Raw genomic sequence first — 54,108 nt, 5'->3', positions numbered from 1 at the left:
CTGGACCCCTACCGGCCGCTGGACCGCATTTCGGCGTCCAAGGCGCTGGCCCAGGACGTCAAACCGCTGGAGGTGCAGGTGGTGGCGCTGGACTGGAAGTGGCTGTTCTTCTACCCGGAGCAGGGCATCGCGACGGTCAACGAACTGGCCGCGCCGGTGGACCGCCCGATCGTGTTCAAGCTGACGTCGAGCACGACCATGAACGCGTTCTACGTGCCCGACCTGGCCGGCATGATCTACACCATGCCCGGCATGCAGACCGAGCTCAACGCCGTCATCAACAAGGCCGGCGTGTACCAGGGCAAGTCCGCCCACTACAGCGGCGCCGGTTTCTCGGGCATGACCTTCAAGTTCCTGGGCCTGAGCGACGGCGACTTCGCCCAGTGGGTCGACAAGGCCAAGGCCGAAGCGAAGACGCTGGACCGCAGCGCTTACGTCAAGCTGGTGAATCCGAGCGAACGCGACCCGGTGCAGCGCTTCGCCACGGTCGAGCCGGGCCTCTACGACAAGGTGCTCAACCGCTGCGTCGAAGACGGAAAGATGTGCCTGCACCACATGATGGCCGTCGATGCCCAGGGGGGCGAGTCCTACCTCAAGGCCCAGGGCCTGAACCTGCCGCAGGACATCTGCACCGCCGAAGAGTCGATCAAGGTGGTCGCCGAGATGAGCACCCGCGCCGCCCGCTACGCCACGTCCCGCCAATGAAACCCTGACCGGGCGCTGCCGCTGCGGCGGCGTCCGGTCCTTGCCTGACTGAACACCATGTCTTCTGTTTCTCCCTCCGAGGCTCACTGGGCCCTGGGCCGGCTCACCTGGGACTCCATTCCCATGGTGCACGAGCCCATCGTGCTGTGGACCTTCATCGCCGTCGTGCTCGGCGGCCTGGCCACGCTGGCGCTGATCACCAAGTTCAAGCTCTGGGGCATGCTCTGGCGCGACTGGTTCAGCAGCATCGACCACAAGAAGATCGGGATCATGTACATGATCCTGGGTCTGGTGATGCTGCTGCGCGGCTTCGCCGACGCGGTCATGATGCGCCTGCAGCAGGCCATGGCCTTCGGCGACGCGACCGGCTACCTGCCGCCGCACCACTACGACCAGGTCTTCACCGCCCACGGCGTGATCATGATCTTCTTCGTCGCGATGCCGCTGGTCACGGGCCTGATGAACTACCTGGTGCCGCTGCAGATCGGCGCGCGCGACGTGGCCTTCCCGTTCCTGAACAACTTCAGCTTCTGGATGACCACCGCCGGCGCCGTGCTGGTGATGATGTCGCTGTTCCTGGGCGAGTTCTCCACCTCGGGCTGGCTGGCGCTGTCCAACCTGGGGGCGCAGAACCCGGGGGTGGGGCTGGACTACTACATCTGGTCGCTGCAGATCGCGGGCGTGGGCACCACGCTCTCGGGCATCAACCTGATCGTGACCATCATCAAGATGCGCGCGCCCGGCATGAGCCTGATGAAGATGCCCGTCTTCACCTGGACCTCGCTGTGCACCAACGCCCTGATCGTGGCCTCGTTCCCGGTGCTGACCGCCGCCCTGGTGCTGATGACGCTGGACCGCTACGCCGGCACCCACTTCTTCACCAACGACATGGGCGGCAACGCCATGCTGTACGTGAACCTGATCTGGATCTGGGGCCACCCCGAGGTCTACATCCTGATCCTGCCCTGCTTCGGCATCTTCTCTGAAGTGGTCGCCACCTACTGCGGCAAGCGCCTGTTCGGCTACACCTCCATGGTCTACGCCACGGTTGTGATCACCATCCTGTCGTACATCGTCTGGCTGCACCACTTCTTCACCATGGGCTCGGGCGCGAGCGTGAACGCCTTCTTCGGCATCACGACCATGATCATCTCGATCCCGACCGGCGCGAAGATCTTCAACTGGCTGTTCACCATGTACAAGGGCCGCATCCGCTTCGAGCTGCCCATGATGTGGACCGTGGCCTTCATGGTGACCTTCGCCATCGGCGGCATGACCGGCGTGCTGCTGGCCGTGCCCCCGGCCGACTTCGTGCTGCACAACAGCCTGTTCCTGATCGCGCACTTCCACAACGTGATCATCGGCGGCGTGCTGTTCGGCCTGTTCGCCGGCATGAACTACTGGTTCCCCAAGGCCTTCGGCTTCAAGCTCGACCGCACCTGGGGCGTGCGCTCCTTCTGGCTGTGGGTGGTGGGCTTCTACGTCGCCTTCATGCCGCTGTACGTGCTGGGCCTGATGGGCGTGACCCGCCGCGCCAACCACTTCGAAGACACCTCGCTGCAGATCTGGTTCCAGGTCGCCGCCTTCGGTGCCTTCCTGATCGCGCTGGGCATCGCCTGCTTCCTGATCCAGATCGGCGTGAGCTTCCTCAAGCGCGAGCAGCTGCGCGACGTGACCGGCGATCCGTGGAACGGCCGCACGCTGGAGTGGGCCACCTCGTCGCCCCCGCCCGACTACAACTTCGCCTTCACCCCGGTGGTGCACGAGATCGACGCCTGGTGGGACATGAAGCAGCACGGCTACCGCCGCCCGCTGACCGGCTTCCAGCCGATTCACATGCCCGCCAACACCGGCGCCGGCGTGGTGATCTCGGTCTTCTCGCTGGTGATGGGCTTTGCGCTGATCTGGCACATGTGGCTGCTGGCCGGCCTGTCGTTCGCCGCCGTGGTGATCGCCGCCATCGTCCACACCTTCAACTACAAGCGCGACTTCCACATCCCGGCCGGCCAAGTGACGGCCACGGAAAACGCCCGCACCCAACTGCTTGCAAGCCATGTCTGACACCCGACTCCAAGCCGGCGCCGCGGGCGCCACCCTGACCGCGCGCGACTACCACCTCGCGCACGACCCGCACCCGGAAAACGGCACCTCGCTGGGTTTCTGGCTCTACCTGATGAGCGACTGCCTCATCTTCGCCGCGCTGTTCGCGACCTACGGCGTGCTCGGCCGCAGCTACGCCGCCGGCCCCAACGGCGGCGAGCTGTTCGACCTCAAGCTGGTGGCGATCAACACCGCCTTCCTGCTGCTGTCTTCGATCACCTTCGGTTTCGCCATGCTGCGCAAGCAGATGGACGACGTCAGAGGCACGCTGCTGTGGCTGGCCGTCACCGGCCTGTTCGGCCTGTGCTTCCTGGGCCTGGAACTCTATGAGTTCAACCACCTGATCCACGAAGGCGCCGGCCCGCAGCGCAGCGCCTTCCTGTCGGCCTTCTTCACCCTGGTCGGCACGCACGGCCTGCACGTGACCTTCGGCCTGATCTGGATGGTGGTGCTGATGGTGCAGATCGGCCAGCACGGCCTGATCCACGAGAACAAGCGCCGCCTGATGTGCCTGTCGATGTTCTGGCACTTCCTGGACGTCGTCTGGATCGGCGTCTTCACCTTTGTGTATCTGATGGGGGTGCTGTGATGAGCGCACACGACATGACTCACGACGCGCACCACGACGGCCACGGCCACCATGGCGACGTCGGTCCGCACAGCAGCTTCTCCGGCTACATGGTCGGTTTCGTGCTCTCCATCGTGCTGACCGCGATCCCGTTCTGGCTGGTGATGGCCAAGGTGATCACTGACCGCAACACGGCGGTGCTGGTGCTCGGCGCCTTCGCGGTGGTGCAGATCCTGGTCCACATGGTCTGCTTCCTGCACATGAACGGCAAGGTTGAAGGCGGCTGGACCCTGCTGTCGACCATCTTCACCGTGGTCTTCGTGGCGATCGCCATCGCCGGCACCCTGTGGGTGATGCTCCAGATGAATGCCCACATGATGCCGGAGCATCCCAAGCTGCCGCCGGCCGCGTTGACCGGCCCGGGCTCCTGAGCGGCGCATGACCACCGCGCCCGCGGCCACCCGGCGGACGGTGCTGCGCCGCTGGACGCTGGCCGTCCTCGGCCTGCTGCTGTTCTGCGGTTTCCTGGTGCTGGGCACCTGGCAGGTGCAGCGCCGGGCCTGGAAGCTGGCCCTGATCGAGCGGGTGGAGCAGCGCGTGCATGCGGCGCCGGTGGCGCTGCCGCCGCCCGGTGAGTGGGGCCGCGTGACCGCCGCCGGACACGAGTACCTGCCGGTGATGCTGGAAGGCCGCTGGCTCGCCCCGGCCACCGTGCTGGTGCAGGCCGTGACCGAACTGGGCAACGGCTTCTGGGTCATGACCCCGCTGCAGCGCGGCGACGGCACCCAGGTCTGGGTCAACCGGGGCTTCGTGCCCGAGGCGCAGCGCGAGCGCTGGGTTCGCGTTGGCGCGGGCGCAAATGCGGATGCGGATGCACCGCAGCGCATCGAAGGCCTGCTGAGACTGAACGAACCCGGCGGCGGTTTCCTGCGCACCAACGATCCCGCGCAGCAGCGCTGGTACTCGCGCGACGTGGTCGCCATGGGCCAGGCGCGGGAGCTGTCGCGGGCGGCGCCTTTCTTCGTCGACGCCGGGCTGCCGGGGCGCAGCGCGGTTGTTGCCGACGGTCCGCAACCGGGCCTGACGGTGATCCGGTTCGCCAACAGCCACCTGGTCTACGCCATCACCTGGTACACCCTGGCCCTGATGGTGGTGGGGGCGGCCTGGACTGTGGCACGCTTGGAGCGCCGCCGGGCTGCCTGAGCGGCACCTTCCCGCCGCCTGCCCATGACACCTCCCCGCGCCGAACCACTCCGCTTGCCCGCCGCAGACACCGCCCTGTCGGCCGATGCCGCGGCCGGACTGAAGAACCTGCAGCAGCTGGTGCAGCTGCGCTGGATCGCGGTGATCGGGCAGATCGCCACGCTGGAGGCGGCGCACTACGCCCTCGGCCTCTCGCTGCCCTACGACGAGCTGCTGATCTCGGTCGCCTGCCTGGTGCTGTTCAACGTGGTGAGCCTGCTGCGCCTGCGGCTGCCGCCCGAGGTGCGCCATCCTGAGGTGTTCGTGGCCCTGCTGGTGGACGTGGGGGTCCTGACGGTGCAGCTGTACCTGAGCGGCGGCATCACCAACCCCTTCGTGTTCCTCTACCTGCTGCAGGTGACGCTGGGCGCGGTGCTGCTGCGCGGCGCCTACATCTGGTCGATGGTGATCATCACCGCCCTGTGCTTCGGCCTGCTCGCGCAGCACCACCTGCCGCTGCCGCTGGTGCACGAGCCGCAGGGCGGTTTCTCCAGCCTCTACGCCTTCGGCCTGCTGGTGTGTTTCCTGCTGAACGCCGCGCTGGTGAGCGTGTTCATCACCCGCATCCAGCGCAACCTGCGCGAGCGCGATTCCCGGCTGGCCGCGGCGCGCCGCCGCCGCGCGGAAGAGGAACACATCGTGCGCATGGGCCTGCTGGCCTCGGGCGCCGCGCACGAACTGGGCACACCGCTGTCGACGCTGGCGGTGATCCTGGGCGACTGGATCCACGACCAGCGCCTGGCCGCCGACCCGCTGCTGATGGAAGACATCCAGGAGATGCAGACCCAGGTGCGGCGCTGCAAGAGCATCGTCAGCGGCATCCTGCTCTCGGCCGGCGAGGCGCGCAGCGAGGAGTCGGCGCAGACCACGGTGCGGGCCTTTGTCGACGCGCTGGCGCAGGACTGGCGCGCCACGCGTTCGATCGAAACCTTCCTCTGCGACAACGACTTCGGGGCCGACGTGCCGATGGTGGCCGACACCACGCTGCAGCAGATGGTGTTCAATGTGCTGGACAATGCGCGGGAGGCGTCACCGGACTGGGTCCGGATGGGGGTCACGCACGAAGGCGACGACCTGTGCCTGGTGGTCACCGACCGCGGGCCGGGGTTTGCACCCGACTTTCTGCGCCGCCTGGGCTCCCCGTACCACTCGACCAAAAACCGTCCCGGCGCCGGGCTGGGGCTGTTCCTGGTGTTCAATGTGGCGCGGACCCTGGGTGGCAGCGTGGCGGCCGGCAACCGGCCCGAGGGCGGTGCCGAGGTGACCATCCGCCTGCCGCTGGCGACCATCGCCCTGCCGGACGCATCCGCGAATGACCATGGACACTGAACAACGATTGCTGCTGCTGGTGGAAGACGACGAGGCGTTCGCCCGGACGCTCAGCCGTTCGTTCGAGCGCCGCGGCTACCGCGTGCTGCTCGCCGCCAGCCTGCCCGAGGTCGAGGCACTGCTGGCCGCCAACACACCGGACTACGCGGTGGTCGACCTGAAGATCAAGGGCGAGGCCTCGGGACTGGCCTGCGTGCAGACACTGCACGCGGCGAGCGAGGCGATGCGAATCGTGGTGTTGACCGGCTTCGCCAGCATCGCCACCGCGGTGGAGGCGGTGAAGCTGGGCGCCTGCCACTACCTGGCCAAGCCGTCGAACACCGACGACATCGAGGCCGCCTTCGGCCAGACCGAAGGCAACACCGACGTGCAGATCACCAACCGCACCAGCTCGATCAAGACGCTGGAGTGGGAACGCATCCACGAGGTGCTGGCCGAGACCGGCTTCAACATCTCGGAAGCCGCGCGGCGCCTGGGCATGCACCGCCGCACGCTGGCCCGCAAGATGGACAAGCGCCAGGTGAACTGACCCGGAGCAGCCGGCTCAGGCGAGCAGGCGGGCGATCAGCGCGCCTTCGCTGGGCGCGGCCAGCGGCACCCAGACCTTGGTGGGGCTGCCCTGCGCCACGGTGATGGTCTCTCCGTCCTGGTTCTGCATCGCGTCCAGCTGCACCACGCGGTTGCCGCTGGGGTGGATGACTTCGAGCCGGTCGCCAACCGAAAAGCGGTTCTTGGTCTCGACCTCGGCCCAGCCGTCTGCGCGCACCTGCAGCACCTCGCCCACGAACTGGCTGCGGTGGCTTTCGCTGTGGCCGGTGATGTAGTTCTGGTAGTCCTGCGCCGGGCGGCGCTCCATCAGGCCGCCGGTGTAGCCGCGATTGGACAGGCCTTCGAGTTCGAGCAGCAGCTCGGGGTTGAAGGGCTTGCCGGCCACGGCGTCGTCGATGGCGCGGCGGTAGATCTGCGCGGTGCGCGCCACGTAGTAGTGGCTCTTGGTGCGGCCCTCGATCTTGAGCGAGTCGATGCCCATGGCGGCCAGCTTGCCCACGTGCTCGACGGCGCGCAGGTCCTTGCTGTTCATGATGTAGGTGCCGTGCTCGTCTTCCATGATGGGCATCAGCTCGCCGGGCCGGCCGGCTTCCTCGATCAGCCAGACCTTGTTGGCTTCGGGGTGGCGCTGGCCACTGCCGGTGGTGGAGAAGGCGCTGGCCGCTTCTTCGTCTTCCTGCGCGAAGTTGAAGCCGTCGAGCTTGGCGACCGGGGCGGCGTCGCCGGTGTCGGTGTCGGTGGTCGCGGCCTGGGTCTTGTACTCCCAGCGGCAGGCGTTGGTGCAGGTGCCCTGGTTGGGGTCGCGGCGATTGAAGTAGCCGCTGAGCAGGCAGCGGCCCGAATAGGCGATGCACAGCGCGCCGTGCACGAAGACTTCGAGCTCGATGTCGGGGCAGTCGTTGCGGATCGCCTGCACCTCGTCCAGGCTCAGCTCGCGGCTCAGGATGATGCGGGTCACGCCCTGTTTCTGCCAGAACTTCACCGCCGCGCTGTTGGTGGTGTTGGCCTGCACCGAGAGGTGGATCGGCACCTCGGGCCAGAGGCCTTTTTCCATCTGTTCGCGCACCAGCATGATCAGGCCGGCGTCGGCCATGATGAGCGCGTCGGGCTTGAGTTCGACCACCGGCTGCAGGTCGCGGATGTAGGTGCGCAGCTTGTCGTTGTGGGCGATCAGGTTGCTGGTGACGAAGAACTTCTTGCCGCGCTGGTGCGCCTCGCCGATGCCTTCGGCGATCTGTTCGAGGCGGAATTCGTTGTTGCGCGCGCGCAGGCTGTAGCGCGGCTGGCCGGCGTAGACGGCGTCGGCGCCGAAGTTGTAGGCGGCGCGCATGCGGTGCAGCGAGCCGGCGGGCAGGAGCAGTTCGGGGGCTTTCATCAGGGGGTGGATTGTCCCGCAAGGGGCGCCGCGGGTGCCGACGCTTCGTCGGATGACCTTCAAGTTCGGGCCCGGGCGGCCGACATGGAGGCATCTGGAGGTGTCTCATGCGTCGGTTTCTGCGATTTCTGGCGGTTGGTCTGGGCCTGGGGGCGGCCAGCCTGCCGGCCCTGGCGGACACGCACTGGATGTGCGGGCTGTCGCAGGAGGGCGTGCGCCTGGTCTGCGTGGCCGATCCCGACGATGTGGCCGACGCCGAACCGGTGAAGCCGGCCCCGGGTCAGGGTGCGGTGGTGCGCGGCACCCGTTTCCCGCTGGACGCCCGCGATGCCTACACGGTCGAACTCTGGAGCGTGCCCGACGACGCCCAGTGGCTGGAACAGCTGGCGCGCGCCACCATCTGCTACCGCAGCCCGGGCTGCACGGTGTCGGTGGCCCCGGTGCAGGGGCTCGATGCGCCGCGGCGGCCGGTGCTCGCCTCGCGCTGGTGAACACGCCGGGGTCTGACCTTTCGTAACCACGCCCCCAGCACGGTCATGCGCTGAGCGCTCAGAATGGGCTTCGCTGGCCTTCGCCAGGGGAGCCATTCATGGTCCGAGCCGACGCCTTCACCCATCCCTTCGCCGACACCGTCAAGACCTTCCGCACCGCCTCGGGCCGTTCCGGTCGCTTCTATTCGCTGCCCGCACTGGCGCGGCGTTATCCCTCGGTCCATCGCCTGCCGGTCTCTTTGCGCATCGTGCTCGAAAGCGTGCTGCGGCACTGCGACGGCGAGCGGGTGCTGGCCGAGCACGTGGCGCAGCTGGCCAACTGGCAACCCAACGCCCCGCGCACCGACGAGATCCCGTTCATGGTGGCGCGTGTGGTGCTGCAGGACTTCACCGGCGTGCCGCTGCTGGCCGATCTGGCCGCGATGCGCAGCGCCGCCCAGCGCCTGGGCCACGACCCGAAGAAGATCGAGCCGCTGGTGCCGGTCGATCTGGTCGTCGACCACTCGGTGATGGTCGACCACTACGGCACGAAGAACGCGCTGGACCTCAACATGAAGCTGGAGTTCCAGCGCAACAAGGAGCGCTACCAGTTCCTCAAGTGGGGCATGCAGGCCTTCGAGACCTTCGGCGTGGTGCCGCCGGGCTTCGGCATCGTGCACCAGGTCAACCTCGAATTCCTGGCGCGCGGAGTGCACCTCAAGGGCGGTCTGTACTACCCGGACACCCTGGTCGGCACCGACAGCCACACGACCATGATCAACGGCATCGGGGTGGTCGGCTGGGGCGTGGGCGGCATTGAAGCTGAAGCGGCGATGCTGGGCCAGCCGGTCTCGTTCCTCACGCCCGACGTGGTGGGTTTCGAGCTGACCGGCCGGCTGCGCGAGGGCTGCACCGCGACCGACCTGGTGCTGACGGTGACCGAGATCCTGCGCAAGCACAAGGTGGTGGGCAAGTTCGTCGAGTTCTTCGGCGAGGGCACGGCCTCGCTGGCGCTGCCCGACCGGGCGACCATCGCCAACATGGCGCCCGAATACGGCGCGACCATGGGCTTCTTTCCGGTCGATGAAAAGACCATCGACTACTTCCGCGGCACCGGTCGCAGCGCTGCCGAGATCGAGGCCTTCGAGGCCTACTTCCGTGCCCAGGGCCTGTTCGGCGTGCCCGGCGCACCGGGCGCCTCCCAGGCGTCCGGCGACATCCAGTACTCACAGGTGGTGTCGCTCGATCTGGGCACCGTGGCGCCCAGCCTGGCCGGCCCCAAGCGGCCGCAGGACCGGATCGAGATCGGCCATGTGGCGGCCCAGTTCGACACCCTGTTCGCCCTGCCGCAGGCCGACAACGGCTTCCACCAGCCGGCCCAGCGCCTCGCGGGGTCCTTCAAGACCAGCCGCGGCACCGAGCTGCGCGACGGCGACGTGCTGATCGCGGCGATCACCAGCTGCACCAACACCAGCAACCCGGGCGTGCTGCTGGCGGCCGGGCTGCTGGCGAAGAAGGCGGTCGAGGCCGGGCTGACGGTGAAGGCCCACGTCAAGACCTCGCTCGCACCCGGCTCGCGCATCGTGACCGAGTACCTCTCGCGCACCGGGCTCCTGCCCTATCTGGAGAAGCTGGGTTTCTCGCTGGCCGGCTATGGCTGCACCACCTGCATCGGCAATGCGGGCGACCTGCGGCCCGACATCAACGAGGCCATCACGCAAAACCAGCTGGTGTGTGCGGCCGTGCTGTCGGGCAACCGCAACTTCGAGGCGCGCATCCACCCCAACCTCAAGGCCAACTTCCTGGCCAGCCCGCCGCTGGTGGTGGCCTACGCGATCGCCGGCACGGTGCGGCGCGACCTGATGAGCGAGCCGGTCGGCCTGGGCCATGGCGGCAAGCCGGTGTACCTGGGCGACATCTGGCCGGGCAGCGACGAGATCCACGCGCTGATGAAGTACGCGATGCACGGCAAGGCCTACCGCGAGAACTACGAGCGCATCCAGAGCGAGCCGGGCGCGCTGTGGGAGCGCATCCAGGGCGGGGAGGGCCTGACCTATGGCTGGCCCGCCAGCAGCTACATCGCCGAACCGCCGTTCTTCGAGGACTTTGCGCTGCAGGCGCCGGTCGAGCAGGTGCCCGGTGTGCACGGCGCGCGTGTCATGGCGCTGTTCGGTGACTCGATCACCACCGACCACATCTCGCCCGCCGGCTCGATCGCCGAATCGTCGCCGGCCGGGCAGTGGCTGATCGGTCGTGGCGTGCTCAAGGCCGACTTCAACAGCTACGGTGCCCGCCGCGGGCACCACGAGGTGATGATGCGCGGCACCTTTGCCAACGTGCGCATCCGCAACCTGATGCTGGAGGCGGCGGCCGACGGCGGTCGCGAGGAGGGCGGCTGGACGCTGTACCAGCACGCCGGCACCGGCCAGGGCCAGAAGATGAGCATCTACGACGCCGCCATGCGCTACCGCGCCGCGGGCGTGCCCACGGTGGTCTTCGCCGGTGAGGAATACGGCACCGGCTCCAGCCGCGACTGGGCCGCCAAGGGCACGCAGCTGCTGGGCATCAAGGCGGTGGTCGCGAAGAGCTTCGAGCGCATCCACCGCAGCAACCTGGTCGGCATGGGGGTGTTGCCGCTGCAGTTCGCAGCGGGCGACTCCTGGGAGTCGCTGGGCCTGCGGGGCGACGAGACGGTGGATGTGGTTCCGGACCCGGGCCTGCTGCCGCAGAGCCCGGCGCGCCTGATCGTCACCCGCGCGGACGGCACGCGGCTGGAACGCAGCCTGACGTTGCGCATCGACACGCCGGTCGAGGTGCACCAGTTCCGTGCGGGGGGAATCCTGCCCTATGTGCTGAGGCAATTGCTGGGCGCTTGAGCCCGCGCCCGCAAACCGGCATCATGTGTGTAACGCGCCCGCGCCGGGCGCCGGAGGAGTCGCGATGCGCCGTCCCGTCCTCTACAGCCAGTCCCCGCGCGGTGGCCCTGCGGCCGGGGAGACGGTTGTGCCCGGCGAGGCCGCAGCGACCGACGCACCGGAGGTGTTGCCAAAGCCCGGCTGGCGCCAGCGGCTGGCGCGGGCGGCGGTGAATCCGCGCCTGACCTGGGGCTGCATGGCCCTGCTGCTGGGCGCGCTGCTGTGGGTGCTGTGGCAGCAGACGGCGCATCCGCCCCGCGTGCTGACCCAGAAGGACATCGACGCCGCCGTGCTGCGCAGCGTCACCACGCAGAACCTGCCTTCGCGCGCGGCGCGCGCCGCCGAAAAAATCCGGCCCGCGGTGGTGCGGGTGGTGTCCTACGGCAAGGACAAGAAGGGCGCGGACATCGAACAGGGCGTGGGCACCGGCGTCGTGATCCAGGACAAGGGCGTGATCCTGACCAATCTGCACGTGGTGCAGGCTGCGCAGTCGATCCTGGTGGTGTTCGCCGACGGCAGCGAGTCGGTGGCGCACATCGCCGGCCTGCAGCCGCAGCACGACCTCGCGGTGCTGCAGGCGCAGACGATTCCCGACGACCTGCACGCGGCCACCCTGCGCACCACGGCCGACCTGGTGCCCGGCGACGAGGTGGTCGCGATCGGCTTTCCCTTCGGCATCGGTCCCTCGACCTCGGCCGGCGTGATCTCTGGCCTGGGCCGCTCGTTCAAGTCGCACGAGGGTGCGCAGGAGATTCCCAACCTGATCCAGTTCGACGCCGCGGCCAACCCGGGCAATTCCGGCGGCCCGCTGGTCACCATGGACGGCGAGGTGGTCGGTGTGGTCACCGGCATCCTCAACCCGACGCGCGCCCGGACCTTTCTGGGCATCGGTTTTGCCGTGCCGATCGAGAGCGCGGCCTCGGCTGCCGGCCTTCCCCCGTTTTGAGATGAACTCCCCCTTTGTTCCTGCGTGCACTGTTTGACTGGAGATTCCATGAATTCCACCGATACCCCCGACACCGCCCGTCTCATGGAACAGATCCTGTACGAGGTCAAGCGCGTGGTGGTCGGGCAGGACCGCTTTCTGGAGCGCGTCATGGTCGCGCTGCTGGCCGGTGGGCATCTGCTGGTGGAAGGTGTGCCAGGGCTGGCGAAGACGCTGACAGTGAAGACCCTGGCCAACGTGGTGCAGGGGCGCTTCAAGCGCATCCAGTTCACGCCCGACCTGGTGCCGGCCGACCTGGTCGGCACGCGCATCTACAACCAGAAGACTGGCGACTTCTCCACCGCGCTCGGCCCGGTGTTCGCCAACCTGCTGCTGGCCGACGAGATCAACCGCGCGCCGGCCAAGGTGCAGAGCGCGCTGCTGGAGGTGATGCAGGAACGCCAGGTCACGATCGCGGGCGAGACGCACAAGGTGCCCGAGCCCTTCCTCGTGATGGCGACGCAGAACCCGATCGAGACCGAAGGCACCTACCCGCTGCCCGAGGCGCAGGTCGACCGCTTCATGATGAAGGTGCTGGTCGAGTACCCGACCGACGAGGAGGAATACGTCATCGTCGAACGCGTCACCGGCCCGGCGGTGCAGGTCAACGCGGTCGCCACGACCGAGCAGCTGGCCGCGCTGCAGGCGCTGTGCCGCGAGGTCTATGTCGACCCTGCGCTGGTGCAGTACGCGGTCAAGCTGGTCTCGGCCACGCGCACACCCGACAGGCATGGCCTGAAGGACACCGCCCGGCTCATCACCTACGGTGCCAGCCCGCGCGCGACCATCGGCCTGGTCGAAGGCGCGCGCGCCCTGGCCCTGCTGCGCGGACGCAGCTATGCGCTGCCAGAGGACATGATGGACCTGGTGCCCGACGTGCTGCGCCACCGCGTGGTGCTGTCTTACGAGGCGCTGTCCGAAGGCCTGACCAGCGAGGCCCTGGTCCAGCGCATCATGAAGGCCGTGCCTCCGCCGGCCCGGCCGCTGGAACACGAGCGCAAGGCGGCTTGAAAATGCCCACCCCCGTCGCTTGCTCGCTTCGCGTAGCCGCATCCCCCCTCAAGGGGGCAATGCCTGCAGCCCGGCAAAGCCGGTTCTGCGGCATTCCGGAGCAGGGGCACGGCTGCATCTGTGAGGTCGCGCCATGCTGCTGAGCCTGTTCAAACGAAAGGTGCCGCCGCCACCCGCCGATCGACCGGGGGGCGACCAGGGCCGCACTGAGGCCTTGCTGCGCCGGCTGGAATGGACGGTAATCAAACGGCTCGACGGCCTGCTGCAGGGCGACCACCGCACGCTGATGCGCGGCACCGGGCTGGACCTGGCCGACCTGCGCGAGTACCAGCACCACGACGACGTGCGCCACATCGACTGGAACGTCACCGCGCGGCTGCAGCAGCCCCATGTGCGAGTGTTCACCGAGGACCGCGAGATGGCGGCCTGGTTCCTGCTCGACCTCAGCGCCTCGGTGGACTTCGGCTCCGGTGAGCGCCGCAAGCGCGAGGTGCTGCAGTCCTTCGCGGGCGTGCTCGCGCGGCTGATCAGCCGCCACGGCAACCGCATCGGCGCGATGTTGTATGGCTCGCGCGGCGGCGCCGCGGTCGATGCGGTGCTGCCGGCGCGCGGCGGTCGGCTGCAGGTCCTGCGACTGTTGCAGCTGATCGGGCAGGGCCCGTCGTCTGCCAAGCCCTCGAACGAGGCCGGGTCCACGCGCCTGGCCGACCTGCTGCGCGCCGCGGCCCACACGGTGCGCCAGCGCAGCACGGTGTTCGTGGTCTCCGACTTCATCAGCGAGCCGGGCTGGGAGCAGCCGCTCGGTGAACTGGCGCGGCGCCACGACGTGGTCGCGGTGCGGCTGCTGGACCCGCTCGAACTGGAGCTGCCCGACTTGGGGCTGCTGACCATCCGCGACGCCGAGACCGGCGAGCAGGTGCTGGTCGACACCCACGACAAGGGCTTCCGGCAGCGCTTCGCCCACATCGCGGCGCAGCGCGAGGCGCAATTGCTGGAGTCGCTGGGCCGGGCCGGGGTGGACACGCTGGAGTTGTCGACCGGCGACGACCTGGCGGAGGCGATCCTGCGCTTCGTGGCGCTGCGCCAGCGCCGGGTGCAGCGCCGTGCACTGCCCGCCGGCCTGCGCCCCGCCACCGTTCTCGGAGGTGCTGCATGAACCAATGGCCGGTCAATTTCCTGTGGCCGCAGTTCCTCTGGCTGCTGGCGGCGCTGCCGGTGCTGGTGCTGCTGTACTGGTGGATCCTGCGCCGGCGCCGCAAGACGGCGCTGCGCTACGCCAGCCTGTCGATCGTGCGCGAGGCGATGGGCCGGGCCCAGACCTGGCGACGCCATGTGCCGCCCGTGCTGCTGCTGTTGGCGTTTGCGGCGATGCTGCTGGCGGCGGCCCGCCCGGTGGCCACCATCACGCTGCCCTCGACCCAGCAGACCATCATCCTGGCGATGGACGTCTCGGGCAGCATGCGCGCGACCGACGTGTTGCCCAACCGGCTGGTGGCTTCGCAGAACGCGGCCAAGGCCTTCCTCAAGGACCTGCCGCGCCATGTGCGCGTGGGCATCGTGGCCTTCGCCGGGTCGGCCCAGGTGGTGCAGCCGGTCACGCTCAGCCGCGAAGACCTCAACACCGCGATCGACAAGTTCCAGATGCAGCGCGCCACCGCGATCGGCAGCGCCATCGTGGTCGCCCTGTCCGAGCTGTTCCCGGGCCAGGTCGACCTGGCCAGCGTCACCTATGGCCGCGGCAACAACGATCCGTTCGCGCCGCCGGGCCGCGCCATCGACCAGCCCAAGACCGAAAAGAAGCCGCTGGAGCCGGTGCCGCCCGGCTCGTACAACTCGGCCGCGATCATCCTGCTGACCGACGGGCAGCGCACCACCGGTGTCGACACCGCCGAGGCCGCGAAGATGGCGGCCGACCGGGGCGTGCGGGTCTACACCGTGGGCATCGGCACGGTCGACGGCGAGGTGATCGGTTTCGAGGGCTGGTCGATGCGGGTGCGGCTGGACGAGGACACCCTCAAGAGCGTCGCGCGCGAGACCAAGGGCGAGTACTTCTACGCCGGCACGGCCGACAACCTCAAGCAGGTCTACCAGTCGCTGAGCACCCGGCTGACGGTCGAGAAGAAAGAGACCGAAGTCTCGGGCCTGCTGGCGTTGGCGGCGGCGGTGCTGGTGCTGCTTTCCGCCGGGCTGTCCCTCTGGTGGTTCCAGCGGGTGCTCTGACCCCCACGCTCCGCCGCGGCGCGGGTCGCTGCCCCCCGAGGGGCTGGTCCGGCTTGGGGCTGCCCGGCGCCGGACCGTCGTCACCAGTCCCTGACATTTGTCAACGCCGGGGGGCTTCGGGCCGGCACAATCGGCGCCCATGAACAACAAGGTGGTCGTGGCCGGTGGTGGCATCGGTGGGCTGGCGTCGGCGCTGGCCCTCTCGCGTGCTGGTGTGGAAGTGGACCTGCTGGAGCAGGCCCCCGCCTTTGGTGAGGTGGGTGCGGGCCTGCAGCTCGGACCCAACGCCGTGCGGGTGCTCGACGCCTGGGGCCTGACCGACGCGCTGCACGCCTGCGCGGCCTTCCCCGAGTCGCTGCAGGTGCGCGATGCGCACAGCGCATCCACGCTGGGCCAGCTGCGCCTGGGGGCGCTCAGCCGGGCCCATTACGGACAACCCTACGCGACCATCCACCGCGTCGACCTGCACGCCCTGCTGCTGGAGGCGGTGCGGCGCGAACCGCGCGTGCGCCTGCACCTGGACACCCGCCTGGCCGGTTACGAAGAATCCGGTACCGGTGTGCGCGTGACCTGCGAGAACGGCACGGTGTTCGACGCCGGCGCCCTGGTGGGGGCCGACGGTCTGTGGAGCCGGGTGCGGCAGGAGATGCTGGGCGCCCAGCCGACGCGCGTGAGCGGGCACCTGGCCTACCGCGGCATGGTGGCGGCCGGCGACCTGCCGGGCATGTTGCGCGACCCGGTGGTCACCGCCTGGCTGGGGCCGCGGCTGCACGTGGTGCACTACCCGGTGCGCCGCGGCGAGTGGTTCAACGTGGTGGCGGTGGTCGAGGGCATGCTCGGCCATGGCCACGGCGGACCACCCGGCAGCGATCCGCAGAGCTGGAGCCACGAAGCCCGGCAGGCCGACCTGCTGCGCGCCCTGGGACCGATCTCGCCCGAGCTGAACACCATGCTGGACCGGGTGGGCGAATGGAAGCTCTGGGCGCTCAACGACCGCAACCCGGTCGCCAGTGCCGAAGAACATGCCCGGGGCCGGGTCGCGCTGCTGGGCGATGCGGCCCATCCGCTGCGGCCGTATCTGGCGCAGGGTGCGGCGATGGCGATCGAGGACGCCTGGACGCTGGGCCGGCTGGCCGGTGCGGCCGATGGCGCGCCCGGCTGGCCCGCGCTGCTGGCCCGGTACGCCCAGACCCGCTGGCAGCGCAATGCGCGGGTGCAGAGCCGCTCGCAGCGCAACGGCACGATCTTCCACGCCAGCGGCCCGCTGCGTTTCGCGCGCAATGTGGCGATGGCGATGCTGGGCGAGTCGCTGATGGACAATCCCTGGCTGTACAGCGGCCCGCCCGATCCCCTGGCGGGCTGATTCACCGCCAAGGATTCGACACATGTTCCAGCCCCGCCGCCGCCACGCCATCGCCACCGCCCTGGCGCTGAGCTTCAGTGTCTCCGCCGTGTTCGCCCAGACCGCTTGGCCCAGCCACCCGGTCAAGCTGGTGGTGGGCTTTCCGGCCGGGTCGTCGCCCGACCTGATGGCGCGCACCATCGCCGAGCCGCTGTCGCAGGCGCTGGGCCAGCCGGTGGTGGTGGAAAACAAGGTGGGGGCGGGCGGCAACATCGGCGCCGACGCGGTGGCCAAGGCGACCGACGACCACACGCTGGGCCTGATGATCAACGGCAACCTGACCATCGCCAAGATCCTCAACCCCGCCACGACCTACGACCCGCTCAAGGAGCTGCAGCCGGTGTCGCTGCTGGCGGTGTCGCCGCTGGTGCTGGCCGTGCCGGCGGGCACGGCGGCGGGCGGCAAGGCCTTCTTCGACGAGGCGCGAGCCAGTGGCGACAAGTGGAACTACGGCACGCCGGGGGTCGGCACCGTGGCGCACCTGGGCATGGAGCTGCTCAAGGGCAAGGCCGGCATGGCGCCGGTGCACGTGCCCTACCCGGGCAATCCGCAGGTGATCACGGCGCTGATCGGCGGCCAGATCCAGATGGCGCTGCTGCCACCCGGGCTGGCGATGACCCAGGTCAAGGCCGGCAAGCTCAAGGCGATCGGCGTCACTTCCGCCGGCCGCAGCAGCGTGGCGCCCGAACTGCCCAGCCTGGGTGAGGCGGGCGTGCAGGGCCTGCAGCTGGAAATCTGGAACGCGGTCGCCGCGCCGGTGGGGCTGCCCAAGGCGCACGTGCAGAAGCTGGCCACGCTGCTGGCCGAGATCGTGCGCCGTCCCGAGATCCGCCAGAAGATTCTCAACCAGGGCTGGCAGGTCGCGGGCACCTCGCCCGAAGGTCTGGCCAAGCGCATTGCGGCGGACACGGCAGCGATGGCCGAGGTGATTCGCAAGAACGACATCCGACCTTGACCACCCCTGCCGCGCTGCGGGTCAGTGATGTGACGTTCCCAAAAACAGGCTGATGTCGGCCAGCTCGGCGTCCAGTGCCTGGCGGTAGCCAGCCTCTTTTGGCGCCTGTCCGCTCACGTAGCCGATGTCCGCTTGCAGCCGCCCTTCGGCCACCGACAGGTTGCCCCAGCCGACGACCTCGTCGCGCCAGAGCAGCGGCATGGCGTAGTAGCCGCGCACGCGTCTGGCCGGTGGCGTGTAGGCCTCGAAACGGTAGGCCCAGCCCCACAGACGTTCGAAGCGGTTGCGGTCCCAGACGACCGGGTCGAAGGGCGCCAGCAGGCGCACGCCGTCCGGCGCTTTCCAGCGGCGCGCGGCCGGGTCTTCGCCGTCGGGCCAGAACCAGCGCACACCGTCCACTTCGGCGTTCGGCAGGCGTTGCGTGGCGCGTTGCAGCGCGGCGCGCAACTGCCCTTTCCACTGCGGCACCGCGTGCTGCAGCATGGCCACCAGCTGGCGCAGGCCCGGTTGCGGCAGCGGGGCGTACTTGTTGATCAGCACATCGACCAGCCGGTCCAGCACGGCGGCCACATCCTCCGGCGCGGTCTGCGGCTGGTGCGCCGCGTAGAGCCGGATGCCGCCCTCGCGCCGCGCCACGCGCAGCAAGCCGCGGTAGTGCATGGCGTCCAGCAGCTGGGTGCTGGCCTTGGACTGGCCGCCGAAGCCGTTGGTGGTGTGGCCGTGGGCAAAGTGCGCATCGACCTCGCGCGGGTGGGCTTCGCCGCGCGCCTGCACGAAGTGCCAGACCGCTTCGGCCTGCGCCCAGCGCTCGGCCGGCCATTCGCGCAGCGCGCTGCGCGGGTGCATCAGCGCGTGCAGCGCGGGCGTGACGAAGCCGTAGTTGACGAAGAAGTCCTCTTCCACCTCGAGCGCCGCGTAGCGCCGTTCCAGGTCGCCGACACGGTAGCCCTTGACGCGGTGGCGCAGCGTCAGGTCCTGCGCCCGCGCGGGCGAACGGATCGGATCGGCCTGCACGAAGCCCAGCCGTTCGATGGCTCTGGGCAATGTGGTGGGCGTGAAGAGGCTGCGCGCCACGGCGTGGCGGCGCAGATCGGAAAGCGTTGGAACGACCATGCGGCGATGATGCCGCAGGCGCTGGCTACAGCGCTGTTCTCAATGTCCAGATTTCCGGAAAAAGCACCACGTCCAGCATCTTGCGCAGATAGCTCACGCCGCCCGTGCCGCCGGTGCCGCGCTTGAAGCCGATCACGCGCTCCACCGTGGTCACGTGGCGGAAGCGCCAGAGACGGAAGGCGTCTTCGAGGTCGGTGAGTTCTTCGCCGAGCTGGTAGAGGTCCCAGTGCGCTTTCGGGTCGCGGTAGACCTGCAGCCAGGCCTGCTCCACCGCCTCGCTGGCGGCGTAGGGCTGGGTCCAGTCGCGTTCCAGGTGCGAGGCCGGCACGGCGATGCCGCGCCGCGCCAGCAGGCGCAGGGCCTCGTCGTACAGCGAGGGCGTTTCGTAGGCCGCCTGCACCATGGCCGCGCGTTCCGGGTGGTGGGCGTGCGGCTGCAGCATGGCCGCGTTCTTGTTGCCCATCGAAAACTCGATGCAGCGGTACTGGAAGCTCTGGAAGCCGCTCGAGTGGCCGAGGTAGGGGCGGATCGCGCTGTACTCCGGCGGCGTCATGGTGGCCAGCACGTCCCAGGCGTGCACCAGCTGCTCCATGATTTTCGAGACGCGCGCCATCTGCTTGAACGCGGCGTTGAGCTCGTCGGCCGCGATGTTGCGGATTGCGGCGGTCAGCTCGTGCAGCATCAGCTTCATCCAGAGCTCGCTGGTCTGGTGCTGCACGATGAACAGCAGCTCGTCGTACGCGGGCGAGAGCGGCTTCTGTGCGTTCAGGATCGCGTCGAGCTGCAGGTAGTCGCCGTAGCTCATGTCGCGGCTGAAGTCGAGCTGGGCCTTCTCGTCGCGCACGATGGCTTCGGTGGCCGAGGTGGTCGGCTGGTCGTGGTAGGGGCAGGTCATGGCGCGTCTCCTTCAGGTCACCGCGTGCTTGCGGTTGAACTCGGCGCGTTTCCACTCGCCGGTTTCCAGCACCTGCTTGAGCTGCTCGACCGCGTTCCACACATCCACAAAACCGATGTACAGCGGCGTGAAGCCGAAGCGCAGGATGTCCTGGTGCCGTGCGCCGTCGCCGGCGCGGTAGTCGCCGATCACGCCGCGCGCGATCAGGGCCTGCACGATGGCGTAGGCGCCTTCGTCCTTTGTCAAACACACTTGAGAGCCGCGTTGCGCGTGCTCGCGCGGCGTCGCCAGGCCCAGGCCGTGGCCGGCGCAGCGCTCTTCGACCAGCTGGATGAACAGGTCGGTCAGCGCCAGCGACTTGGCGCGCAGCGTCGCCATGCCGCCGAAGGGATCGGCGCCCAGCACGGTGTCGACGCCGCATTCCAGGGCCGCCAGGCTGATCATGGGTTGCGTGCCGCACTGGTAGCGGGTGATGCCCGGCGCGGGCCGGTAGTCGGGCGTGAATTCGAACGGGGTGGCGTGGCCCCACCAGCCGGCCAGCGGCTGCCAGAAGCGGTCGGCGTGTCGCGGATTGACCCAGACGAAGGCGGGTGCGCCGGGACCACCGTTGAGGTACTTGTAGCCGCAACCGACCGAGAAGTCGGCTTTGGCCTTCTTCAGATCCACCGGCACGGCGCCCGCGCTGTGCGCCAGGTCCCACACGGTGAGGATGCCTTCGGCGTGCGCGGCGGCGGTCACGGCCGCCATGTCGTGCATCGCGCCGGTGCGGTAGTTGACGTGCGTGAGCATCAGGATGGCCACGTCGGCGGTCAGCGCCGCGGCGATCTCCTCGGGCTCGACCAGCAGCAGCTCCATGCCGTGCTGCTTGCACAGGGCTTCGGCGATGTAGAGGTCGGTCGGGAAGTTGCTGCGCTCGCTCACGATGCGTTTGCGCTGTGGCGCATCGGCGGCGGCGATGTTCATCGCGGCGGTCAGCACCTTGAACAGGTTGACCGAGGTGCTGTCGGTGGCGACCACCTCGCCAGGGCCGGCGCCGATCAGGCGCGCGATCTTGTCGCCCACTTTCTGCGGCATCTGGAACCAGCCGTGCTTGTTCCAGCTCTGGATCAGGTCGGTGCCCCATTCCTGCGTCACCACCTGGGCCACGCGGCCGGGCGCGGCGCGCGGCATCACGCCCAGCGAGTTGCCGTCGAGGTAGATGGTGCCATCGGGGAGGTTGAACTGGTCGCGCAGGTCGCGCAGCGGGTCCTGGACATCGCGCTGCAGGCAGTCTTCTCTGGTGGTCATGGTGTTGTCTCCGTCGGGTTCAAAGTTCTCGCAGCACCGCGCGCACCGGGCTGGCATCGGCGGTGGTCAGTTTCAGGGGCAGGGCGATCAGTTCGTAGTCGCCCTCGGGCACGCCGTCGAGCAGCAGGTTCTCCAGCACGCGCAGGCCGCGCTGGCGGATGGTCTGGTGGCTGTCCAGGGTCTTGCTCTCGGCCGGGTCGATGCTGGCGCTGTCGATGCCGATCAGCAGCACGCCCCGGTCGGCCAGCAGCGCGACGGTCTCGGGCGCAAAGGCGGGCAGGGCGGTGTCGAAGCGGTCCTGCGGCATGCGCTCATAGACCCGCACCAGCACCCGTTCCGGCAGGTCTTGCATGGCATGGGCCAGGTGTTCCGGCTTCACCAGCGGCCCGCAGCCGATGGCGTGAATGACGCGGCAGGGGCCGAGGAAGGCCTGCAGATCCACCGCGCCGATGGCCGCGCCATCGGGGTCGTAGTGCAGCGGCGCGTCGGCGTGGGCGCCGACGTGCGGGCTCAGCGTGATGGCGCTGACATTGACCGGGCAGCCCGGACCGATGCTCGCGACCCACTGTTGCGCGTAGGCGGTATCGCCCGGAAACACCGGCGAGGCGGCGTGCACGGGCGGGGAAATGTCCCAGAGCTTTTTCATGGTCTGGCGAAGGTAGCACCGGGGAAAAAACCGTGGTGTCGGTTATTTCCAACGAGAAGCAAAAATACTTGAGGTCTAAACAAATTGATCGGATGCCGGAAATCTGCCCGGACCTTGACAAAAGCCAAATGCGAAACATTTTCATTCCCGTACAGTCGTTCCATACGGAATCTCCATCACCACCACCATGCCCGAAGCCTCCATGCGACTGAATCTCCCGACCGATGGCACGGTCTCCGCGTCTTCCCGGCCCTGGGTCGGGCTGGATGCCTGGCCACCACACCGTCCGGCCGAGCTGATGGCCCTGGCGCCGGCGGGCGACGACGAGCAGGCGCGCACCCTGCACCGGCTGGCCGAGATCGGTTTCCTGCCGGGTGAGGTGCTGCGGGTGGTGTCGCGCGGCTGGCTGCGGGGCGGCCCGATTGCCGTGCGCGTCGGACAGTCGACCTTCGCCCTGCGGTCCCACGAAGCGGCGCTGCTGCGCGTGCGCGCCGCCCAGCCGGACGCCTGAGCATGGACACCGCCGCCCCCAAACTCGCCCTGCTGGGCAACCCCAACTGCGGCAAGACCGCGCTGTTCAACCTGCTGACCGGCACCCGTCAGAAGGTTGCCAACTACGCCGGTGTCACGGTCGAACGCAAGTCCGGCTGGGTCACCACACCGGCCGGCCACCGCGCCCAGCTGCTGGACCTGCCCGGCACCTACAGCCTGGCCCCGCTGAGCCACGACGAGGTGGTCACGCGCGATGTGGTGACCGGTCGGCTGGCGGGCGAGGCGCGGCCCGACCTGCTGGTCTGCGTGGCCGATGCGACCAACCTGCAGCTGAACCTGCGGCTGGTGCTGGAGGCGCAGGCGCTGGGCCTGCCGATGGTGCTGGTGCTCAACATGTTCGACGTGGCGCAGGCGCAGGGCATGCGCATCGACCACGCGAAGCTGGGCGAGCGGCTGGGCATGCCGGTCGTGACGGCCGTCAGCGTGCACAGCGACGGCGCGAAGGATCTGCTGGCCCAGCTGGACGCCACGCTGGCGCAGGGCCTGGCGGGGGCGCATCCGGCGCCAGCGGCGGGCGGCGACGTGGGCGACATCGACCCGGTCTGGCTCAACACCCGCGTGCGCGAGCTGCTGGCCGACGTGCTGCAGGTGCCGCCGCGCCGCTGGGCGCTGAGCGACCGCATCGACCGCTGGGCCATGCACCCGTTCTTCGGCTATGTGCTGCTGGCCGCCTTGCTGATGCTGATGTTCCAGGCCGTGTTCGCCTGGGCGGCGTGGCCGATGGACGCGATCGAGGCCGGCATGGGCTGGCTGGGTGAGCAGGTGTCGGCCCACATGGCCGATGGTCCGCTGCGCAGCCTGCTGGTCGACGGCGTGATCGCCGGGGCGGGTGGCGTGCTGGTGTTCCTGCCGCAGATCCTGATCCTGTTCTTCTTCATCTTCCTGCTGGAAGACACGGGCTACCTGCCGCGCGCGGCCTTCCTGATGGACCGGCTCATGGGCACGGTGGGCCTCTCGGGCCGTTCCTTCATTCCGCTGCTTTCCAGCTTTGCCTGCGCGGTGCCCGGCATCATGGCCACGCGCACCATCAGCCACTGGCGCGACCGCTGGCTGACCATCCTGGTGGCGCCGCTGATGACCTGTTCGGCGCGGCTGCCGGTGTATGCGCTGCTGATCGCGGCCTTCATCCCCCAGCGCGAGGTCGGAGGCGTGTTCAACCTGCAGGGGCTGGTGCTGTTCGGCCTGTATGTGGCCGGCATCGTCAGCGCGATGGCGGTGGCCTACATCGTTTCGCGCCGCACGGCGGGCGGGCGGCAGACGCCGCTGCTGATGGAACTGCCGGCCTACCGCCTGCCCAGCGTGCGCAACATCGCGCGTGGCCTCTGGGAGCGCGCCAACATCTTCGTCAAGCGGGTCGGCGGCATCATCCTGGCGCTGATGGTCCTGCTGTGGTTTCTGTCCAGCTACCCCGTGCCGCCCGAGGGCTTCACCGGGCCGGCGGTGGAATACAGCGCAGCCGGTCGCCTGGGGCACTTCCTGGCGCCGCTGTTCGCGCCGCTGGGCTTCGACTGGCGCATCGTGGTGGCGCTGATTCCGGCGATGGCGGCGCGAGAAGTCGTGGTCGCGGCGCTGGGCACGGTGTACGCGCTGAGCGCCTCCGGCGACCAGGTGGCCGAGGCGCTGGGCGGCGTGATCGGGCACCAGTGGTCGCTGCCCACCGCGCTGTCGCTGATGGTCTGGTTCATCTACGCGCCGCAGTGTGTGGCCATGCTCGCCGCCGTCAAGCGCGAGGCCGGCGGCGCGCGCCATGTGGCCATCGTCATGGCCTACCTGTTTGCCCTGGCCTATTTCGCGTCGTGGCTGACCTACCGCATCGCCTTGCACTGGAGTGCCGCATGAATGCCCAGACCCTGATCGTTGTCCTGTGTGTGGCGGCCGCGGTCGTCTACCTCGTGCGTCCGCCGCTGCGGCGCTGGCTGGCGCGGAGGGCGGCAGGTCCGGCGGCGGCTGCGGTGCCGGCGGACAAAGCGGGCGGTCCGGCCTGCGGCGGCTGCAAGGGATGCTCCAGCGCGTCCGGCGGCTGCCACTGAGCCGGCCGAATCAGCGCTTCACAGCGGCGGCAGCGATGCCACCATCACCTTCAGTGCCCGGTCGGGCGACACGTCCGCGAACACGGCCGGGTTGGCCAGCCGCTGCTCCATCACCATCGTCGGCGCTTCGGCCGCCAGCTGCTCGCGCAGGAACGATTCGGGCATTTCCGGCGCGTTCAGGCAGAGCAGGGCGCGACCGCCCGGCTTGAGCAGGTCCGGCAGGCGGCGCAGCAGGCGCGGCCAGTCCTTGGCCGCGACAAAGCTGCCCTTCTGGTAACTCGGCGGGTCGGCGATCACGAGGTCGTACGGCCCCATGCGCGTGACCTTGCCCCAGGAGCTGAACAGGTCGTGCGCGAGGAACTTGGCGCCGCTGTTCAAACCGTTGAGCTGGTGGTTCTGCTGGCCGGTGGTCAGCGCACCCTGCGCCATGTCGATGTTCACCACTTCCTTCGCGCCGGCTTCCAGGGCCGCCACCGAGAAGGCGCAGGTGTAGGCGAACAGGTTGAGCACCTTGGCGCCCTTCGCGTGCGCGCGCACCCAGCGCCGGCCTTCGGCCATGTCCAGGAACAGGCCGTGGTTCTGGCCGCGCTGCAGGTTCACGCGGTACTTCGTGCCGTCTTCCGTCACCCCGTGCGGCTCGGGCACGCTGCCGGCGAGCACGGTGGTTTCGCTGCGGCCTTCGCGGCGGGTCTGGAGCACGGCATTCAACGGGGTGTCGGGCGGCGCGAGCTGCGCGTGCCGCACCTGCAGCGCGGCCGTCAGCGCGGCCATTTCCTCTGACGTGGCGTCCCCGAACTTGGTGACCAGCCAGACGGGGGGAAAGGCGTCGAGGGTCCAGGCTTCACAGCCCGGATACCGCCCGCCACGACCGTGAAAGATGCGCTGCGCGTCCGTCGGCATGACAGCGCTGGCGATGGCGTCGAACAGGGCCTGCATGGATGGGTCTCAGGACGTCGGGTGTTCGCCGATGGGCGGCAGCCCGTGGCGGCGGCGGGCCTGGGCACAGGCGTCGCTGCCTTCTTCGAATTCGCGGCAGGGGTTGGGGCGCCACTCGTAGATGCCGCAGACGGCTTTCTCGCCGATCTTTCCCGACAGCGCCGCACAGCGCGGGCGGCCGTGGTCGGTGCCGCGCATGCGGCTGATGCTGTCGGTCACCGGCACCCACAGCCCGTCGGGCACGCTGCCGCCTTCGGACTGGGTCTCGAACACCGAGAAGTCCACGCGGAAGCTGGCGCAGCAGGCGCCGCAGGAGGTGCAGGCGCTCACGTGCCCAGTCAGGCCAGCTGGCCCAGCAGCAGGTACTCCATCAGCGCCTTCTGCACGTGCATGCGGTTCTCGGCCTCGTCCCAGACCACGCTCTGCGGACCATCGATGACCTCGGCGGTCACTTCTTCGCCGCGGTGGGCGGGCAGGCAGTGCATGAACAGCGCATCGGGTCTGGCCACGGCCATCATGGCCTCGTCGACGCACCATTGCGCGAACGCCGCGCGGCGCACCTCGTTCTCGGCCTCGTAGCCCATGCTGGTCCAGACGTCGGTGGTCACCAGGTCGGCGCCGCGGCAGGCTTCCTGCGGATCGCTGAACACCTTGTAGCAGCCGGGGTTGGCGATGCCGGCGAGTTGCGCGTTGACCTCGTAGCCACTGGGCGTGCTCACGTGCACGGTGAAGCCCAGCAGTTCGGCCGCCTGCAGCCAGGTGTTGGCCATGTTGTTGCCGTCACCGACCCAGGTCACGACCTTGCCCTTGATGGCGTCCAGCGGATCGCCGCTGGCGGCCGGGCGGTGTTCGACCAGGGTGAACAGGTCGGCCAGGATCTGGCAGGGGTGGAACTCGTTGGTCAGGCCGTTGATGACCGGCACGCGCGAGTACTGCGCGAACTTCTCCAGCTTGTCCTGGCCGAAGGTGCGGATCATCACGATGTCGACCATGCGGCTGATCACGCGCGCGCTGTCCTCGATCGGTTCGGCGCGGCCGAGCTGGCTGTCGCCCGTGGTCAGGTGCACCACCGAGCCGCCCATCTGGTACATGCCGGCCTCGAAGCTCACGCGGGTGCGCGTGCTGGCCTTCTCGAAGATCATGGCCAGGGTGCGGTCCGGGTCGGCGAAGGGCTGGTACTTCTGCACCGCCTTGAACTTGCCCTTGATGAAGGCGGCGCGGCGCAGCAGGTAGCCGTACTCGTCGGCGCTGAAATCCTTGAACTGCAGGTAGTGGCGGATGCTCATGCGGTGCGCTCCGGGCGATCAGCCCTGTTCTTTGAGGAAGGTCTCGATGATGGGCAGCAGGCGGGCGACGATCTCGTCGGCCTCGGCGGCGGTGATGATCAGCGGCGGCACCAGGCGGATCACGTTGTCGGCCGTGACCGACAGCAGCAGGCCGGCATCGGCCGCGCGCTGGGTGATCACGCCGCAGGGCTGGTCCAGCTCGATGCCGATCATCAGGCCCTGGCCGCGCACTTCCTTGACGCCCTTCTTGCCCAGCAGCGCGGTCAGCAGCTTGGTCTGCAGGTGCTTGCCGACCTTGGTCGCGTTCTCCAGCAGGCCGTCTTCTTCCATGATGCGGATGGTCTCGACGCCCGCGCGCATCGACAGCGGATTGCCGCCGAAGGTGGTGCCGTGGTTGCCCGGCTGGAAGATGTTGGCGGCCTTGGGGCCGGCGACGACGGCGCCGATCGGCATGCCCGAGCCCAGGCCCTTGGCCAGCGGCATCACGTCGGGCTGGATGCCGGCCCACTGGTGCGCGAACCACTTGCCGGTGCGGCCCATACCGCACTGCACCTCGTCGATCATCATCAGCCAGTCGTTGGTGTCGCACAGGGCGCGCACCTGCTGGAGGTATTCGATGCGCATCGGGTTGATGCCGCCTTCGCCCTGGATGGTCTCGAAGAACACGGCGACCACGTTGGGGTTGCCGGCGGTGGCCTTCTTCAGTGCCTCGATGTCGTTCACCGGCACGCGGATGAAGCCTTCGACCAGCGGACCGAAACCGGCCTGCACCTTGGGGTTGCCGGTGGCCGACAGCGTGGCGATGGAGCGGCCGTGGAAGGCTTTTTCATAGACCACGATCTCCGGGCGCTCGATGCCCTTGTCGTGGCCGTACTTGCGCGCCAGCTTCAGTGCCGCTTCGTTCGCCTCCAGGCCGGTGGAGCAGAAGAAGACGTTGGTCAGGCCCGAGCGCTCCACCAGCAGCCTGGCCAGTTCTTCCTGGCCGGGCACGTGGTAGTAGTTGCAGCAGTGGATCATCTTGGCCACCTGCTCCTGCAGCGCTTTCACCAGTTTGGGGTGGCCATGCCCCAGGGTGTTCACCGCAATGCCCGCCAGGGCATCCAGGTATTCCTTGCCATTGACGTCCCAGACGCGGCAGCCTTTGCCGTGCGACATGGCGATCGGCAGACGCCCGTAGGTGTTCATCACGTGGGGCGACGACGGGACGGCGGGGGCGGACACAGCGGCGTTCATACGGACTCCAGAGGATCGGGAAGGGGCCAAAAGAAAGCGGCTCAACGCAGGTTGAGCCGTTGAAAAGCGATTTTAGGCGCAGGAATGGGCATCATCTTTGCTTGTTGGGCATCAGAGCCATGCGGCACACTGCGGTCAACCCGGGGTGGTCCCGCCGCGCGGCCGGGTTAACCCTAGGCGCAAGTCTTATATAAGATAGAATACCGCCATCCGCAACGGCATCTCATTCCATGGCTGAGACCCCCACCGCCAAACAAGTGTTCATCCAGGGTGTGACCCGGGGTGGACGCACGTTTCGGCCCAGCGACTGGGCGGAACGGCTGGCGGGCGTGATGAGCCAGTTCCGCCCCGGCGGCGGCACCGCCCGCATCGGCAGCCACATCGCGTATTCCCCCTGGTGCGTGCCGACCGTGATGAACGGCGTGAAGGTCGTGATCGTGCACACCGACCTGCGCGAAGCCGAACCCATGGCCTGGGACTTCTGCATGAACTTCGCCAAGGACAACGACCTGCAGGTCGTTGAAGGCTGCCTGCTGCCGGACGTGAAATAGCCCACCCCCGCCGCGTTCTGGCATGGGGGCACCTCGCTCTGTCTTCCGCTATCCTCCGCCCGTCGGGCATGTGCCCTGTCTGAGGAGTGATTTCCATGGCAATGGACGTTGTTGACTACTACCTGCATGGCGACGACATGCAGTTCATCGAGATCGAGCTGGACCCCGGCGAGGCCGCGGTCGGCGAAGCCGGCAGCATGATGTACATGGAGGACGGGATCGCGATGACGACCGTCTTCGGCGACGGTTCGGCCGGTTCGTCGGCCGGCGGCCTGTTCGGCAAACTGCTGGGCGCGGGCAAACGCCTGATCACCGGCGAGTCGCTGTTCACCACGGTCTACACCAACCAGGGAAACGGCAAGCGCAAGGTCGCGTTCGCCGCGCCCTACACCGGCAAGATCATTCCCTTCGACCTGTCGCAGCTGGGCGGCACCCTGATCTGCCAGCGCGACGCCTTCCTGTGCGCCGCCAAGGGTGTGTCGCTGGGCATTGCCTTCCAGCGCAAGCTGGGCACCGGTTTCTTCGGCGGCGAAGGCTTCATCATGCAGAAGCTCGAGGGCGACGGTCTGGCCTTCGTGCACTCGGGTGGCACCGTGCTCCGGCGCGATCTGGCGCCGGGCGAGGTGCTGCGGGTCGATACCGGCTGCGTCGTGGCCTACACGACGGGGGTCGACTTCGACATCCAGTTCGTCGGTGGCGTCAAGACCGCACTGTTCGGGGGCGAAGGCCTGTTTTTCGCGACCCTGCGCGGCCCGGGCACGGTCTGGATCCAGTCGCTGCCGTTCGCCCGCCTGGCCTCGCGCATCTTCGCTGCAGCGCCCCGCACCCAGGGCGGTGGCGGCTCGGGTGGCGAGCAGGGCGGTCTGACGGCGGGCATTCTGGGTGGCGGCCTGCTGGGCGGCCTGATCGGTGGGGACGACGACTGAAACCGGTCGCCCAAAGAAAAACCGCCCCGAGGGGCGGTTTTCTTTTTTTTTGCTGGCAGCGCACCGTTTCAAACGGCGGACCAGGGAATCAGGGATTCGATGGTCCGGGCTGATGGCCTGCCGGGGCAGGCCGGTGGCCGCTGAAATTAAGCGGCGGTGGCCAGGGCCTTGACCTTGGCGGACAGGCGGCTCTTGTCGCGAGCGGCCTTGTTCTTGTGGAAGATGCCCTTGTCGGCCACGGTGTCGACCACGGCTTGCATCTTGGCGAACAGTTCGGCCGCCTTGGTCTTGTCGCCGGCCACAACGGCCTTCTCGACGTTCTTGACGGCGGTGCGGTACTTGGAACGCAGCGAGCTGTTGGCGGCGTTCAGTTTGACGTCCTGGCGGGCGCGTTTGCGGCCAGACGCCAGACGGGGGTTCTTTTTCTTCGGCTTGGTTGCCATGGTGAATATCCTTTAAGTGTTTGGGGATGTTGCCAGCAAAGCCCGCGATTCTATCACGGACCCCCCAGCCCAGCCAGTCCGTCCGCCCGGTGGTGAGGGCGGGCGGTACACTGCCCCGGTGTCGCTCTTCAAGTCCGCCTCTCTCGTTTCCCTGTTGACCCTGGCTTCGCGCATCACCGGTCTGGTGCGCCAGTTGCTGATTGCCGCCCTGTTTGGCGCCAGCCCGCTGACCGACGCCTTCAATGTGGCGTTCCGCATTCCCAACATGTTCCGCCGGCTGTTTGCCGAGGGAGCCTTCAGCCAGGCCTTCGTACCGGTGCTGGCGGGCGTGCGGGCCAAAGACGGTGACGAGGCCACGCGCGACCTGGTCAACCAGATTGCCACCGTGCTGGTCTGGGCCCTGCTGCTGACCTGCGTCGTGGGCGTGGCGCTGGCGCCGGTGCTGGTCTGGGCCATGGCCAGCGGGCTGAAGCAAAGCGCCGAGGGCTTCGAATCGGCGGTGTTCATGACCCGCTGGATGTTCCCGTACATCGGCTTCATGTCGCTGGTGGCGCTGTCGGCGGGGATCCTTAATACCTGGAAGCGGTTTGCCGTGCCCGCGGCGACGCCGGTGCTGCTGAACATCGCCATGATCACGGCCGCCGCGCTGGGCGCCCCCTGGTTCCGTTCGATCGGCATTGCGCCCATCTATGCGCTGGCGGCGGGCGTGATGCTGGGCGGCATGCTGCAACTGGGCGTGCAGATTCCGGCGCTGCTGAAGATCGGCATGCTGCCGCGCATCGGCTGGCGCTGGTCGCAGATCAGGGCCGCCTGGTTCTATCCGGGCACGCGCCGCGTGACCAGCCTGATGCTGCCCGCGCTGCTGGGGGTGAGCGTGGCCCAGATCTCGCTGCTGATCAACACGCAGATCGCCTCGCATCTCACTCCCGGCAGCGTCAGCTGGCTGTCGTACGCCGACCTGCTGATGGAGTTTCCGACCGCGATGCTGGGCGTGGCGCTGGGGGTGGTCCTGCTGCCGCAGCTGGCCGCGGCCAAGGCCACCGACGATGGCGCCCGCTACAGCCAGCTGCTCGACTGGGGCCTGCGCCTGATGGTGCTGCTGGCGGTGCCCAGCGCGCTGGCGCTGCTGACATTCGCCAAGCCGCTGGTGGCGGTGCTGTATCACTACGGGGCCTTCACCGCGCGTGACGTGGAGCAGACCTCGTACGCCCTGATGGGCTACGGCGCGGGCCTGCTGGGACTGGTGGCGATCAAGGTGCTGGCGCCCGGGTTCTACGCGCGCCAGGACATCCGCACGCCGGTCAAGATCGCGATCCTGGTGCTGGCGCTGACCCAGGCGATGAACGTTCTGTTCGTGCCCCGGCTGGCGCACGCGGGGCTGGCCCTGTCGATCGGGCTGGGCGCCATGGTCAACGCGACCCTGCTGCTGGTGGGGCTGATCCGCCGCGGCGCCTACCAGCCGTCGGCTGGCTGGGGCCGGTTCCTGTTGCAGGTGCTCGCCGCGAGCGCGCTGATGGCGGTGTTCCTGCTCTGGAGCGCCGAGACGGTGGACTGGACCGCTTTCGCGGGTGGTCGCCTGCTGCGGGTGGGCCTGCTGGCGGCGATCGTGGTGGGTGCGGCGGCTCTGTATTTCGCTGCGCTCGCACTTTCGGGTTTAAAACTTCGGCAATTCGTCCGAAAATGAGCCTGAGGGCGCGCTGACGGCGTCCGCCGAACGACCATGCCCACGCCCTTCGAAATCCCCTCGCCGACCCCGCTGGCCTACTTTGCCGCGCTGGTGAAAGACGACGACAGCCTGCCACTGCTGGAGGCGGCGGCGTCCATCGCCCAGGACGAGTACCCGGGGCTGGACGTGCAGGAAGTGCTCGACGAAGTCGACGTGCTCATCTCCCGCCTGCGCCGGCGCTGCCCGTCGGACGCCGACCCGCTGCAGCGCCTGCGGGTGCTCAACCAGTTCTTCTTCCGCGACCTGGGCTTCGGCGGCAACGTCAACGATTACCTCGACCCGGACAACAGCCACCTCAATGTCTTGCTGCGCACGCGCCGGGGCATCCCGATTTCGCTGGCTGTGCTCTGGCTGGAGCTGGCGCAGGGGATGGGCCTGAAGGCCCGCGGCGTGAATTTCCCCGGCCACTTCCTGGTCAAGATCAACCTGCCGGAAGGGCAGGTGGTGATCGATCCGTTCAGCGGCCAGTCGCTCAGCCGCGAGGAACTGTCCGAGCGGCTGGAGCCGTACAAGCGGCGCAACGGCCTGGTCGACGACTTTGATGTGCCGGTGGGCCTCTACCTGCAGGCGGCGCCGTCGCGCGACATCATTGCGCGCATGCTGCGCAACCTCAAGGAAATCCACAAGACGCAGGAAGACTGGCTGCGGCTGATCGCCGTGCTGGACCGCCTGCTGGTCCTGCTGCCCGATGCCTGGATCGAGTACCGCGACCGTGGCCTGGCCTGGGCCGAGATGGGCGATGCGCGGCTGGCGCTGACGGATCTGGAGCTGTACGTCGCGCACACCGACGATGCGCTGGACCGCGACGCGATCCAGGCGCGCATCCGCGAGTTGCGGCGCGAAACCAGCCGTGATTGACTGGTGCCCCCACGCTCCGCCGCTGTGCGGGTCGCTGCCCCCCGAGGGGGCTGGGCCAGCCTTGGGGCGGCCCGGCGGCTGGCCCGACTGCTTCCTCGCCCCGCCGCTGCGCGGGTCGCTGCGATGACGCGGCTGCTGCTGGTAGGCGCCACCGGGCTGGTGGGGCAATCGGTGCTACAGCAGGCGCTAGCCGATGAGCGGGTGACGCAGGTGGTGGCGCCCACGCGCCGCGCCTTGCCGGTGCACCCGAAGCTGCTCAACCCGGTGACCGACTTCGCCTCGTTGCCCGAAGACGCGCCGTGGTGGTCCGTCGACGCTGTGGTGTGCGCGCTGGGCACCACGATCAAGGTGGCGGGTTCGCAGGCGGCGTTCTACCGCGTGGACCACGACCTGCCCCTGCAGGTGGCCCGGCTCGCGCTGCGGCACGGCGCCAGGATCTATGCGCTCAACTCGGCGCTCGGTGCCAGTGCGGAGTCGCGCGTCTTCTATTCCCGCACCAAGGGCGAGCTGGAGCGCGACCTGCAGGCGCTGGGCTACCTCTCCCTGACCGTGGTGCGCCCCGGTCTGATCGGCGGCGATCGCCAGGAGTCGCGTCCGGCCGAGCGCCTGGCCCTGGCCGTCACGCGGGGGCTGGAACCCCTGCTGCCGCGCCGCTACCGCGTGGTGCCGGCCAGCCAGATCGCGGCCCACCTGCTGGCCGCGGCGCTGGCAGGTGAGCCTGGCGTGCATGTGCTGGAGTCCGAGCGACTGCTCGACCCGGTGCCCGCCCGGCGCTGATCAGTGGGGCCGGGCCCGGCCAGTGGTCTGGGCGGGAGCTCCTTCGTGGCCATGCCGGTGCCAGGCGCGCCGCAACTGCGCGTCGGAGCTGAACCCCGCCATCTGCGCCGCCTGCGTCACATTGCGCCCGCTGCGCAGGGCGGCCTGGGCCACCGCCAGCCGGATCTGCTGCAGGTAGGCCAGCGGCGACACGCCCGCGTGCTCCTCGAACAGGCGCCCCAGATGCCGTGGCGAGGTGTGGCCGCATTCGGCCATGCGCGGCACGCTCCAGTCCTCCTGCGGCGCCTGGCTCACGGCGTCCTGCACGCGGTGCACCACCGGATGCAGGTGGTGGCGGTGGTTCAGGAAGGGCGACAGCTCGGGGTCCTGCGGACCGCGCCGCAGCGCGACGACCATGGTCTGCGCGACCTCGGCCGCCAGCGCCGGTCCCAGCCGTGCCGCGATGCGGTGCAGCGTCAGGTCGAGGCCGGTGGTCACCCCCGCGCTGCTGAACACCGGCGCATCGAGCACGAACACCCGGTTGGCCAGCACCTCGGCGTCGGGCGAGGCCTGCCGCAGTTCGTCGAGGTGGTGGTGGTGCGTGGTTGCCTTGTGACCGGCCAGCAGGCCGGCGTGCGCGGCGATCACGGCACCGGCGCAGATGCACATCAGCTCGACGCAACCCTCGGCCAGCCTCAGCCCGCGCAGCCAGTGCAGCATGGCGCGCGCCGGTTCGCTGTCCAGTGCGACCCGGTCGCCGGGCTGGCCGACCAGCACGACCCATTGGGGCCGCCCGGGATGGTCGAGGTCCGGGAGCGGCTCGAGGTGGGTGACGAACGCGCCGACCGAGCTGCGTGTCTGCACCTGCGGCCCGACGAAATGGAGGGCGAAGGCCGGCGGCAGGCCGCGCCCGCGCAGGCACTGGTTGGCGATGCGCAGCGCTTCGGCGGGGCCGGCCCAGTCCAGGATCAGGCTGTCGTCGAGCAGCACGAAGTGCACGTCGACGGGACCGTCCGCCGGGGTGTTCAGGCGGGATTTTTCAGCCATCGGTAGTCCATCTGCCGGGCGGTCCGTTCGGCCAGCGCGGGACTCGCCAGTCGCGCGACCAGATGCAGTGACATGTCGATGCCGGCGCTGATGCCGGCCGAGCTGACGATGCGGCCATCCTCGACCCAGCGCACGCCGTCCTGCACCTGCAGTGCAGGCCATTGCGCGCGCAGGTCGTCCAGGTCTTCCCAGTGCGTGGTCATGCGCTCAGTGTGCACCACGCCGGCCGCCGCCAGCAGGAAAGCGCCGGTGCAGACCGAGGCCGTGAGGGTGGTGCCTTCGCTGGTCCGGCGCAGCCAGGCCAGCGTGTCGGCGCAGCGGGCAGCCGCGTCGACCACGCCTCCCGGCACCACCAGCAGGTCGACCGGCGCCGTGTCGGCGAAGTCGCGTGTCGGCAGCACCCGCAGGCCCGCCCGTGCCCGGACCGGCTCCCGCGTGCGCGCCACGCAATCGACCTGCCAGCCGGCGGCGAGATCGTGACCCGGCCAGTCGGCGGCCTCGGGCCGGGTGGCCATGCGGGCGGCGGTGGTGAAGACCTCGTAGGGGCCGGCCAGATCCAGCGCCTCGACCTCGTCGAACGCCAGGATCGCGATGGAGAAGGGCCGGCTCATGCCGCCGCCTGCGCGCGCGACAGCGCTTCGTCGACGCTGCACAGCGTGCAGAAACGGCCTTGCAGCACCGTGGCGGTGCGGGCCTTGATCTCGGCCGCCGTCAGCGGCGAACCGTCGGGCTGCGTCATGTCGAAGGTCAGCGTCGCGTCGGTCACATAGTCCACCTGCCAGCCGAGGTCGGAGGCGTGGCGCGTCGTGGTCTCGCAGCACTGCTCGGTGCGGATGCCGCTGACGATCAGGCGCCGGATGCCGTGTTCGGTCAGCCAGACGTCCAGGCCGGTGCCGACCAGCGCGCTGTGGCGGTGCTTGACGAAGGTGGCCGCGGCGTCGAAGCCGGTCAGCCCGGCGAGCGGGGACACATGGCCGCTGGCGATCGAAAACGGGTTGTCGGCCGTTTCCGGACCATCGCTGTGCAACACCCGGACCACGGGAATGCCGCGACGGATGCAGCCGTCGATCAGCGCGTTCTGGGCCGCGAGGAAGGCCGGCAGGTCACGTTCGGTGAAGCAGGGACGGTGCTGGAAAGAGGCCTGAACGTCGATGACGATGAGGGCGGTGTGGCTGGTGGTCATGGGGAACTCCGTGGTGAGGGGGATGTCCGCCATCTTGGCCGTCGCCGGCCTCGCCGTCCACCCGGTCAGCGACCGGTTCCGTTCATTTTCGGACAGCTCAGCCCAGGGCGGGTGCGCTGGTTTGCTCCGCGGCCTTTGGCGCCGCCGGAGCGGACTGGGCGGCTGTCCGTTCCAGGGTGTCGGCGGGCGCCGTGCTGGACTGGCTGGCCGCCGCAAGGTGCTCTTCGGTGCTGCGCCGCAGGGCCTGGGGAATGTCCATTTCGGACAGCTGCCGTCCGGGATGCATGACGCCCAGGCGCTGGCCGTCCCTGCTCACGAGAAACTGTTCCGGTGGGCCCTTGTCCTCGTGACGGGCGCAATGCCCCACGGCCGCGGCGCAGACCTGTCCCACCTCGGCGGTGGACAGACCCGAATCGCGCAGGCGGTCGCCGGTCTGGCGCCAGGCCATCACGAACTGGGCCTGCTGCTCGGGACTGAGGCTTTTCGCTGCGGTCCGGGTTCCCGACTCCTCCGCCCGCAAGGCCACGGTTTCGGTGCTGACGGACTTGCCCTGCGCATCGAATTCCGTGACCCGGGCTGGCCGGTGCTGGCGCTCGTTCATCTCGATCAAAGTGTGCCGACCGTCGTTGCCATAGTGGTTGATCTCGATGCCGCCGTTGGAGCTGTCGACGCTGATGTACTGCCGGCTGCCATCTTCCCGCGTGACCACAAAGCGGTCGCAGGGCGACGACGGTCCACGCGTTTCGGAGCAGATCGCCTTGACCACCGGCGACTCGGACAGGCGGGCGAACAGCTTGCGGGCTTCTGGCGGCAACTGGGCGAAGTCGGCATGGCCTTCGGGGATGATGTAGCGGCCGTTCTTGTCGACAGAGAGGCCTTGCTGGCCGTCGACCAGTGCCTTGTTGGCGTGGTCCGCGGCCATGACCGACCCCGCGACCAGGGTGCCACTGCCGCTGGCCATCAGCACCGTCTTGAGCGGGGTCGGCAGCGACGAACCCGGCAGCATCGTCGGGCCGGGCGGCACATGCTGGCTTAGGTACTGGTCCTGCTTGACGCCACCATAGAAGTAGGTCGCGATGTCGTTGGGGGTGCGCACGTCGTGCACCTGGCGGTGCGTGGCCTGGTAGCGCGCCAGGGCCGCTTCGTAACCACCCGCGTCCTTGAAGTAGCCGCCTTCGATCGTGCCGCGGGCGATCGGCAGGCTGTTGTAGACGTAGGCGTCGAGGTTGTTCTTCAGCGCGAAACTCTGCGCCATGCCGCCACCCAGGCTGTGGCCGGTGGTGGCGAAGCGGTAGTCCTTGTAGTCCGGGTTGTCCTTCAGGTACTCATAGGCGGCCTGCGCCTTGGCCTGGATCTTGGCGAACTCGGCGGCGCCGGCGTTGCCCAGATCGGATTTCCAATTGCTCCAGGCGTCCGAACCCTTGAAGTCGAAGGTGATTTCTTGGGTTTCTCGGTTGACGGAGACCTGGAACTGGTTTTCCAGTTTGCCTTCGGAGTTGTGCTGGGTGTTCCAGCCATCCTGGGCTAGCGAAGTTTTTCCATCAGCAGTGCGAGTGACCGACGCGGTAGGCCATTCGGCGGGCAACTGCTTGCCTGGCTTTGCGTGCTCCCAATACTCAGGGTAGTTGACGAGTTTTTTCGCCGCCTCTATGTCTTGATGGGGATAGGCCCAATAGGCCAACTGCATTCCGGTCTTGGAGTTGAGCGGGGAGTGTCCATTGCCGATGGGGGCTGTCCGGTCCATGGGTCACCTCTGGGTGCTGGTCGCGTCCAGCCACTCTGTTTGAGGACGCTCGCATTTGCGATCGATGTCCTCCCATACCTTTTGACGTTCGGGTATCTTTGGAATCACCGTTTCCCACTGGCCTTGCTTGTTTTTGAAAGAGTTGCCATCTCGAAATGTGGGCCAGATTTTGTAGGCGATTGAGTAGTACCGAACTCTCGGGCGCCCCGCATCAAGTACCAATCGCCTCGCATAGCACTGCTCCTTCAATAGCGGCAGCAACTGGGCCAACCCCGCTTCCCAAGCCGGCAGGTTTTGTCGCGGCCCCATGCTGTCATCAAGTTGTCCGGGCACCGGCTCACTGGTCGCCAACTGCAACGCCAGCAAAATCTTCGCGTCCATCGACCCCCTGGCCGCGGCTTTCTCGAACAGCGCCGTGATGGCCGCCGGACCCTTCACCTCTTCGATCCAGCCATCGGAGTTGCCCAGGGCGTAGAAATAGTCCCCCAGCGGGTCGCCCTTGTCCTGCAGCGCCTTGATGTGCGCCCGCAGCACGGCGATGCCTTTGTCGAGATCGCGTTGAGCGGCGGACTGTTCGATGGCGTTGACCGCCTGGACCGGGGCCATGCAGCCGGCATTCGGTGCGGCCAGCAAGACGGCGAGAGCGCTGGTGGCGATCAGTGAGCGGATGTTGTGCATCTCGGTATTCCTTCCCTTGGCGGCCGAATGTACCGCATGCTGCCCAAAAAAGAGGCGGTGCCGGCCCCTCGCATGGGGCATGTGCCGGTTCAGGACGAGCGCGCGGCCGGCGTCGTCGGCCGCAGCACCAGCACCAGCAGCGACAGGGCGGCCAACCCCATGCCGGCGACAAAAGTGGCGCTGGCACCCAAGCGGTCCCAGAGCAGGCCGGCCAGTCCGCTGGCGATCAGCATGGCGATGCCGGACACCAGGTTGAACAGACCGAAGGCCGTGCCGCGCAGCTCCGGGGGCGAGGTGTCGGCCACCATGGCCGCCAGCAGGCCCTGGGTCATGGCCATGTGCACGCCCCAGAGTGCGATGCCACTCCAGACGACCAAGCCCCGGCCGCTCCAGGCCAGCAGGGCGTCGGCCGCGATCAGCACCACCACGCCGATGGCCAGCAGGGAGCGCCGGTCCATGGCGTCGGCCAGCCGCCCGAACGGATACGCGCCCAGCGCATAGATGGCGTTCATCACGATCAGCACCATCGGGACCCAGGCGATGGCCAGTCCGTCCTGTTGCACCCGCAACACCAGGAAGGCCTCGGAAAAGCGCGCCAGCGTGAAGACGGCGCCGATGCCCACGACCCACCAGTAGGCGCCGGTGAGCTTGCGCAGGTTCTGGCGCGAGATGGGCTGGGTGCGCGGTGTGCCCACGGGCCGTTCCGGTTCCTGCACGCCGAACATCAGCAGCAGCACGCAGAGGGCTGCCGGAATCACGGCGACCCAGAACACGGCCCGGAAGTCGTTGTGCCAGAGCAGCATCAGGCCCATGGCCAGCAGCGGGCCGATGAAGGCGCCCACCGTGTCCAGCGACTGGCGCAGGCCGAAGGCGGCGCCGCGCATGTCCGGTGGTGCGATGTCGGCGACCAGGGCGTCGCGCGGGGCGCCGCGGATGCCCTTGCCGATGCGGTCGATCAGCCGCGCCGCGATCACGGGTTCGACCGTGGCGGCGAGGGCAAACAGAGGCTTGGTGGCGGCACCCAGGCCGTAGCCCAGCAGCGCCAGCGGCTTGCGTTTGCCCCACCAGTCGCTCAGCGCGCCCGAAAAGACCTTGACGATCAGGGCGGTGGCTTCGGCCGCGCCTTCGAGCAGGCCCACGGTCACCATGCTGGCGCCCAGGCCGGTGACGAGGAACACGGGCAACAGGCTGTGGATCAGCTCCGAAGAGACGTCCATCAGCAGGCTGACGAAACCCAGCGCCCAGATGGCGCCGGGGAGACGGCGCCGTGGTGCCGGGGCGCCGGTCATGCGGGAATCGTCAGGCGACGACCACCGAGGCGCCGTCGCCCTTGGCGGCAATCGAACCGATCTCGTGGACCGTTTCGCCCAGTTCGCGCAGGGTGGCGGCGCAGGCGGCGGCTTCGGCAGCGTCGATCACCACCACCATGCCGATGCCGTTGTTGAAGGTGCGGTTCATCTCGATGTCGTCGATGCCGGCCACCTTCTGCAGCCAGGCGAACAGCTCGGTCTGCGGCCAGCTGCCCTTCTTCAGGTGGGCGGCCGTGCCTTCGGGCAGCACTCGGGGGATGTTCTCCAGCAGGCCGCCGCCGGTGATGTGGGCCAGGGCCTTGACCGGGTGCTTGGCCAGCGTGGCGAGCACGTTCTTCACGTACAGGCGGGTCGGGGCCATGATGGCCTGCTTGAACGGCTGGCCGTCCAGCGTGGCGGGCAGATCGCTGCCCGCGCGTTCGATGCACTTGCGCACCAGCGAGAACCCGTTGGAATGCACCCCATGCGAGGCCAGGCCCAGCACCACGTCGCCGGGCTTCACATCCTTGCCGGTGAGGATCTTGGACTTTTCGACCGCGCCGACGCAGAAACCGGCCAGATCGTATTCACCGGCCGGGTACATGCCGGGCATCTCGGCGGTTTCGCCGCCGATCAGGGCGCAGCCGCTCAGTTCACAGCCCTTGGCGATGCCGCCGACCACGGCCGCGGCGGTCTCCACGTCCAGCTTGCCGCAGGCGAAGTAGTCGAGGAAGAACAGCGGCTCGGCGCCCTGCACCAGCACGTCGTTGACGCTCATGCCCACCAGATCGATGCCCACGGTGTCGTGCAGGTTCCATTCGAACGCCAGCTTGAGCTTGGTGCCCACGCCGTCGGTGCCGCTCACCAGCACCGGCTCTTTGTAGCGCTTGGGCACTTCGAACAGCGCGCCGAAGCCGCCGATGCCGGCCAGCACGCCTTCGCGCATGGTCTTTTTTGCCAGCGGCTTGATGCGCTCGACCAGGGCGTCGCCCGCATCGATGTCAACGCCGGCGTCTTTGTAGGAGAGGGGGGTGGTGCTGGAGGTCATGAAAAGGAAGGCGGAGAGAGGGGCGGCGCAAGCCGGAGACTAGAATTTGCGGCTGATTTTAAGGGTTTGCCCCCCGCAGGCCCGCCCATTCACGAGGCACACCCGCACATGACCTTCACCCCCGCACAGCTGCGCTCCCTGACCTGGGCCGCCATTGCCGTGGCGATCTGGGCCGTGCTGGCGCTGTTGTCGCCCGTGCTGATGCCCTTCGTGATGGCGGCGGTGCTGGCCTATGCGCTGCACCCGCTGGTCGAGAAACTCAACGACCGCCGCATTCCGCGCTGGCTGGGTGCGGGCGTGGCGATCGCGCTGCTGATGCTGGTGCTGCTGGCGGTCATGCTGCTGATCGTGCCGGTGATCACCAAGCAGGTGCCGCTGCTCAACGAGCAGGTGCCGGCCCTGCTGGACCTGATCAACCTGAAGCTGGTGCCGCTGGCGGCCCGGCTGGGCATCGACCTGCAGATCGACACGGCCCAGGTGCGCGACTGGCTCAAGGAGCTGGTGACCGGCCACGAGCAGGAGCTGCTCAAGGGCCTGCTGTCGTCGCTGCGCATCGGTGGCAGTGCGCTGGGTGCCGTGTTCGGCAACCTGGTGCTCACGCCCATCGTCGCGTACTACCTGCTGCTGGACTGGTCGGGCATGGTCGAGCGCATGAAGCACCTGATTCCGCCGCGCTGGCTGCCTTCGGTGCAGAGCTTTCTGGACGAAACCGACGAAGTGCTGGGCCAGTACCTGCGGGGTCAGCTGCTGGTGATGGGCGTGCTGGCGGTGTTCTACACCGTGGGGCTGGCGCTGGTCGGGCTCAAGCTGGCGCTGCCGATCGGCGTGTTCACCGGGCTGGCGGTGTTTGTGCCCTATCTGGGCTTCGGGCTCGGTCTGGTGATGGGGCTGCTGGCGGCGGTGCTGCAGTTCCAGAGCCTGACCGGCGTGGCGCTGGTGGCCGCGGTCTATGGCATCGGCCAGGTGGCCGAGAGCATGTATGTGACGCCGCGCCTGCTGGGCGAGCGCATCGGCCTGCACCCGATCTCGGTGATCTTCGCGCTGATGGCCTTCGGTCAGCTGTTCGGTTTTGTCGGCGTGCTGATCGCGCTGCCGGCCAGCGCGGTGCTGCTGGTGGCGATCCGGCGCGCCAAGAAGAGCTACCTCGCCAGCGATCTCTACCAGCCCTCGGCCAACAAAGCGGTGCAACTGGTGGTGCCACCCGAGCGGGGCGTGTCGGAATGAGCCAGGGTTCCCTGCCCATGAAGCAGATGGCGCTGGACATCGGGCTGGCGCCGGTGCCGACGCTGGACAACTTCGTGCCCGTGGGCAACGAAGCGGTGCTGGAGCATGTGCGGCTGTGGACCGGCAACCCGATGCGTTCGCCGGTCCCGACCTTCCTCTGGGGTGAGGGCGGCAGCGGCAAGAGCCATCTGCTGCGCGCGGTGCGCGAGGCGCTGCGGGAGCATGGCGCCCGCGTCGGCTGGATCGACGCGGCGAACCTGAATCCCGGCGACTTCGACGACGACTGGGAAGTGGTCATCCTCGACGACTGCCAGCTCTACACCGCCGAGCAGCAGGCCTGTGCCTTCAACTGGTTCGTCAACGCCCAGACGCCGACCCACGGTCCGGCACGCTGGGTGCTCGCCGCCGCCGACCGGCCGCCGGCCGACCTGCAGCTGCGCGAAGACCTGCGCACGCGGCTGGGCTGGGGCCATGTGTTCCAGCTCAAGGCACTGGGCGAGACCGAGCGCCGCGCGGTGCTGCGCCGGGCGGCCGACGAGCGCGGGGTGTTTCTGGGCGACGAGGTGATGGACTTCATGCTCAACCGCTTCTCGCGCGACCTCTCCAGCCTGATGATGCTGCTGGACCAGCTCGACGCTTACGCCCTGCGCACCCAGCGCGCCATCACGATTCCGCTGATCAAGTCCATGCTGGACAACGAATGAAGACCTCCGAATGAGACTTGCGCTGTTTGACCTGGACCACACCCTGCTGCCGCTCGACTCGGACTATTCCTGGGGCCAGTTCACCGTCACGATCGGCTGGCGCGACGCCGAGACCCACACCCGCGCCAACGACGCTTTCTATGAGCAGTACAAGGCCGGCACGCTGGACATCCACGAATACATCCGCTTCTCGGTCGCGCCGCTGGCCGAACACGGGGTGGAGAAATCCGACGCCGCGCACCGCCGCTTCATGGAGGAGGTGATCCTGCCGGCCATGCGGCCCGAGGCCATCGAGCTGGTGTTCCGCCACCAGGTCGCGGGCGACGAGGTGCTGATCGTCACCGCCACCAACGAATTCGTCACCCGCCCCATCGCCCAGGCCTTCGGGGTGCCGGAGCTGATCGCCATCGAGCTGGAGCGCGACGCGGCGGGCAATCCGACCGGCGGCATCAAGGGCACGCCGTCGTTCCGGGAAGGCAAGGTCGCCCGTGTGGAACAATGGCTGGCGTCGCGCGGCCTGTCCTGGGCCGATGTCACGCACAGCAGCTTCTACAGCGACTCCATCAACGATCTCCCGCTGCTGGAGAAAGTCACAGAGCCGGTGGCGACCAACCCGGACCCCCGCCTCAGCGCCATTGCCACCGAACGCGGCTGGCGCATCCTGAACCTATTCGAATGATCAAGAAATTCATCGACAAGCTGCTGGGCAAAGCCACCGGCAAGAGCGCCAAAGGGGCCAAGTTCGGCAAGCGCGAAGACGTGCCGGCTTCCGTGCACGGCATCGACCCCAAGCTGGTCGACCAGCGTGCGCTGGACGTGGTCCACACGCTCAAGCAGGCCGGCTTCGAGGCCTACATCGTTGGCGGCGCGGTGCGCGACCTGCTGCTGGGCCTGCGCCCCAAGGACTTCGACGTGGCCACCAGCGCCACGCCCGAGCAGGTCAAGAACCTGTTCCGCCGGGCCTTCATCATCGGCCGGCGTTTCCGCATCGTGCACGTGGTCTACGGCCGCGGCCGCGAACACGAGGTGATCGAGGTCTCGACCTTCCGCGCCTACCTCGACAGCGCCGACGCCGAGCAGGTTTCGGGCAACGAGCGCACCTCCAAGGGCGAACTCTCCAGCATGAAGCACGCGGTGGACGCCAGCGGGCGCGTGCTGCGCGACAACGTCTGGGGTCCGATCGAGCAGGACGCCGCGCGGCGCGATTTCTCGATCAACGCCATGTATTACGACCCGGTGTCGCAGGTGGTGGTCGACTTCCACCACGGTATCCGCGATGCCAAGAAGCTCACCTTGCGCATGATCGGCGATGCGCCCACGCGTTACCGCGAAGACCCGGTGCGCATCATCCGCGCCGTGCGTTTCGCCGCCAAGCTCAACGCGCTCGGGTTCAAGTTCGACGCCAAGACGCGCGAGCCGCTGGTCTCCTCTCTCAGCCTGCTGCAGGACGTGCCGCAGAGCCGCCTGTTCGACGAGATGCTCAAGCTGCTGCAGACCGGCCACGCGCTGGCCAGTGTCGAGGCGCTCAAGGCCAACGGCCTGGCCAAGGGCATCTACCCGCTGCTGGATCTGGTGGTGCAGCGCGCCGACGACGACTTCGTCAAGCTGGCGTTGCAGGACACCGACCGCCGCGTCGGCGAGAGCAAGCCGGTGGCACCGAGTTTCCTGCTGGCCTGCGTGCTCTGGGCCGATGTGCGCCAGGGCTGGGGCCGCCGCCTGCAACCACGCGGCAACCAGCGCCCGCCGACGCCGTTCGCGGCCCTGCAGGACGCGGTCGACGAGGTGTTCGACGCGCGCATCGGCGATGTGTCGGGCCGCGGCAAGCTGGGCACCGACATGCGCGAGATCTGGCTGATGCAGCCGCGCTTTGACAAGCGCGTGGGCAGTGGCCCGTTCAGCCTGGCCGAGCAGCCGCGCTTCCGCGCCGGTTTCGACTTCCTGCGCCTGCGTGCGCAGACCGGCGAGGTGGACGAAGAACTGGCGCACTGGTGGGAAACCTTCAGCACCGCCGACGACGACCACCGCCAGGACATGATCGATGCGCAACGCAAGGCCGGTCAGCCCAAGGGCAGCGGCAGTGGCAAGGTGCGCCGCGTGAAGAAGGGCGACGCCGACCACCCGGCATCGACATCGACGTCCGAGCCGCCCGAAGAGGATCCGCGTTTCCGCCCGGTCAACGAGGCGGATGACCGTGGCGATGACGACGGTGATGACCACCAGGACCACGACCCGTCGGACCCGCCGGTGCAGGGCATCCCGCCCGATGGCAGCGCGCCCGCCAAGAAGCGCCGCCGTCGCCGCCGCAAGCCGGGTGGTGGTGCGGGCCGCACCGAGGGTGCGCCGCCGTCTTCTGGCGAGTGAACGCGGACCGGCCGACCATGGATCGGGCCGAAGTCACGGCATGGGTGGCCCTCGGCGCCAACCTCGGCGACGCGGCGCAGACCCTGCGGGAGGCACTCACCATCCTGTCCGACCTGCCCGGAGTGCGCATGGTCAAGGCGTCCAGCCTCTACCGCACCGCGCCGGTCGAGTCCAGCGGGCCGGACTACATCAATGCGGTGGCCGAGCTCACCACCACGCTGACCGCGCCCGACCTGCTGATCGCCCTGCAAGGCATCGAGCAGGACTTCGGGCGGGAGCGTCCGTACCACAACGCGCCGCGCACGCTGGATCTCGACCTGCTGCTCTATGGCAGCGCCAGCATCACCTCGCCGGCACTGACCTTGCCGCATCCGAGGATGTGGCAACGGGCATTCGTGCTGGTGCCACTGGCAGAGATTGCGCCAGTGCTGGTTTCCGACAACGCCATGGCTGCGGTGTCGGGGCAGGGCATCGTTCCGTACCCGGAGCAAGCGCCCCGGACGATCAGCCCGGCGTGAGCCGGCCAGCGGTGCAGAGGGCGGCTGTGGTGGCCTGGACGCTGACCGTTTGCGCGCCATCGTTGCGGTATTCAACCATCCATCCGCTGATGCTGCCATTGAAGAACAGCGACGAGTAGGCAATGGCCACATTGCCCGGGATGCCGGTCGGTGATCCACCCACCACCGTCTCACCCGCCAGGCAAGCGCTCGCTACGCCACCGGTTTGCCCTGGTGCCAGCACAAAGTCGCGGCTGGCCTCCCGCAGAACAACATGCAATCCGGCGGGTCCTTTGTCCGCGTGGGCCGCTGCGGCCACTCCGAGGCCGGTCAGACAGGCGCCCATCCACATCAACCACTTGGTTTTCATCACGATATCCCCCTGTATTGCGCGCCTCGGATCGGGCGCGGCCATGATGTTATCGGACATGGCACCAAGCCCATTCCAGCCCCGATGCCCCGCCGCCGGCGCTCAAGGTGCCAGCCGCTCCCGCAGCCAGTTGCCATCGGACTGCAGCGTGTAGCGCAACCGGTCGTGCAGCCGGCTCTTGCGGCCTTGCCAGAACTGCCAGTGGTCGGGTTTGAGGCGGTAGCCGCCCCAGTGCGGCGGGCGGGGCGGGCGCAGCAGGAACTGCGCGCCATATTTGGCCGCGTTGGTCACCAGCACCGTGCGGCTCTCGATCACTTCGCTCTGCGGGCTGGCCCAGGCACCGATGCGGCTGTCCAGCGGACGGCTGTGGAAGTACTCGTCGCTCTCTTCGTCGCTGACCTTTTCGACGACGCCTTCAATGCGCACCACGCGTTCGAGTTCGACCCAGTGGAACTGCAGCGCGGCGTACGGATTGCCCGCCAGCTGGCGCCCCTTCTGGCTCTGGTAGTTGGTGTACCAGACGATGCCGCGTTCGTCGTAGCCCTTGATCAGCACCACGCGGGTGGTGGGGCGCAGGTCGGCGCCGACCGTGGCCAGCGTCATGGCATTGGGCTCGGGCACCTCGCCCTGGATGGCTTCATTGAGCCACTGGTCGAACTGTTTCAGCGGGTCGGCTTGCGAGGCGGATTCGCTCAGCTCGGCCTTCTCGTAGCTCTTGCGCAGGTCGGCGATGTTCATGGGTTCAGTATAGGAGCCGGGTCAGAGGCCATCGGCGAGTTTGAGGATGCGGGCCAGCGCGCGGTCTTCGATGCCATGGGCGCGCAGGCCGTCCAGCGTCTGTCGGGCGTAGTCGAGCGTGGTGCCGTAGCGGCCGCGGGCCTGGGCAAAGATCTCGCGGTACCGCGCATCGCTCAGGGGGCCGGTGTGGTTGGGGCTGCGGGGCGACAGGGTGAAGGCCAGCGCGCGCACCGGGCCTCTTTCGGTCTGGCACAGCAGCCATTTCGGGTCGTAGACCGGGTTGGGCATTTCGCGCGCCCAGAGCGCCGGCATCGCGGCCTCGACCTGGTCGTGCGGCAGGCGCAGCGCCATGCCGGTGCAGCTGCCGCCCGGCATGAGCGCGAACACCAGGCCCGGGCGCTCGGGCGTGCCCCGGTTGACGCGGCTGTACATGTTCAGGCAGCGGTGGAAGCCGTGCACCCGCGCGATGCGCTGCTCGGCGGCCTCGAATTCGGGGCGCCAGACCAGCGAGGCATAGCCGAAGACCCAGAGGTCGGAACGCTGCCCCATCGAGCGCCACTGGGTGAGCGTGTCGGCCATCATCTGCGCGCCGTTGCGCTGGGACGGCTCCCAGGTCTTGGGGGGCGGGCAAAGGGGCGCCGGTGGCAACAGGTGAGCGCGCGATGCGGCCATTTACAATGCTGGGTTGTTTGTGTTCGGCCGGTCTTCTGAGGCAGGGTCCGGGCGCCGGCGGTTTCCCCATCCCTCATTATTCTTCACGGAGTGTTACCCATGTCTTCTCAGGACGAAGAACAAGAAGGCCGCATCGTCGCGGCTGTGCTGATTGCGGCGCTGGTGCTGGCCGTTGGTCTGGTCGTCGGTGTGGCGATCCAGAAGGCCCGTTCGTTTGGTGCGAAGAAGGCGGCCCCTGCGGCGGCCGCGGTGGTCGCTCCGGCCGCTGATGCGCACGCTGCGGCCCCTGCTGCTCCCGCCGCCGACGCGGCTGCCGCCGCTCCGGCCGCCACTGCCGCAGGCAAGGACGACGCCAGCGTGGTGGTCGAAAACGGCGTCGTGAAGTTCTACTTCGCCTCCGGCAAGTCCGAGCTGGCCCCGGGCGCCGTGGAAGCGCTGGCCGACGCCATCGCTGCCGGCAAGGCCGGCAAGAAGCTGGTGATCTCCGGTTTCCACGATTCGACCGGTGATCCGGCCAAGAACGCCGAGCTGGCCAAGCTGCGTGCCTTCGCCGTGCGCGATGCGCTCAAGGGCGCTGGCGTGGCCGAGTCGGGCATCGAGCTGAAGAAACCCGAAACCGCCACCGGCACCGGCAACAACGCCGAAGCCCGTCGCGTGGAAGTGATGATCGCCCCGTAATCCGGCGCGCTCCAGAAAAAAAGCCCGCTGAACAGCGGGCTTTTTTGTGTCCGGTCGGGTCAGCGCAGACCCTGGCCGCCCTGTGCATCGGCGCGCTGGATCAGTTCGATCTTGTAGCCGTCCGGGTCGGTGACGAAGGCGATCACGGTGGTGCCGCCCTTGACCGGGCCGGCTTCGCGGGTCACGTTGCCACCGGCCGCCCGGATCTTGTCGCAGGCCGCGTAGGCGTCTGGCACGCCGATGGCGATGTGGCCGTAGGCCGTGCCCATCTCGTACTGCTCGACGCCCCAGTTGTACGTCAGTTCGATTTCGGCCTGGCCGGGATTGCCGCCCTCGAAACCGAGGAAGGCCAGCGAATACTTGAATTCGGGGTTCTCGGAGCTGCGCAGCAGCTGCATGCCCAGCACCTGGGTGTAGAAGTCGATCGAGCGCTGCAGGTTGCCCACGCGCAGCATGGTGTGGAGAAGTCTCATGGATCAGAAGGGGTTGGTCGGTGAGGTGGACGGCAAGGTGTCCATCATCGGGCCTGCGGGGACTTCATGCCGGTGAGCGCCCCATAGGCCTGCCGGGAGGCGGGGGACGCCGTGTCCAGTGCCTGCGCGTGTGTGGTCTTGTGCCGAGCCATCAGGCGGGCCGAGGCCAGGCTGCGCGAGCGGCAGAACCAGTGGCAGCTGTGTTGCATCAGGTACACCTCGGCCAGCAGGGTGCGGGCACGGTCGCTGGGCGAGAGCTGGTCTTCGTTGGCGACCACGCGCTCGATGCCGCGCGCGTGCACCCGCATGAGCTCCCTGGCGTCGAAGCCCGGCGCCAGGAAGCCGGGCAGCCAGCGGTGGGCATGGGGCAGGGGATTGTGGTTGACGCGCGTGCTGGCGGGGTCGAGCTGGCCGAAGGATTCGGCAAAACGCCGGAACTGGCCGGCCAGTTCGCGCTCGTTGGCCTCCTGCAGCGGCCAGATCTGGGCCCGGCGAACCGGATCGGTCTCGGCCAGGGCGCGCTGGTAGCCCTCGTGCAGCCGTTCCATGAGCTTTTCGATCTTGAACGGGCCGAGCTGGCTGGACAGCAAGGCGATGCGCTGGCGCTGCTCGCCGGTCCGCAGCACGAAGCTCACGGCAGCGAACACAAGGGTGATGGTGAGAAGGTCCATGAAATCGGGTCAGGAGGGGTCGCCAGTGTAGTGATTCCGTAAGCGCAGAACTGCGTGACCATGCTGGCGTTGTTCGCCGATTCAAGCGGGCGCCCGAAACGGACGATAGAGACATGACCGGAAAGGCGCGGGAAAGGTCCTGCTCGCCCGCACCCCGGTGAATTTCCGAGAGGCATGTCATGTTCAAGTCGCTGCGATTGTCCATCCTGATCCTGGGCGCCATTGGCGTCCTGGCAGCGCTTGGTGTCGCGATTCAGGGCTACTGGGTGCAGGGGCGCATGAGCCAGAGCGCCACGGAGGTCTTCATCTCCAAGGATGTGGTGGCCGACATCCTGCCGCCGCCCATGTACCTGATCGAGACCCGGCTGGTGCTGTCTCAGGCCGTCGAGGGCACCGTGCAGGCCGAGGAAGCCCAGCGGCAGTTCCAGCACCTCAAGGGCGAGTACGAGGCCCGCGTGCGGCACTGGCAGGCGAATCCGCCTTACGGGCTGGAGCAGCACCTGCTGGGGCCGCAGCACGCCGCGGCCCAGCGCTTTCTCGCGATGGCCGAGGAAAAGATCATCAAGCCCCTGCTCGCCGGTGACCGCGAGCAGGCGCGGCGCAACCTGCCCGAGGTGCAGCAGAGCTACCAGGAACACCGCGCCGGTGTCGACCGGACCGTGGTGGAGGGCAACAAGTTCGCCGAGGCGTCGATGACTTCGTTCGAGGCCATGCATGCGCTGTCGATGAAGATTGCGGCCGCCATGGCGCTGACGGCCGTGGCGCTGGTGGTGCTGGTGTACGTGCTGGTGCTGCGCAGCATCGACGGACCGGTGCGCCGCTGTACCCAGCTGGCCCAGCGCATTGCGGGTGGTGACCTGTCTCCCCAGGCGTCCGCGGGCGAAGGCCGCACCGACGTGATCGGTCGCCTTGAAGCTGCGCTGGAAGAGATGCGCACCCACCTGGCCGGCGTGGTGCGCGGCGTGCGCGAATCGGCCGACGCCGTCGCCACCGCCAGCTCGCAGATCGCCACCGGCAACATGGACCTCAGCCGCCGCACCGAACAGCAGGCCTCGGCCCTGGAAGAGACGGCCGCGTCGATGGAAGAGCTGGGCTCCAACGTGCAGCTCAACGCCAACAACGCCCGCCAGGCCAGCCAGCTGGCCGACGGCGCCTCGCAGGTGGCGGCCCGGGGTGGCGATGTGGTCGGACAGGTGGTCTCGACCATGCAGGGCATCCACACCTCGGCCCAGAAGATCGCCGACATCAGCAGCATGATCGACAGCATTGCCTTCCAGACCAACATCCTGGCGCTCAACGCGGCGGTCGAGGCCGCGCGCGCGGGCGAGCAGGGGCGGGGTTTCGCTGTGGTGGCCGGCGAAGTGCGCAGCCTGGCGCAACGCAGTGCCGAGGCGTCGCGCGAAATCAAGGGCCTGATCGGCACCAGCGTGGACGCGGCGACGCAGGGCGCGACGCTGGCCGACCAGGCCGGTCACACCATGCAGGAAATCGTGGCGTCGATCCGGCGCGTCACCGAGGTGGTCGGGGAGATTTCGCTGGCGTCCAACGAACAGAGCAGCGGTGTGTCGCAGGTCGGGCAGGCGGTGGTCCAGATCGACCAGGCCACCCAGCAGAACGCTGCGCTGGTGGAGGAGAGTGCCGCCGCGGCGGACAGCCTCAAGCACCAGGCCGACCGGCTGGTGCAGGCGGTTTCGGTGTTCCGCCTGACGGCCTGAGCGCTCAGTTCGCCGGCAGACCGGCGAACGCGGCGAGGGCGGCGGTTTCCATCGCCCCGGCGCGCGCGACGACCTGACCGGTGGTCGCGTTCTTGGTCACGACGTAGGGCACCGAGTCGGCGCCCAGCCGGTCCAGCAGGTGGGTGTTGGCCTTGATCGCGGCCTCGATCTCGGCCGGGATGCTGGCCGAGGCGGACATGCCGCCCGCACCAGCCAGCAAGGCCTTTTCGTGCGCCGTCATTTCTTCGACCGGCTTGGCCGACTGCAGCAGGGCCGCGCCTTGCGGCAGGCTCTTGGGGCCGATGATGGCCACCGGTGCCCAGACAAACTTGACCTTGCTCAGCAGCGGCAGCGAGGCCTCCCACAGGTGGCTGCAATGCGGGCACTGCGGGTCGAACAGCACATAGACCGTGTGCGCGCTCATCATGGCGCCGGCCGTGAAACCCTTGGCTTCGGCCGCCAGCACGTCGAAGGCCTTGGCGGTGTCGATGTGCTCGTCGGCGGTGGCCGCGGCAGGAGCGGTCTTGGTGCCGGAGGTTTCCTGGGAGCAGGCGGCCAGCCAGACGGCGGGGGTGGCGAGCAGGGCGAGCGCAAAGCGGCGGTTCAGCATGGGTTCTCCTTGAGTACGTGAGTGAGTTCGCCCTGGTGGCAAAAAGTTCAGATGTCGCGCGTCAGGCGCGGGCCCGCCAGCCCTGCAGCAGGGCCCCGGCCAGGATGCCTGCCAGTGCCCACGCCAGATCCCAGTTGCCGGTCCCCAGGCCCGCGATGGCTGGCCCGGGGCAGACGCCGCACAGGCCCCAGCCCGCACCGAACAGGGCGGCGCCGAGGACGGTGTCGCGGTTCCACACGCTGACGTGCTGGTGGAAATACCCGCCCAGCAGCGGCTGGCGCAAAAGGCGTGGGCCGACACGGTAGGCCAGCAGCGTGACCACCACGGCACCACCCATGACCAGCATCAGGCCCAGGTCCTGGAACCGCAGGAAGCTCAGCACCACCTCGGGCCGGATCATGGTCGCCAGCGACAGGCCGAAGCCGAACAGCGCACCGCTGGCGAGCACGGCCAGCGCCTTGGACGGGGACATCGTGAAACCGCTCATGCGAGCCTCCCGAACAGGTTGGCGACCAGGAAGGCGGTGGCCATGAAGGTCAGCACCGCGCCCAGCGACGGCAGTTGCAGCGAGCCCAGGCCGCAGATGCCGTGGCCCGAGGTGCAGCCGTTGCCCAGCCGGGCACCGTAGCCGACCAGCAGGCCGCCCAGGAGCAGTTGCCAGGCGGGGATGCGGGTCGAACCGGGCGTGTGGTCGGAAAAGAAGTACCACCAGAAGAACGCGCCGAGTATCAGGCCCGCCGCGTAGACCAGGCGCCAGGCGCGCGACTCGGTGAAGCGCGCCTGCTGGAAAAACGGGCGCTGCACGACGAACGACCAGGTGGAGGAAAACACCGTGCTCATGCCGCCCACCAGGCCGGTGCAGACAAACAGCAGGGCCACGCCCGCGCCGATCAGCAGTCCGCCGGCCAGGTAGTGGCTCCAGCCGAGGGGGAAGAGGGAAGCGATGGCGTCCATGCTGGTGTCTGGGTGTCCGGGGTGAAAGGCCTGACGTGAAAAAGCCCTGAGTCTTGCGAGTCAGGGCTTTTTGCTTTTGTCTGGTGCCGGAGAGATGAATCGAACACCCGACCTTCTCATTACGAATGACGCGAAGGGGGTATTCGACAGCGTTGACATGTGTAGATAGAATCTATGTAAATCAACAACTTGCGCTGCTTTTGGCAGTGCGATGTGTTGATTTGTACATGGGTTTATTTGTCGGGTTTGCCTACAGATTGCCTACAGATTGCCCACAGATGTTCCGGGGTGAGCCATGAGTCTACCGAAGAGCCGTGTTCGCCTGACCGCTGGGCGCGTGGAGTCCTTCACCTGTCCGCCCGACAAGTCCCAGGCGTTTCTGTGGGACACCGACACCCCGACCCTGGCCCTGCGCGCCACGCCCACGGGCCGCAAAACCTACGTGTTCGAGTCGCGCCTGAACGGGGCAACCCTGCGCATCAACATCGGCACGCTGGCCGCCACCTTGGAGCAAGCCCGCACCAAAGCCAAGGCGCTGGCCGTCATGGTGGATTCAGGCATTGACCCGCGCGAGGTGGAGCGCCAGCAACAAGCCGACAAGGCCGCCGCCGAAACCGCCGCCACCTCCCAAGCCTTGACCGTGGGCGATGTGTGGCCGCTGTACCTGGCCCAAGGCAAGCCCAAGCGCCGCGATGAGTGGAAGCCCGGCTACCGCGCCGACTTGGAGGCGATGGCCGCACCCGGTGGTGTGAAGAAAAAGCGCGGCAAAGGGTTGACCCGACCGGGGCCGCTGTTCCCGTTGCTCGCGTTGCCGCTGGCCGGGGTGAATGAGGATTCGCTGAAAAGCTGGTTTGACCGCGAAGCCCTGTCAGGCAAGCACCAGGCCGCGCGAGCCCTGATGATGTTCCGGGGCTTTCTGCGCTGGTGCTGCGCCCGGCCAGAGTACCGCGGGTTGACCGACCGCGATGCAGGCCGCGCCGCTGCCATCGTGGAGAGCCTGCCCAGCAACACGCGCCGCACCGATGCACTGGAATCCGCCCAGGTGCCGGGCTGGTGGGCTGGCGTGGAGCAACTGAACAACCGCGCCGCATCGGTCTATCTGCGCGCCTTGCTACTGACTGGCGCCCGTCGTGAAGAACTGGCAGCCGTGAAGTGGGCCGACGTGGATTTTCAGTGGCGAAAGCTGACCATCGCCGACAAGGTGGACGCCACCCGAACCATTCCCCTGACCCCGTATCTGGCCCAACTGCTGGCGACCCTGCCACGCACCAACGACTTTGTGTTTGCCAGCACTGGCAAGGCGGGCCGCATCGCCGACACCCGCGCCAGCCATGCGAAAGCACTGCAGAGCGCGTCCATCGAAGGGCTGACCATTCACGGCCTGCGCCGTTCGTTTTCGCTGCTGGGCGAGGCTGCAGGCGCACCCGCTGGCGCGATTGCCCAGGTCATGGGGCACAAGCCCAGCGCCACCGCCGAAGGCTACCGCCCGCGCAGTGTGGATGCCCTGCGCCCGTTCCTTGAACAGATAGAAGCCCACATTCTGGCGCTGGCCGGGGTGCAGTTCGACGCCAAGGCAGAGCCGGGTAAGCTGCGAGCGGTGGGCTCATGACAGCCTGAACAACATTCGCCCCAGCTAGGCCCGCGAACCGAAGAGCGGGATACCTTCACCCGCCTGCTGGGGCACCCTATGAAGGGCACCGGGAAGGGGTGCGGACAGTGTTGCTTAGTCAAGAAATTGAGCGCATAGAAAAGGGTGAGCCCGTTTGCTTGAACGCCCTAGCCGAGGCATGGGCTGAACGTCGCGTCAAGGTAGGCCACGCTTCCTATTTGGAAGTCCACTCTCTTGCGAACCAGCTTTCAAATGAATTGCAGCTTGCGGTGCGCCGTGGGCAGCTAAACGTGTTTGACACTTTCCGGAAACGCGAACGTCCGTATCGCGATGAGGATGAGAAAGACCTTGCGAGTGGGCACGTTTGGCTTGTGGTGCAGAGCGTTGATGTTTGGTTGTTGAGGGAAGGCTTTCCCCCTGCCTTGACGAAAACAGCGCTGCCCACCCGACCCAGTGCCATCGCCAACGGGAGCAACGTGCAATTGGAAACGCAAGCCTTGCCTGGTCCATTGTTTTGGAATCCCTTGCCTGAGGCTGCAGCATGGCTTGCGAGCGAGTTGGGCACGCCGATGGATGCGCGAGCTCTCACGGATGAAATTATCCGGAAGGGGAAGCCTGGTACACCCAAGCCAACCATCATCAAGGCTGTGATGCCAAGGGATGGTGTTCAAAACCCCCGGTCAAGCCCGAATGGCATGAGCGAGGCACGACAGGAACAATGGCGTGATGACCCAACGAGAACTTGGCCTGAATCTGAGTACGCGGCGCACGCGCAAAGC

Annotated in this window: 56 protein-coding genes and 1 pseudogene (1 of these 57 only partly in view); 32 read left to right on the top strand and 25 right to left on the bottom strand. The window is 68.2% G+C overall.

Features of this window, described 5'->3' with window-relative positions:
- The 7 genes in view from cyoA to ACS5NL_RS07510 are tightly spaced (at most 57 nt apart) and all read left to right on the top strand, a layout consistent with a single transcriptional unit that may run on beyond the window.
- Positions 1-705, top strand: partial view of a ubiquinol oxidase subunit II gene (gene cyoA / locus ACS5NL_RS07540; RefSeq protein ID WP_439353072.1) — the 3' portion only. Its footprint begins 360 nt before the window's first position; 705 of the gene's 1,065 nt are visible here — the last part of the coding sequence; its start codon lies off the left edge, out of view; the stop codon is at positions 703-705.
- Positions 706-762: 57 nt separating this feature from the next.
- The gene (gene cyoB, locus ACS5NL_RS07535; RefSeq protein ID WP_439353070.1) at positions 763-2,766 is read left to right on the top strand and encodes a cytochrome o ubiquinol oxidase subunit I; all 2,004 of its coding nucleotides are present in this window, start codon (positions 763-765) and stop codon (positions 2,764-2,766) included.
- The gene (cyoC, locus tag ACS5NL_RS07530) at positions 2,759-3,394 is read left to right on the top strand and encodes a cytochrome o ubiquinol oxidase subunit III (RefSeq protein WP_439353068.1); all 636 of its coding nucleotides are present in this window, start codon (positions 2,759-2,761) and stop codon (positions 3,392-3,394) included. Before cyoB ends, cyoC begins: the two co-directional genes overlap by 8 nt.
- Positions 3,394-3,804, top strand: a complete 411-nt coding sequence (gene cyoD / locus ACS5NL_RS07525; protein ID WP_439353067.1) for a cytochrome o ubiquinol oxidase subunit IV — start codon at positions 3,394-3,396, stop codon at positions 3,802-3,804. The genes cyoC and cyoD overlap by 1 nt, the downstream gene beginning before the upstream one ends.
- Before the next feature lie 7 nt (positions 3,805-3,811).
- A complete protein-coding gene (locus ACS5NL_RS07520; protein ID WP_439353065.1) occupies positions 3,812-4,576 on the top strand; it encodes an SURF1 family protein in 765 nt (254 codons plus the stop codon).
- Between the two features lie 24 nt (positions 4,577-4,600).
- A complete protein-coding gene (locus tag ACS5NL_RS07515; protein WP_439353063.1) occupies positions 4,601-5,944 on the top strand; it encodes an ATP-binding protein in 1,344 nt (447 codons plus the stop codon).
- Positions 5,934-6,473: a response regulator transcription factor gene (locus tag ACS5NL_RS07510; protein WP_439353061.1), complete on the top strand. Its 540-nt coding sequence runs from the start codon at positions 5,934-5,936 to the stop codon at positions 6,471-6,473. Before ACS5NL_RS07515 ends, ACS5NL_RS07510 begins: the two co-directional genes overlap by 11 nt.
- A gap of 15 nt (positions 6,474-6,488) precedes the next feature.
- On the opposite strand, the gene trhP is transcribed toward ACS5NL_RS07510, so the two are convergent.
- Positions 6,489-7,868: a prephenate-dependent tRNA uridine(34) hydroxylase TrhP gene (gene trhP, locus ACS5NL_RS07505; protein ID WP_439353060.1), complete on the bottom strand. Its 1,380-nt coding sequence runs from the start codon at positions 7,866-7,868 to the stop codon at positions 6,489-6,491.
- A gap of 107 nt (positions 7,869-7,975) precedes the next feature.
- Between trhP and ACS5NL_RS07500 the strand changes: the two genes are divergently transcribed.
- The 8 genes from ACS5NL_RS07500 to ACS5NL_RS07465 all read left to right on the top strand — a co-directional run bounded on the left by ACS5NL_RS07500 (position 7,976) and on the right by ACS5NL_RS07465 (position 17,826).
- Entirely contained in the window at positions 7,976-8,359 is a 384-nt protein-coding gene (locus ACS5NL_RS07500) for a hypothetical protein (protein WP_439353058.1), read from the top strand.
- Positions 8,360-8,457: 98 nt separating this feature from the next.
- The gene (gene acnA / locus ACS5NL_RS07495; protein WP_439353056.1) at positions 8,458-11,214 is read left to right on the top strand and encodes an aconitate hydratase AcnA; all 2,757 of its coding nucleotides are present in this window, start codon (positions 8,458-8,460) and stop codon (positions 11,212-11,214) included.
- A gap of 64 nt (positions 11,215-11,278) precedes the next feature.
- The gene (locus ACS5NL_RS07490; protein WP_439353054.1) at positions 11,279-12,199 is read left to right on the top strand and encodes a S1C family serine protease; all 921 of its coding nucleotides are present in this window, start codon (positions 11,279-11,281) and stop codon (positions 12,197-12,199) included.
- 48 nt (positions 12,200-12,247) lie between these two features.
- Positions 12,248-13,249 (top strand): AAA family ATPase, encoded by a 1,002-nt coding sequence (locus ACS5NL_RS07485; protein WP_439353053.1) that lies wholly within the window; start codon positions 12,248-12,250, stop codon positions 13,247-13,249.
- 133 nt (positions 13,250-13,382) lie between these two features.
- Positions 13,383-14,405 carry a DUF58 domain-containing protein gene (locus ACS5NL_RS07480; protein ID WP_439353051.1) on the top strand — a complete coding sequence of 341 codons (1,023 nt, stop codon included), beginning with the start codon at positions 13,383-13,385 and terminating at the stop codon, positions 14,403-14,405.
- Entirely contained in the window at positions 14,402-15,469 is a 1,068-nt protein-coding gene (locus ACS5NL_RS07475) for a VWA domain-containing protein (RefSeq protein ID WP_439353049.1), read from the top strand. The genes ACS5NL_RS07480 and ACS5NL_RS07475 overlap by 4 nt, the downstream gene beginning before the upstream one ends.
- Before the next feature lie 139 nt (positions 15,470-15,608).
- Positions 15,609-16,832: an FAD-dependent monooxygenase gene (locus ACS5NL_RS07470; protein WP_439353047.1), complete on the top strand. Its 1,224-nt coding sequence runs from the start codon at positions 15,609-15,611 to the stop codon at positions 16,830-16,832.
- A gap of 22 nt (positions 16,833-16,854) precedes the next feature.
- Positions 16,855-17,826 carry a Bug family tripartite tricarboxylate transporter substrate binding protein gene (locus tag ACS5NL_RS07465; protein ID WP_439353045.1) on the top strand — a complete coding sequence of 324 codons (972 nt, stop codon included), beginning with the start codon at positions 16,855-16,857 and terminating at the stop codon, positions 17,824-17,826.
- A gap of 21 nt (positions 17,827-17,847) precedes the next feature.
- Here ACS5NL_RS07465 and ACS5NL_RS07460 read toward each other — a convergent pair whose 3' ends face one another.
- Genes ACS5NL_RS07460 through kynB form a run of 4 tightly spaced genes read right to left on the bottom strand, consistent with a single transcriptional unit; the run spans position 17,848 to position 21,767 of the window.
- Positions 17,848-18,939, bottom strand: a complete 1,092-nt coding sequence (locus ACS5NL_RS07460; RefSeq protein WP_439353043.1) for a DNA glycosylase AlkZ-like family protein — start codon at positions 18,937-18,939, stop codon at positions 17,848-17,850.
- 25 nt (positions 18,940-18,964) lie between these two features.
- Positions 18,965-19,834, bottom strand: a complete 870-nt coding sequence (gene kynA / locus ACS5NL_RS07455) for a tryptophan 2,3-dioxygenase (protein WP_439353041.1) — start codon at positions 19,832-19,834, stop codon at positions 18,965-18,967.
- A gap of 12 nt (positions 19,835-19,846) precedes the next feature.
- Positions 19,847-21,121, bottom strand: a complete 1,275-nt coding sequence (kynU, locus tag ACS5NL_RS07450) for a kynureninase (protein ID WP_439353039.1) — start codon at positions 21,119-21,121, stop codon at positions 19,847-19,849.
- Between the two features lie 19 nt (positions 21,122-21,140).
- A complete protein-coding gene (gene kynB / locus ACS5NL_RS07445; RefSeq protein ID WP_439353037.1) occupies positions 21,141-21,767 on the bottom strand; it encodes an arylformamidase in 627 nt (208 codons plus the stop codon).
- Between the two features lie 202 nt (positions 21,768-21,969).
- On the opposite strand from kynB, the gene ACS5NL_RS07440 reads away from it, so the two are divergent.
- Genes ACS5NL_RS07440 through ACS5NL_RS07430 form a run of 3 tightly spaced genes read left to right on the top strand, consistent with a single transcriptional unit; the run spans position 21,970 to position 24,349 of the window.
- Entirely contained in the window at positions 21,970-22,278 is a 309-nt protein-coding gene (locus tag ACS5NL_RS07440; protein ID WP_439353035.1) for a FeoA family protein, read from the top strand.
- A 2-nt stretch (positions 22,279-22,280) separates the two neighbouring features.
- Complete coding sequence (feoB, locus tag ACS5NL_RS07435) at positions 22,281-24,158, top strand: ferrous iron transport protein B (RefSeq protein ID WP_439353033.1); 1,878 nt, start codon at positions 22,281-22,283, stop codon at positions 24,156-24,158.
- On the top strand, positions 24,155-24,349 hold the full coding sequence (locus tag ACS5NL_RS07430; protein ID WP_439353031.1) for a hypothetical protein: 195 nt from the start codon (positions 24,155-24,157) through the stop codon (positions 24,347-24,349). The genes feoB and ACS5NL_RS07430 overlap by 4 nt, the downstream gene beginning before the upstream one ends.
- Positions 24,350-24,367: 18 nt before the next feature.
- On the opposite strand, the gene ACS5NL_RS07425 is transcribed toward ACS5NL_RS07430, so the two are convergent.
- From ACS5NL_RS07425 to ACS5NL_RS07410, 4 genes are read right to left on the bottom strand one after another with little or no spacing between them, the layout of a single operon-like run.
- On the bottom strand, positions 24,368-25,285 hold the full coding sequence (locus ACS5NL_RS07425; RefSeq protein WP_439353029.1) for a class I SAM-dependent methyltransferase: 918 nt from the start codon (positions 25,283-25,285) through the stop codon (positions 24,368-24,370).
- A 9-nt stretch (positions 25,286-25,294) separates the two neighbouring features.
- Complete coding sequence (locus tag ACS5NL_RS07420; protein WP_439353027.1) at positions 25,295-25,615, bottom strand: YkgJ family cysteine cluster protein; 321 nt, start codon at positions 25,613-25,615, stop codon at positions 25,295-25,297.
- Between the two features lie 8 nt (positions 25,616-25,623).
- The gene (gene argF / locus ACS5NL_RS07415) at positions 25,624-26,571 is read right to left on the bottom strand and encodes an ornithine carbamoyltransferase (protein ID WP_439353025.1); all 948 of its coding nucleotides are present in this window, start codon (positions 26,569-26,571) and stop codon (positions 25,624-25,626) included.
- Positions 26,572-26,589: 18 nt separating this feature from the next.
- Positions 26,590-27,792 carry an aspartate aminotransferase family protein gene (locus ACS5NL_RS07410; protein WP_439353471.1) on the bottom strand — a complete coding sequence of 401 codons (1,203 nt, stop codon included), beginning with the start codon at positions 27,790-27,792 and terminating at the stop codon, positions 26,590-26,592.
- Positions 27,793-28,034: 242 nt separating this feature from the next.
- Between ACS5NL_RS07410 and ACS5NL_RS07405 the strand changes: the two genes are divergently transcribed.
- Both ACS5NL_RS07405 and ACS5NL_RS07400 read left to right on the top strand, forming a co-directional pair.
- A complete protein-coding gene (locus tag ACS5NL_RS07405; protein WP_439353023.1) occupies positions 28,035-28,355 on the top strand; it encodes a DUF3579 domain-containing protein in 321 nt (106 codons plus the stop codon).
- Between the two features lie 95 nt (positions 28,356-28,450).
- Positions 28,451-29,281 (top strand): TIGR00266 family protein, encoded by an 831-nt coding sequence (locus ACS5NL_RS07400; protein WP_439353021.1) that lies wholly within the window; start codon positions 28,451-28,453, stop codon positions 29,279-29,281.
- A 146-nt stretch (positions 29,282-29,427) separates the two neighbouring features.
- Here the strand turns inward: ACS5NL_RS07400 and rpsT are convergent, their stop codons facing one another.
- The gene (gene rpsT, locus ACS5NL_RS07395) at positions 29,428-29,724 is read right to left on the bottom strand and encodes a 30S ribosomal protein S20 (protein ID WP_347250784.1); all 297 of its coding nucleotides are present in this window, start codon (positions 29,722-29,724) and stop codon (positions 29,428-29,430) included.
- A gap of 118 nt (positions 29,725-29,842) precedes the next feature.
- Here rpsT and murJ point away from each other — a divergent pair, with 118 nt between their 5' ends.
- The 3 genes from murJ to ACS5NL_RS07380 all read left to right on the top strand — a co-directional run bounded on the left by murJ (position 29,843) and on the right by ACS5NL_RS07380 (position 33,085).
- Positions 29,843-31,408 (top strand): murein biosynthesis integral membrane protein MurJ, encoded by a 1,566-nt coding sequence (murJ, locus tag ACS5NL_RS07390; protein WP_439353019.1) that lies wholly within the window; start codon positions 29,843-29,845, stop codon positions 31,406-31,408.
- 36 nt (positions 31,409-31,444) lie between these two features.
- On the top strand, positions 31,445-32,308 hold the full coding sequence (locus ACS5NL_RS07385; RefSeq protein ID WP_439353018.1) for a SirB1 family protein: 864 nt from the start codon (positions 31,445-31,447) through the stop codon (positions 32,306-32,308).
- A 123-nt stretch (positions 32,309-32,431) separates the two neighbouring features.
- Positions 32,432-33,085 (top strand): Rossmann-fold NAD(P)-binding domain-containing protein, encoded by a 654-nt coding sequence (locus ACS5NL_RS07380; RefSeq protein WP_439353016.1) that lies wholly within the window; start codon positions 32,432-32,434, stop codon positions 33,083-33,085.
- Here ACS5NL_RS07380 and ACS5NL_RS07375 read toward each other — a convergent pair whose 3' ends face one another.
- The 7 genes from ACS5NL_RS07375 to purM all read right to left on the bottom strand — a co-directional run bounded on the left by ACS5NL_RS07375 (position 33,086) and on the right by purM (position 40,053).
- On the bottom strand, positions 33,086-34,111 hold the full coding sequence (locus tag ACS5NL_RS07375) for a GlxA family transcriptional regulator (RefSeq protein ID WP_439353014.1): 1,026 nt from the start codon (positions 34,109-34,111) through the stop codon (positions 33,086-33,088).
- A complete protein-coding gene (locus tag ACS5NL_RS07370) occupies positions 34,090-34,722 on the bottom strand; it encodes a DJ-1/PfpI family protein (RefSeq protein ID WP_439353012.1) in 633 nt (210 codons plus the stop codon). Before ACS5NL_RS07370 ends, ACS5NL_RS07375 begins: the two co-directional genes overlap by 22 nt.
- Positions 34,719-35,294, bottom strand: a complete 576-nt coding sequence (locus tag ACS5NL_RS07365) for an isochorismatase family protein (RefSeq protein WP_439353010.1) — start codon at positions 35,292-35,294, stop codon at positions 34,719-34,721. The genes ACS5NL_RS07370 and ACS5NL_RS07365 overlap by 4 nt, the downstream gene beginning before the upstream one ends.
- Positions 35,295-35,391: 97 nt before the next feature.
- Positions 35,392-36,879 carry a Tle-like phospholipase domain-containing protein gene (locus tag ACS5NL_RS07360; protein WP_439353008.1) on the bottom strand — a complete coding sequence of 496 codons (1,488 nt, stop codon included), beginning with the start codon at positions 36,877-36,879 and terminating at the stop codon, positions 35,392-35,394.
- A 162-nt stretch (positions 36,880-37,041) separates the two neighbouring features.
- Entirely contained in the window at positions 37,042-37,716 is a 675-nt protein-coding gene (locus tag ACS5NL_RS07355; RefSeq protein WP_439353007.1) for a hypothetical protein, read from the bottom strand.
- Between the two features lie 89 nt (positions 37,717-37,805).
- Positions 37,806-39,005, bottom strand: a complete 1,200-nt coding sequence (locus tag ACS5NL_RS07350; protein ID WP_439353005.1) for an MFS transporter — start codon at positions 39,003-39,005, stop codon at positions 37,806-37,808.
- A 10-nt stretch (positions 39,006-39,015) separates the two neighbouring features.
- The gene (gene purM / locus ACS5NL_RS07345; RefSeq protein ID WP_439353003.1) at positions 39,016-40,053 is read right to left on the bottom strand and encodes a phosphoribosylformylglycinamidine cyclo-ligase; all 1,038 of its coding nucleotides are present in this window, start codon (positions 40,051-40,053) and stop codon (positions 39,016-39,018) included.
- 108 nt (positions 40,054-40,161) lie between these two features.
- On the opposite strand from purM, the gene ACS5NL_RS07340 reads away from it, so the two are divergent.
- Genes ACS5NL_RS07340 through folK form a run of 5 tightly spaced genes read left to right on the top strand, consistent with a single transcriptional unit; the run spans position 40,162 to position 44,860 of the window.
- Positions 40,162-41,277 carry an AI-2E family transporter gene (locus tag ACS5NL_RS07340; RefSeq protein WP_439353002.1) on the top strand — a complete coding sequence of 372 codons (1,116 nt, stop codon included), beginning with the start codon at positions 40,162-40,164 and terminating at the stop codon, positions 41,275-41,277.
- A gap of 17 nt (positions 41,278-41,294) precedes the next feature.
- Entirely contained in the window at positions 41,295-41,981 is a 687-nt protein-coding gene (hda, locus tag ACS5NL_RS07335) for a DnaA regulatory inactivator Hda (RefSeq protein ID WP_439353470.1), read from the top strand.
- Positions 41,982-41,991: 10 nt separating this feature from the next.
- Positions 41,992-42,660: a histidinol-phosphatase gene (locus ACS5NL_RS07330; protein WP_439353000.1), complete on the top strand. Its 669-nt coding sequence runs from the start codon at positions 41,992-41,994 to the stop codon at positions 42,658-42,660.
- Positions 42,657-44,342 (top strand): polynucleotide adenylyltransferase PcnB, encoded by a 1,686-nt coding sequence (pcnB, locus tag ACS5NL_RS07325; protein ID WP_439352998.1) that lies wholly within the window; start codon positions 42,657-42,659, stop codon positions 44,340-44,342. Before ACS5NL_RS07330 ends, pcnB begins: the two co-directional genes overlap by 4 nt.
- A 17-nt stretch (positions 44,343-44,359) precedes the next feature.
- The gene (gene folK, locus ACS5NL_RS07320; protein ID WP_439352996.1) at positions 44,360-44,860 is read left to right on the top strand and encodes a 2-amino-4-hydroxy-6-hydroxymethyldihydropteridine diphosphokinase; all 501 of its coding nucleotides are present in this window, start codon (positions 44,360-44,362) and stop codon (positions 44,858-44,860) included.
- On the opposite strand, the gene ACS5NL_RS07315 is transcribed toward folK, so the two are convergent.
- Genes ACS5NL_RS07315 through ACS5NL_RS07305 form a run of 3 tightly spaced genes read right to left on the bottom strand, consistent with a single transcriptional unit; the run spans position 44,847 to position 46,529 of the window.
- Positions 44,847-45,269: a hypothetical protein gene (locus ACS5NL_RS07315; RefSeq protein WP_439352994.1), complete on the bottom strand. Its 423-nt coding sequence runs from the start codon at positions 45,267-45,269 to the stop codon at positions 44,847-44,849. The genes folK and ACS5NL_RS07315 overlap by 14 nt on opposite strands.
- A 42-nt stretch (positions 45,270-45,311) precedes the next feature.
- Positions 45,312-45,947: a pyridoxamine 5'-phosphate oxidase gene (gene pdxH / locus ACS5NL_RS07310; protein ID WP_439352992.1), complete on the bottom strand. Its 636-nt coding sequence runs from the start codon at positions 45,945-45,947 to the stop codon at positions 45,312-45,314.
- Between the two features lie 21 nt (positions 45,948-45,968).
- Positions 45,969-46,529 (bottom strand): gamma-glutamylcyclotransferase, encoded by a 561-nt coding sequence (locus ACS5NL_RS07305; protein WP_439353469.1) that lies wholly within the window; start codon positions 46,527-46,529, stop codon positions 45,969-45,971.
- Positions 46,530-46,718: 189 nt separating this feature from the next.
- On the opposite strand from ACS5NL_RS07305, the gene ACS5NL_RS07300 reads away from it, so the two are divergent.
- The gene (locus tag ACS5NL_RS07300; RefSeq protein WP_439352990.1) at positions 46,719-47,297 is read left to right on the top strand and encodes an OmpA family protein; all 579 of its coding nucleotides are present in this window, start codon (positions 46,719-46,721) and stop codon (positions 47,295-47,297) included.
- Between the two features lie 59 nt (positions 47,298-47,356).
- Here the strand turns inward: ACS5NL_RS07300 and gloA are convergent, their stop codons facing one another.
- Both gloA and ACS5NL_RS07290 read right to left on the bottom strand, forming a co-directional pair.
- Entirely contained in the window at positions 47,357-47,770 is a 414-nt protein-coding gene (gene gloA / locus ACS5NL_RS07295) for a lactoylglutathione lyase (RefSeq protein ID WP_439352988.1), read from the bottom strand.
- Between the two features lie 44 nt (positions 47,771-47,814).
- On the bottom strand, positions 47,815-48,441 hold the full coding sequence (locus tag ACS5NL_RS07290) for a hypothetical protein (RefSeq protein WP_439352986.1): 627 nt from the start codon (positions 48,439-48,441) through the stop codon (positions 47,815-47,817).
- Between the two features lie 179 nt (positions 48,442-48,620).
- Between ACS5NL_RS07290 and ACS5NL_RS07285 the strand changes: the two genes are divergently transcribed.
- Positions 48,621-50,156, top strand: a complete 1,536-nt coding sequence (locus tag ACS5NL_RS07285; protein WP_439352984.1) for a methyl-accepting chemotaxis protein — start codon at positions 48,621-48,623, stop codon at positions 50,154-50,156.
- A gap of 4 nt (positions 50,157-50,160) precedes the next feature.
- Here the strand turns inward: ACS5NL_RS07285 and ACS5NL_RS07280 are convergent, their stop codons facing one another.
- The 3 genes and pseudogenes from ACS5NL_RS07280 to ACS5NL_RS07270 all read right to left on the bottom strand — a co-directional run.
- Complete coding sequence (locus ACS5NL_RS07280; protein WP_439352983.1) at positions 50,161-50,766, bottom strand: thioredoxin fold domain-containing protein; 606 nt, start codon at positions 50,764-50,766, stop codon at positions 50,161-50,163.
- Between the two features lie 61 nt (positions 50,767-50,827).
- Positions 50,828-51,253, bottom strand: a complete 426-nt coding sequence (locus tag ACS5NL_RS07275) for a DUF6691 family protein (protein ID WP_439352981.1) — start codon at positions 51,251-51,253, stop codon at positions 50,828-50,830.
- Positions 51,250-51,741, bottom strand: a pseudogene (locus ACS5NL_RS07270) (YeeE/YedE family protein); the annotation flags it as partial. The gene ACS5NL_RS07275 and the pseudogene ACS5NL_RS07270, both read right to left, overlap by 4 nt.
- A 274-nt stretch (positions 51,742-52,015) precedes the next feature.
- Between ACS5NL_RS07270 and ACS5NL_RS07265 the strand changes: the two are divergent.
- On the top strand, positions 52,016-53,329 hold the full coding sequence (locus ACS5NL_RS07265) for a tyrosine-type recombinase/integrase (RefSeq protein WP_439352979.1): 1,314 nt from the start codon (positions 52,016-52,018) through the stop codon (positions 53,327-53,329).
- A gap of 158 nt (positions 53,330-53,487) precedes the next feature.
- On the top strand, positions 53,488-54,108 hold a 621-nt coding region (locus ACS5NL_RS07260; protein WP_439352977.1), incomplete at its 3' end, for a hypothetical protein.

This window comes from Hydrogenophaga sedimenti (assembly GCF_051857515.1).
GTDB lineage: Bacteria > Pseudomonadota > Gammaproteobacteria > Burkholderiales > Burkholderiaceae_C > Hydrogenophaga.
Note: the sequence above shows the minus strand (reverse complement) of the source record. Positions and strands in the feature narration are given on the sequence as shown.

Coding starts and splice junctions, on each gene's coding strand:
- ACS5NL_RS07500 (WP_439353058.1), top strand. CDS start 7,976: ATGCGTCGGTTTCTGCGATTTCTGGCGGTTGGTCTGGGCCTGGGGGCG.
- cyoD (WP_439353067.1), top strand. CDS start 3,394: ATGAGCGCACACGACATGACTCACGACGCGCACCACGACGGCCACGGC.
- ACS5NL_RS07330 (WP_439353000.1), top strand. CDS start 41,992: ATGAGACTTGCGCTGTTTGACCTGGACCACACCCTGCTGCCGCTCGAC.
- ACS5NL_RS07375 (WP_439353014.1), bottom strand. CDS start 34,111: ATGGCTGAAAAATCCCGCCTGAACACCCCGGCGGACGGTCCCGTCGAC.
- ACS5NL_RS07465 (WP_439353045.1), top strand. CDS start 16,855: ATGTTCCAGCCCCGCCGCCGCCACGCCATCGCCACCGCCCTGGCGCTG.
- ACS5NL_RS07365 (WP_439353010.1), bottom strand. CDS start 35,294: ATGACCACCAGCCACACCGCCCTCATCGTCATCGACGTTCAGGCCTCT.
- ACS5NL_RS07400 (WP_439353021.1), top strand. CDS start 28,451: ATGGCAATGGACGTTGTTGACTACTACCTGCATGGCGACGACATGCAG.
- ACS5NL_RS07385 (WP_439353018.1), top strand. CDS start 31,445: ATGCCCACGCCCTTCGAAATCCCCTCGCCGACCCCGCTGGCCTACTTT.
- feoB (WP_439353033.1), top strand. CDS start 22,281: ATGGACACCGCCGCCCCCAAACTCGCCCTGCTGGGCAACCCCAACTGC.
- cyoB (WP_439353070.1), top strand. CDS start 763: ATGTCTTCTGTTTCTCCCTCCGAGGCTCACTGGGCCCTGGGCCGGCTC.
- ACS5NL_RS07305 (WP_439353469.1), bottom strand. CDS start 46,529: ATGATGGCCGACACGCTCACCCAGTGGCGCTCGATGGGGCAGCGTTCC.
- kynA (WP_439353041.1), bottom strand. CDS start 19,834: ATGACCTGCCCCTACCACGACCAGCCGACCACCTCGGCCACCGAAGCC.
- ACS5NL_RS07480 (WP_439353051.1), top strand. CDS start 13,383: ATGCTGCTGAGCCTGTTCAAACGAAAGGTGCCGCCGCCACCCGCCGAT.
- ACS5NL_RS07460 (WP_439353043.1), bottom strand. CDS start 18,939: ATGGTCGTTCCAACGCTTTCCGATCTGCGCCGCCACGCCGTGGCGCGC.
- ACS5NL_RS07425 (WP_439353029.1), bottom strand. CDS start 25,285: ATGCAGGCCCTGTTCGACGCCATCGCCAGCGCTGTCATGCCGACGGAC.
- ACS5NL_RS07300 (WP_439352990.1), top strand. CDS start 46,719: ATGTCTTCTCAGGACGAAGAACAAGAAGGCCGCATCGTCGCGGCTGTG.
- ACS5NL_RS07315 (WP_439352994.1), bottom strand. CDS start 45,269: ATGTCCGATAACATCATGGCCGCGCCCGATCCGAGGCGCGCAATACAG.
- ACS5NL_RS07405 (WP_439353023.1), top strand. CDS start 28,035: ATGGCTGAGACCCCCACCGCCAAACAAGTGTTCATCCAGGGTGTGACC.
- ACS5NL_RS07520 (WP_439353065.1), top strand. CDS start 3,812: ATGACCACCGCGCCCGCGGCCACCCGGCGGACGGTGCTGCGCCGCTGG.
- ACS5NL_RS07485 (WP_439353053.1), top strand. CDS start 12,248: ATGAATTCCACCGATACCCCCGACACCGCCCGTCTCATGGAACAGATC.
- ACS5NL_RS07490 (WP_439353054.1), top strand. CDS start 11,279: ATGCGCCGTCCCGTCCTCTACAGCCAGTCCCCGCGCGGTGGCCCTGCG.
- hda (WP_439353470.1), top strand. CDS start 41,295: ATGAAGCAGATGGCGCTGGACATCGGGCTGGCGCCGGTGCCGACGCTG.
- ACS5NL_RS07350 (WP_439353005.1), bottom strand. CDS start 39,005: ATGACCGGCGCCCCGGCACCACGGCGCCGTCTCCCCGGCGCCATCTGG.
- purM (WP_439353003.1), bottom strand. CDS start 40,053: ATGACCTCCAGCACCACCCCCCTCTCCTACAAAGACGCCGGCGTTGAC.
- kynB (WP_439353037.1), bottom strand. CDS start 21,767: ATGAAAAAGCTCTGGGACATTTCCCCGCCCGTGCACGCCGCCTCGCCG.
- acnA (WP_439353056.1), top strand. CDS start 8,458: ATGGTCCGAGCCGACGCCTTCACCCATCCCTTCGCCGACACCGTCAAG.
- ACS5NL_RS07515 (WP_439353063.1), top strand. CDS start 4,601: ATGACACCTCCCCGCGCCGAACCACTCCGCTTGCCCGCCGCAGACACC.
- folK (WP_439352996.1), top strand. CDS start 44,360: ATGGATCGGGCCGAAGTCACGGCATGGGTGGCCCTCGGCGCCAACCTC.
- trhP (WP_439353060.1), bottom strand. CDS start 7,868: ATGAAAGCCCCCGAACTGCTCCTGCCCGCCGGCTCGCTGCACCGCATG.
- ACS5NL_RS07510 (WP_439353061.1), top strand. CDS start 5,934: ATGGACACTGAACAACGATTGCTGCTGCTGGTGGAAGACGACGAGGCG.
- ACS5NL_RS07370 (WP_439353012.1), bottom strand. CDS start 34,722: ATGAGCCGGCCCTTCTCCATCGCGATCCTGGCGTTCGACGAGGTCGAG.
- ACS5NL_RS07280 (WP_439352983.1), bottom strand. CDS start 50,766: ATGCTGAACCGCCGCTTTGCGCTCGCCCTGCTCGCCACCCCCGCCGTC.
- ACS5NL_RS07470 (WP_439353047.1), top strand. CDS start 15,609: ATGAACAACAAGGTGGTCGTGGCCGGTGGTGGCATCGGTGGGCTGGCG.
- ACS5NL_RS07440 (WP_439353035.1), top strand. CDS start 21,970: ATGCGACTGAATCTCCCGACCGATGGCACGGTCTCCGCGTCTTCCCGG.
- ACS5NL_RS07380 (WP_439353016.1), top strand. CDS start 32,432: ATGACGCGGCTGCTGCTGGTAGGCGCCACCGGGCTGGTGGGGCAATCG.
- cyoC (WP_439353068.1), top strand. CDS start 2,759: ATGTCTGACACCCGACTCCAAGCCGGCGCCGCGGGCGCCACCCTGACC.
- rpsT (WP_347250784.1), bottom strand. CDS start 29,724: ATGGCAACCAAGCCGAAGAAAAAGAACCCCCGTCTGGCGTCTGGCCGC.
- argF (WP_439353025.1), bottom strand. CDS start 26,571: ATGAGCATCCGCCACTACCTGCAGTTCAAGGATTTCAGCGCCGACGAG.
- gloA (WP_439352988.1), bottom strand. CDS start 47,770: ATGAGACTTCTCCACACCATGCTGCGCGTGGGCAACCTGCAGCGCTCG.
- ACS5NL_RS07285 (WP_439352984.1), top strand. CDS start 48,621: ATGTTCAAGTCGCTGCGATTGTCCATCCTGATCCTGGGCGCCATTGGC.
- ACS5NL_RS07430 (WP_439353031.1), top strand. CDS start 24,155: ATGAATGCCCAGACCCTGATCGTTGTCCTGTGTGTGGCGGCCGCGGTC.
- ACS5NL_RS07355 (WP_439353007.1), bottom strand. CDS start 37,716: ATGCACAACATCCGCTCACTGATCGCCACCAGCGCTCTCGCCGTCTTG.
- ACS5NL_RS07290 (WP_439352986.1), bottom strand. CDS start 48,441: ATGGACCTTCTCACCATCACCCTTGTGTTCGCTGCCGTGAGCTTCGTG.
- ACS5NL_RS07340 (WP_439353002.1), top strand. CDS start 40,162: ATGACCTTCACCCCCGCACAGCTGCGCTCCCTGACCTGGGCCGCCATT.
- ACS5NL_RS07265 (WP_439352979.1), top strand. CDS start 52,016: ATGAGTCTACCGAAGAGCCGTGTTCGCCTGACCGCTGGGCGCGTGGAG.
- pdxH (WP_439352992.1), bottom strand. CDS start 45,947: ATGAACATCGCCGACCTGCGCAAGAGCTACGAGAAGGCCGAGCTGAGC.
- ACS5NL_RS07275 (WP_439352981.1), bottom strand. CDS start 51,253: ATGAGCGGTTTCACGATGTCCCCGTCCAAGGCGCTGGCCGTGCTCGCC.
- ACS5NL_RS07475 (WP_439353049.1), top strand. CDS start 14,402: ATGAACCAATGGCCGGTCAATTTCCTGTGGCCGCAGTTCCTCTGGCTG.
- pcnB (WP_439352998.1), top strand. CDS start 42,657: ATGATCAAGAAATTCATCGACAAGCTGCTGGGCAAAGCCACCGGCAAG.
- kynU (WP_439353039.1), bottom strand. CDS start 21,121: ATGACCACCAGAGAAGACTGCCTGCAGCGCGATGTCCAGGACCCGCTG.